This window comes from Buttiauxella cochleicola (assembly GCF_021283185.1).
GTDB classification, from domain to species: domain Bacteria; phylum Pseudomonadota; class Gammaproteobacteria; order Enterobacterales; family Enterobacteriaceae; genus Buttiauxella; species Buttiauxella massiliensis.
The window spans coordinates 57,672-115,342 of sequence record NZ_JAJSOS010000013.1 but is presented as its reverse complement, the minus strand read 5'-3'; the positions used below and the strand labels follow the sequence as shown (position 1 = coordinate 115,342).

The 57,671-nt window shown below is 50.5% G+C and carries 51 protein-coding genes (2 of these 51 cut by a window edge); 29 read left to right on the top strand and 22 right to left on the bottom strand.

The genetic code is table 11. The features are described from left to right. The 3 genes from malG to malE all read right to left on the bottom strand — a co-directional run. Window positions 1-816 carry the 5' portion of a maltose ABC transporter permease MalG gene (gene malG, locus LVQ76_RS18900; RefSeq protein ID WP_232922259.1) on the bottom strand. It extends 75 nt beyond the left edge of the window, so the window shows 816 of its 891 coding nt (coding positions 1-816); the start codon lies at window positions 814-816; its stop codon lies beyond the left edge, outside the window. 12 nt (window positions 817-828) lie between these two features. Continuing rightward, complete coding sequence (malF, locus tag LVQ76_RS18895) at window positions 829-2,373, bottom strand: maltose ABC transporter permease MalF (protein WP_232865343.1); 1,545 nt, start codon at window positions 2,371-2,373, stop codon at window positions 829-831. A gap of 191 nt (window positions 2,374-2,564) precedes the next feature. Then, window positions 2,565-3,755: a maltose/maltodextrin ABC transporter substrate-binding protein MalE gene (gene malE, locus LVQ76_RS18890; RefSeq protein WP_232865344.1), complete on the bottom strand. Its 1,191-nt coding sequence runs from the start codon at window positions 3,753-3,755 to the stop codon at window positions 2,565-2,567. Window positions 3,756-4,148: 393 nt separating this feature from the next. On the opposite strand from malE, the gene malK reads away from it, so the two are divergent. The 5 genes from malK to ubiA all read left to right on the top strand — a co-directional run bounded on the left by malK (window position 4,149) and on the right by ubiA (window position 9,386). Next, window positions 4,149-5,258 (top strand): maltose/maltodextrin ABC transporter ATP-binding protein MalK, encoded by a 1,110-nt coding sequence (gene malK / locus LVQ76_RS18885; protein ID WP_064515357.1) that lies wholly within the window; start codon window positions 4,149-4,151, stop codon window positions 5,256-5,258. Between the two features lie 45 nt (window positions 5,259-5,303). Further along, complete coding sequence (locus LVQ76_RS18880) at window positions 5,304-6,617, top strand: maltoporin (protein WP_232922258.1); 1,314 nt, start codon at window positions 5,304-5,306, stop codon at window positions 6,615-6,617. A gap of 147 nt (window positions 6,618-6,764) precedes the next feature. Beyond that, window positions 6,765-7,718: a maltose operon protein MalM gene (gene malM, locus LVQ76_RS18875; RefSeq protein WP_232865346.1), complete on the top strand. Its 954-nt coding sequence runs from the start codon at window positions 6,765-6,767 to the stop codon at window positions 7,716-7,718. A 286-nt stretch (window positions 7,719-8,004) separates the two neighbouring features. Further along, complete coding sequence (gene ubiC, locus LVQ76_RS18870; RefSeq protein WP_232865347.1) at window positions 8,005-8,514, top strand: chorismate lyase; 510 nt, start codon at window positions 8,005-8,007, stop codon at window positions 8,512-8,514. Further along, a complete protein-coding gene (ubiA, locus tag LVQ76_RS18865) occupies window positions 8,514-9,386 on the top strand; it encodes a 4-hydroxybenzoate octaprenyltransferase (protein WP_232922257.1) in 873 nt (290 codons plus the stop codon). Before ubiC ends, ubiA begins: the two co-directional genes overlap by 1 nt. 172 nt (window positions 9,387-9,558) lie before the next feature. Here ubiA and plsB read toward each other — a convergent pair whose 3' ends face one another. Further along, window positions 9,559-11,988, bottom strand: a complete 2,430-nt coding sequence (gene plsB, locus LVQ76_RS18860) for a glycerol-3-phosphate 1-O-acyltransferase PlsB (RefSeq protein WP_232865348.1) — start codon at window positions 11,986-11,988, stop codon at window positions 9,559-9,561. Between the two features lie 126 nt (window positions 11,989-12,114). Between plsB and LVQ76_RS18855 the strand changes: the two genes are divergently transcribed. The 4 genes from LVQ76_RS18855 to LVQ76_RS18840 all read left to right on the top strand — a co-directional run bounded on the left by LVQ76_RS18855 (window position 12,115) and on the right by LVQ76_RS18840 (window position 14,973). Next, complete coding sequence (locus LVQ76_RS18855) at window positions 12,115-12,483, top strand: diacylglycerol kinase (protein WP_064515369.1); 369 nt, start codon at window positions 12,115-12,117, stop codon at window positions 12,481-12,483. Between the two features lie 108 nt (window positions 12,484-12,591). Further along, a complete protein-coding gene (lexA, locus tag LVQ76_RS18850) occupies window positions 12,592-13,200 on the top strand; it encodes a transcriptional repressor LexA (RefSeq protein ID WP_064515371.1) in 609 nt (202 codons plus the stop codon). A gap of 74 nt (window positions 13,201-13,274) precedes the next feature. Continuing rightward, window positions 13,275-14,606, top strand: coding sequence for an MATE family efflux transporter DinF (dinF, locus tag LVQ76_RS18845; protein WP_232865349.1), 1,332 nt, complete (start codon window positions 13,275-13,277; stop codon window positions 14,604-14,606). 157 nt (window positions 14,607-14,763) lie between these two features. Further along, window positions 14,764-14,973 (top strand): CsbD family protein, encoded by a 210-nt coding sequence (locus LVQ76_RS18840; protein ID WP_034492637.1) that lies wholly within the window; start codon window positions 14,764-14,766, stop codon window positions 14,971-14,973. 87 nt (window positions 14,974-15,060) lie between these two features. On the opposite strand, the gene zur is transcribed toward LVQ76_RS18840, so the two are convergent. Then, window positions 15,061-15,576: a zinc uptake transcriptional repressor Zur gene (gene zur / locus LVQ76_RS18835; RefSeq protein WP_151994223.1), complete on the bottom strand. Its 516-nt coding sequence runs from the start codon at window positions 15,574-15,576 to the stop codon at window positions 15,061-15,063. 105 nt (window positions 15,577-15,681) lie between these two features. Here zur and LVQ76_RS18830 point away from each other — a divergent pair, with 105 nt between their 5' ends. The 3 genes from LVQ76_RS18830 to dusA all read left to right on the top strand — a co-directional run bounded on the left by LVQ76_RS18830 (window position 15,682) and on the right by dusA (window position 18,757). Then, a complete protein-coding gene (locus tag LVQ76_RS18830) occupies window positions 15,682-16,185 on the top strand; it encodes a cupin domain-containing protein (protein WP_232865350.1) in 504 nt (167 codons plus the stop codon). Window positions 16,186-16,356: 171 nt separating this feature from the next. Next, the gene (locus LVQ76_RS18825; RefSeq protein ID WP_232922256.1) at window positions 16,357-17,664 is read left to right on the top strand and encodes a conjugal transfer protein TraF; all 1,308 of its coding nucleotides are present in this window, start codon (window positions 16,357-16,359) and stop codon (window positions 17,662-17,664) included. A gap of 94 nt (window positions 17,665-17,758) precedes the next feature. After that, window positions 17,759-18,757: a tRNA dihydrouridine(20/20a) synthase DusA gene (gene dusA, locus LVQ76_RS18820; protein WP_232865352.1), complete on the top strand. Its 999-nt coding sequence runs from the start codon at window positions 17,759-17,761 to the stop codon at window positions 18,755-18,757. Between the two features lie 214 nt (window positions 18,758-18,971). On the opposite strand, the gene LVQ76_RS18815 is transcribed toward dusA, so the two are convergent. Then, complete coding sequence (locus tag LVQ76_RS18815) at window positions 18,972-19,955, bottom strand: quinone oxidoreductase (RefSeq protein ID WP_232922255.1); 984 nt, start codon at window positions 19,953-19,955, stop codon at window positions 18,972-18,974. A gap of 78 nt (window positions 19,956-20,033) precedes the next feature. Here LVQ76_RS18815 and dnaB point away from each other — a divergent pair, with 78 nt between their 5' ends. The 5 genes from dnaB (at window position 20,034) to LVQ76_RS18790 (ending at window position 26,047) form a co-directional block, all read left to right on the top strand. Further along, window positions 20,034-21,440: a replicative DNA helicase gene (gene dnaB, locus LVQ76_RS18810; RefSeq protein ID WP_034492420.1), complete on the top strand. Its 1,407-nt coding sequence runs from the start codon at window positions 20,034-20,036 to the stop codon at window positions 21,438-21,440. A gap of 163 nt (window positions 21,441-21,603) precedes the next feature. Next, a complete protein-coding gene (gene alr / locus LVQ76_RS18805) occupies window positions 21,604-22,683 on the top strand; it encodes an alanine racemase (RefSeq protein WP_232922254.1) in 1,080 nt (359 codons plus the stop codon). Window positions 22,684-23,263: 580 nt separating this feature from the next. Further along, window positions 23,264-24,457 carry an aromatic amino acid transaminase gene (gene tyrB / locus LVQ76_RS18800; RefSeq protein WP_232922253.1) on the top strand — a complete coding sequence of 398 codons (1,194 nt, stop codon included), beginning with the start codon at window positions 23,264-23,266 and terminating at the stop codon, window positions 24,455-24,457. Window positions 24,458-24,627: 170 nt separating this feature from the next. Then, entirely contained in the window at window positions 24,628-25,341 is a 714-nt protein-coding gene (gene aphA, locus LVQ76_RS18795) for an acid phosphatase AphA (protein WP_232865356.1), read from the top strand. 352 nt (window positions 25,342-25,693) lie between these two features. Continuing rightward, entirely contained in the window at window positions 25,694-26,047 is a 354-nt protein-coding gene (locus LVQ76_RS18790) for an MmcQ/YjbR family DNA-binding protein (protein ID WP_064515391.1), read from the top strand. Between the two features lie 5 nt (window positions 26,048-26,052). Here LVQ76_RS18790 and uvrA read toward each other — a convergent pair whose 3' ends face one another. Next, window positions 26,053-28,878 (bottom strand): excinuclease ABC subunit UvrA, encoded by a 2,826-nt coding sequence (gene uvrA / locus LVQ76_RS18785; RefSeq protein ID WP_232922252.1) that lies wholly within the window; start codon window positions 28,876-28,878, stop codon window positions 26,053-26,055. 228 nt (window positions 28,879-29,106) lie between these two features. On the opposite strand from uvrA, the gene ssb1 reads away from it, so the two are divergent. The 3 genes from ssb1 (at window position 29,107) to LVQ76_RS18770 (ending at window position 31,809) form a co-directional block, all read left to right on the top strand. Then, on the top strand, window positions 29,107-29,646 hold the full coding sequence (gene ssb1 / locus LVQ76_RS18780) for a single-stranded DNA-binding protein SSB1 (RefSeq protein WP_232865359.1): 540 nt from the start codon (window positions 29,107-29,109) through the stop codon (window positions 29,644-29,646). A 193-nt stretch (window positions 29,647-29,839) separates the two neighbouring features. Then, complete coding sequence (locus LVQ76_RS18775) at window positions 29,840-31,018, top strand: M20 aminoacylase family protein (protein WP_232865360.1); 1,179 nt, start codon at window positions 29,840-29,842, stop codon at window positions 31,016-31,018. A 14-nt stretch (window positions 31,019-31,032) separates the two neighbouring features. Beyond that, complete coding sequence (locus LVQ76_RS18770) at window positions 31,033-31,809, top strand: ABC transporter substrate-binding protein (protein WP_232865361.1); 777 nt, start codon at window positions 31,033-31,035, stop codon at window positions 31,807-31,809. Between the two features lie 70 nt (window positions 31,810-31,879). Here LVQ76_RS18770 and LVQ76_RS18765 read toward each other — a convergent pair whose 3' ends face one another. Both LVQ76_RS18765 and soxS read right to left on the bottom strand, forming a co-directional pair. Continuing rightward, window positions 31,880-32,161, bottom strand: a complete 282-nt coding sequence (locus LVQ76_RS18765; RefSeq protein WP_232865370.1) for a YjcB family protein — start codon at window positions 32,159-32,161, stop codon at window positions 31,880-31,882. Window positions 32,162-32,397: 236 nt separating this feature from the next. Further along, window positions 32,398-32,721 carry a superoxide response transcriptional regulator SoxS gene (soxS, locus tag LVQ76_RS18760; RefSeq protein ID WP_232865371.1) on the bottom strand — a complete coding sequence of 108 codons (324 nt, stop codon included), beginning with the start codon at window positions 32,719-32,721 and terminating at the stop codon, window positions 32,398-32,400. A gap of 86 nt (window positions 32,722-32,807) precedes the next feature. Here soxS and soxR point away from each other — a divergent pair, with 86 nt between their 5' ends. The 5 genes from soxR (at window position 32,808) to LVQ76_RS18735 (ending at window position 38,460) form a co-directional block, all read left to right on the top strand. After that, the gene (gene soxR, locus LVQ76_RS18755; RefSeq protein WP_120066667.1) at window positions 32,808-33,266 is read left to right on the top strand and encodes a redox-sensitive transcriptional activator SoxR; all 459 of its coding nucleotides are present in this window, start codon (window positions 32,808-32,810) and stop codon (window positions 33,264-33,266) included. A 284-nt stretch (window positions 33,267-33,550) separates the two neighbouring features. Next, entirely contained in the window at window positions 33,551-34,213 is a 663-nt protein-coding gene (locus LVQ76_RS18750; RefSeq protein ID WP_232865372.1) for a glutathione S-transferase family protein, read from the top strand. Between the two features lie 367 nt (window positions 34,214-34,580). Beyond that, window positions 34,581-35,930, top strand: coding sequence for an NCS2 family permease (locus tag LVQ76_RS18745; protein WP_232865373.1), 1,350 nt, complete (start codon window positions 34,581-34,583; stop codon window positions 35,928-35,930). Window positions 35,931-36,190: 260 nt separating this feature from the next. Further along, complete coding sequence (locus LVQ76_RS18740) at window positions 36,191-37,837, top strand: Na+/H+ antiporter (RefSeq protein WP_232865374.1); 1,647 nt, start codon at window positions 36,191-36,193, stop codon at window positions 37,835-37,837. 464 nt (window positions 37,838-38,301) lie between these two features. Further along, a complete protein-coding gene (locus tag LVQ76_RS18735) occupies window positions 38,302-38,460 on the top strand; it encodes a hypothetical protein (RefSeq protein WP_232922251.1) in 159 nt (52 codons plus the stop codon). 36 nt (window positions 38,461-38,496) lie between these two features. Here LVQ76_RS18735 and LVQ76_RS18730 read toward each other — a convergent pair whose 3' ends face one another. Beyond that, window positions 38,497-39,387 (bottom strand): LysR family transcriptional regulator, encoded by an 891-nt coding sequence (locus LVQ76_RS18730; RefSeq protein WP_232865375.1) that lies wholly within the window; start codon window positions 39,385-39,387, stop codon window positions 38,497-38,499. 103 nt (window positions 39,388-39,490) lie between these two features. Here LVQ76_RS18730 and LVQ76_RS18725 point away from each other — a divergent pair, with 103 nt between their 5' ends. Next, window positions 39,491-39,916 carry a CidA/LrgA family protein gene (locus tag LVQ76_RS18725; RefSeq protein WP_232922250.1) on the top strand — a complete coding sequence of 142 codons (426 nt, stop codon included), beginning with the start codon at window positions 39,491-39,493 and terminating at the stop codon, window positions 39,914-39,916. Next, entirely contained in the window at window positions 39,909-40,598 is a 690-nt protein-coding gene (locus LVQ76_RS18720; RefSeq protein ID WP_232922249.1) for an LrgB family protein, read from the top strand. Before LVQ76_RS18725 ends, LVQ76_RS18720 begins: the two co-directional genes overlap by 8 nt. Before the next feature lie 30 nt (window positions 40,599-40,628). Here the strand turns inward: LVQ76_RS18720 and LVQ76_RS18715 are convergent, their stop codons facing one another. Continuing rightward, window positions 40,629-41,924 (bottom strand): Gfo/Idh/MocA family protein, encoded by a 1,296-nt coding sequence (locus tag LVQ76_RS18715; RefSeq protein WP_232922248.1) that lies wholly within the window; start codon window positions 41,922-41,924, stop codon window positions 40,629-40,631. A gap of 60 nt (window positions 41,925-41,984) precedes the next feature. Here LVQ76_RS18715 and LVQ76_RS18710 point away from each other — a divergent pair, with 60 nt between their 5' ends. Continuing rightward, entirely contained in the window at window positions 41,985-43,541 is a 1,557-nt protein-coding gene (locus tag LVQ76_RS18710) for a hypothetical protein (protein WP_232922247.1), read from the top strand. A gap of 233 nt (window positions 43,542-43,774) precedes the next feature. Here the strand turns inward: LVQ76_RS18710 and actP are convergent, their stop codons facing one another. From actP to fdhF, 4 genes are all read right to left on the bottom strand, one after another. Further along, window positions 43,775-45,433, bottom strand: a complete 1,659-nt coding sequence (actP, locus tag LVQ76_RS18705) for a cation/acetate symporter ActP (protein WP_232922246.1) — start codon at window positions 45,431-45,433, stop codon at window positions 43,775-43,777. Next, a complete protein-coding gene (locus tag LVQ76_RS18700) occupies window positions 45,430-45,744 on the bottom strand; it encodes a DUF485 domain-containing protein (RefSeq protein WP_232865381.1) in 315 nt (104 codons plus the stop codon). The genes actP and LVQ76_RS18700 overlap by 4 nt, the downstream gene beginning before the upstream one ends. A 165-nt stretch (window positions 45,745-45,909) precedes the next feature. Then, a complete protein-coding gene (gene acs, locus LVQ76_RS18695; RefSeq protein WP_232922245.1) occupies window positions 45,910-47,868 on the bottom strand; it encodes an acetate--CoA ligase in 1,959 nt (652 codons plus the stop codon). A 208-nt stretch (window positions 47,869-48,076) separates the two neighbouring features. After that, entirely contained in the window at window positions 48,077-50,224 is a 2,148-nt protein-coding gene (gene fdhF / locus LVQ76_RS18690) for a formate dehydrogenase subunit alpha (RefSeq protein WP_232865383.1), read from the bottom strand. A 270-nt stretch (window positions 50,225-50,494) separates the two neighbouring features. Between fdhF and LVQ76_RS18685 the strand changes: the two genes are divergently transcribed. After that, complete coding sequence (locus LVQ76_RS18685; RefSeq protein ID WP_232922244.1) at window positions 50,495-51,229, top strand: response regulator transcription factor; 735 nt, start codon at window positions 50,495-50,497, stop codon at window positions 51,227-51,229. 934 nt (window positions 51,230-52,163) lie between these two features. Here the strand turns inward: LVQ76_RS18685 and LVQ76_RS18680 are convergent. The 7 genes from LVQ76_RS18680 to LVQ76_RS18650 all read right to left on the bottom strand — a co-directional run. Next, the gene (locus LVQ76_RS18680) at window positions 52,164-52,982 is read right to left on the bottom strand and encodes a fimbrial protein (RefSeq protein WP_232904734.1); all 819 of its coding nucleotides are present in this window, start codon (window positions 52,980-52,982) and stop codon (window positions 52,164-52,166) included. A gap of 290 nt (window positions 52,983-53,272) precedes the next feature. Then, complete coding sequence (locus tag LVQ76_RS18675; RefSeq protein ID WP_232865386.1) at window positions 53,273-53,434, bottom strand: fimbrial biogenesis chaperone; 162 nt, start codon at window positions 53,432-53,434, stop codon at window positions 53,273-53,275. Beyond that, entirely contained in the window at window positions 53,427-54,428 is a 1,002-nt protein-coding gene (locus LVQ76_RS18670) for a fimbrial protein (protein ID WP_232865387.1), read from the bottom strand. Before LVQ76_RS18670 ends, LVQ76_RS18675 begins: the two co-directional genes overlap by 8 nt. A gap of 38 nt (window positions 54,429-54,466) precedes the next feature. After that, window positions 54,467-55,195 carry a fimbrial biogenesis chaperone gene (locus LVQ76_RS18665; RefSeq protein WP_232922243.1) on the bottom strand — a complete coding sequence of 243 codons (729 nt, stop codon included), beginning with the start codon at window positions 55,193-55,195 and terminating at the stop codon, window positions 54,467-54,469. A gap of 150 nt (window positions 55,196-55,345) precedes the next feature. Beyond that, window positions 55,346-56,356: a carbohydrate kinase family protein gene (locus tag LVQ76_RS18660; protein WP_232922242.1), complete on the bottom strand. Its 1,011-nt coding sequence runs from the start codon at window positions 56,354-56,356 to the stop codon at window positions 55,346-55,348. A gap of 155 nt (window positions 56,357-56,511) precedes the next feature. Next, complete coding sequence (locus LVQ76_RS18655; protein ID WP_232904732.1) at window positions 56,512-57,372, bottom strand: ketose 1,6-bisphosphate aldolase; 861 nt, start codon at window positions 57,370-57,372, stop codon at window positions 56,512-56,514. Between the two features lie 37 nt (window positions 57,373-57,409). After that, window positions 57,410-57,671, bottom strand: partial view of a D-lyxose/D-mannose isomerase gene (locus LVQ76_RS18650; protein WP_232922241.1) — the 3' end only. The gene runs 422 nt beyond the window's last position; the window shows 262 of its 684 coding nt (coding positions 423-684); its start codon lies off the right edge, out of view — the gene reads right to left on this strand; it ends in the stop codon at window positions 57,410-57,412.

Below are 57,671 nucleotides of genomic sequence, written 5' to 3'. Positions count from 1 at the left end.
GATTGCAGAGAGCACGGCTGCTGCGGCAAAGTCGCCCCACAGGTAGTTTTGTGGGTTGAGATATTGCTGCATACCTACTGCGAGGGTGTAGCTGTTAACATCGCGCAACAGCAACGACGCCACTGGCACTTCGGTAATTGCGGCGATAAACGACAGAATAAACACCACCGCCAGAATCGGTACGGAAAGTGGCAGTAACACCAGGCGGAAGGCTTGCCATGGGGTTGCGCCGTCCAGTGCTGCCGCTTCTTCCAGCGAATTATCAATCGTTTCGAAATAGCCCTTAATCGTCCACACATGCAGTGCGATACCGCCAAGATAGGCGAAGATCACCCCACCATGCGTATTCAAACCAATAAACGGAATGTACTGGCCGAGGCGGTCAAACAAGGCGTACAACGCCACCAGTGACAGCACCGCCGGGAACATCTGGAAAATCAGCATCCCTTTCAGCAGCGTGGCTTTGCCCGGGAAGCGCATACGGGCAAACGCATAGGCACAAGTGGTGGAAAGCGTCACGATACCCAGTGCGGTAATGGCCGCGATTTTGATCGAGTTCCACAACCATAACAGCACCGGGAACGGCGGTGGCGTTACGCTGCCATCGGCATGCTGCACGCTGAATCCAAGTGCTAATTTCCAGTGCTCCCAAGAGATTTGGTCTGGGATCAGGCTGCCTGTTGCGAAGTTACCCGGACGTAGTGAAATCGCAATAACCATCAGCAGTGGGAACATAATCGCCGCGATAAAAATGAGTAGTAACAGGTGCGTTGAGAGTAAACGCAGTTTCTGAGATTTCGGTTGAACCATAGCCATGTTTGTTGCTCCTTAATCAAACTTCATGCGGGTGGCTTTCAGGTTAACAATCGCGAGTGCGCCAACCAGAATGAAGATAAGCGTGGCGATAGCCGCAGCTAAACCAAAGTCCTGACCGCCGCCGCCTTCAAAGGCGATGCGGTAGGTGTAGCTCACCAGCAAGTCCGTGTAGCCCGCAGGCGTGGTGGTTCCAAGGCGATCCGGACCACCGTTGGTTAACAGTTGAATCAGCACGAAGTTGTTAAAGTTAAAGGCAAAGCTTGCGATCATCAGCGGTGTCAGCGGCTTAATCAGCAGCGGCAGCGTAATCTTAAAGAAGTTCTGGAACGGGCCAGCACCATCCATTGCAGAGGCTTCGTACAGGTCGTCCGGAATCGCTTTCAGCAAACCCATGCACAGAATCATCATGTACGGATAACCGAGCCAGGTATTCACGATAATTATCATTGAACGCGCAGTGGTCGGGTCGCTAAACCAGGCCGGTTTGATACCAAACAGCGAGCTCAACATCATGTTGATTTCACCGAAACTTTGGTTGAACAAGCCTTTGAAAATCAGGATAGAAATAAACGATGGCACTGCGTAGGGCAGTATCAGCATCACGCGGTAAATTGCTTTGCCTTTCAGCGATTCCCACTGCACGACACACGCCAGAATCATGCCTACTGCAACGGTCAGAATTACGGTAAGGATTGAGAAAATAACCGTCCAGACGAAGATTGCCATGAAAGGCTTTTGAATCCCTTCATCGTGGAATACACGCAGGAAGTTCTTCCAGCCGATAGTCACGGTGTAGCCTGGGCTTAACTGCTCGTTGCCCCAGTTACCGTCGGCATTTACAGACTGGTAGAAGCCAATGCTGTTATTCGGGCGGTACTTCACGCCGCTTTGGTTATTGGTCAGTTCACCCTTTTCACCTTCAGTGTAAAGTGGGCGTGTGCCGGAGAACTGGCGCAGGGAGCTCATGGTCAGCGTGCTTTCATCAGGCATTTCAGCCGTGATTTGCGTCAGCGCCGCACGGTTTTGCGTAATCACGCGCAGATTGGCTTTCTCACCTGCCGGAAGAGCATCGGCGTCTTTCAGTTTCAGGTGTTGAACACCACCAAACTTAAAGGTATCAGAGATAAAATTCTTGCCTGACTCGCCGTCAGTCAGCGCGAGTTGCCATTCATCGCCCGCCGGGTAAAGGCCAAAGTTAAAGGTTTTTCCCGCCTGATATTGGCGGTCCATCAGCACCTGCTGTGCGCGTTCTTGAGTCAGTTGGTTGGTGCTGCTGTAGTTGGTGAAAGCAATGGCGATGGTACAAACCAGTGGGAACAGAACAAACAGCCCCATGCCAGCAAGGCCCGGGTAAACATAGCGCCAGGCATAAGCCTTACGATTTGCATAAATGTATAAGCCAAGTGAGCTTAAAATCAGCGTCATAATGGCGAACAGGTACTCCCCCTGGGCGTACATTAATACGACAAGATAACCAACCAGCAGTCCCATCAGGCCGATGACTGACCATTTCAGTGCATCGCTTTGCCACCAGTGGTTCTTTTTAACTACATCCATGGGGTCTTCCTCTATACCCTTCATACTTCCAGTTGCCTCTTTGTTGGCTGTGAGAACTCGCCCAAATCACTTAGTTTACTAAGCTCATTAGGACTCATTCTCTTGCCGCCTCGGTGCAACTCGAATTATTTTGGGTATCTAATCATATTATTATTTTCCCTCTCTTTTCAGAGAGGGAATTGACCAGATACTTACTTAGTAATACGTCCCTGAGCATCTTTCAACGCTTCATCAACAGTCTGACGACCGCTAACTGCGTTGATGACGGCGGTGCGAACGGCATACCAGAACGCAGACATCTGCGGCACGTTCGGCATGATTTCGCCTTTCTGGGCGTTATCCATGGTGGCGGCGATACGTGGGTCTTTCGCCAGTTGATCCTGGTAGGATTTCAGTGCAACGGCACCCAATGGCTTGTCTTTGTTAACGTCAGCCAGGCCCTGATCGGTCAGCAGGTAGTTTTCCAGGAACTCTTTCGCCAGTTCTTTGTTAGGGCTGGCGGCGTTGATACCGGCACTGAGCACACCAACGAACGGTTTAGATGCTTTGCCTTTGAAGGTTGGCAACAGCGTTACGCCGTAATTGATTTTGCTCTTATCAATGTTGGACCATGCCCACGGGCCGTTGATAGTCATCGCGGTTTCGCCTTTGTTAAAGGCAGCTTCTGCGATGGAGTAATCGGTATCCGCGTTCATCTCTTTATTTTTAATCATGTTGACCAGGAAGCTCAGGCCAGCTTTCGCACCTGCACTATCCACGCCCACATCTTTCACGTCGTATTTGCCGTTTTCGAGTTTGAACGCATAACCACCGTCAGCAGCGATAAGCGGCCAGGTGAAGTACGGTTCTTGCAGGTTGAACATCAACGCACTCTTACCTTTCGCTTTCAGCTGCTTATCGAGTGCTGGGATCTCTTCCCAGGTTTTCGGCGGATTAGGTACGAGGTCTTTGTTGTAAATCAGAGAGAGTGCTTCAACCGCAACTGGGTAAGCGATGATTTTGCCGTTGTAACGAACCGCGTCCCAGGTAAACGGATAGAGTTTGTCCTGGAAAGCTTTATCTGGAGTGATTTCGGCCAGCAGGCCAGATTGCGCATAACCACCGAAACGGTCGTGTGCCCAGAAGATGATGTCCGGGCCATCGCCAGTTGCCGCAACTTGTGGGAATTTTTCTTCCAGTTTGTCCGGGTGTTCGATGGTGACTTTAATACCGGTGTCTTTCTCAAACTTCTTACCCACTTCGGCAAGGCCGTTATAGCCTTTGTCACCATTAATCCAGATGACCAGTTTGCCTTCTTCTATTTTTGCCAGTGCAGAGGCGGAAAACATCATCGTTGTCAGGGCAGACAGAGCGAGGATGCGGGCGCCAGTTTTAATTTTCATATTTATTCCCATCCTTTGAATGGTGGTTTGCTATGCGCGTGGATACATCAAGGTCAAGGTAGTGGCGTTACGGATGCCAGTTTGCGCAGATGGCAAGTGCTTCTCATCCTCCTTAGCCCTACGCCCCCACCCTGGTATCTGTGATCTGCATTCCATAACTGACAGTTATGTGTACCAGAGCACACAAAACCACCCAGAAATTTGAAACCACGATCACGAAAAACTGTCGCGCCTGCTGTAACCGGTTGCAGAAACTCGCTTCTCATCCTCCCGCCTCCTCCCCCATTAAAAACAGCAGGGTGGAGGATTCACGAAATGTATAGATCATTCATAGTCCGACACATCTTGAATCACCTGCCATTTAGCAGAGTGACGGAATGAAGGGAGAAGTACATGGCAAGCGTACAGCTACGGAACGTAACGAAAGCCTGGGGTGATGTGGTGGTGTCGAAAGATATCAACCTCGACATTCAAGAAGGTGAGTTCGTGGTTTTTGTTGGACCGTCAGGCTGCGGTAAATCCACACTGTTACGCATGATTGCGGGTCTGGAAACGATCACCAGCGGTGATTTATTCATTGGTGATACTCGCATGAACGACATCCCTCCCGCTGAGCGTGGCGTCGGCATGGTATTCCAGTCTTATGCTCTTTATCCCCATCTCTCCGTTGCTGAAAACATGTCCTTCGGCCTGAAGCTTGCTGGTGCCAAGAAAAGCGATATCAATCAGCGTGTCACCCAGGTTTCAGAAACTTTGCAACTGGGACATTTATTAGAACGTCGCCCGAAAGCACTTTCTGGTGGACAGCGTCAGCGCGTTGCTATTGGCCGTACGCTGGTGGCTGAACCGCGTGTATTCCTGCTTGATGAACCTCTTTCAAACCTTGATGCGGCACTGCGTGTGCAGATGCGTATTGAGATTTCCCGACTGCATAAGCGCCTTGGTCGCACCATGATTTACGTCACCCACGACCAGGTTGAAGCGATGACGCTTGCCGACAAAATTGTGGTGCTGGACGCAGGCCGCGTCGCGCAGGTGGGTAAACCACTCGAGCTATATCACTACCCGGCGGATCGTTTTGTTGCGGGTTTTATTGGCTCGCCAAAAATGAACTTCCTGCCAGTAAAAGTCACCGCTACTGCCATTGATCAGGTGCAGGTTGAATTACCGAACCGCCAGCAAGTCTGGCTGCCGGTGGAAAGCAAAGAAGTTCAGGTCGGTGCCAACATGTCCCTTGGTATTCGCCCGGAACACCTACTGCCAAGCGATATCGCTGACGTCACTCTCGAAGGCGAAGTACAGGTTGTTGAACAGCTTGGTCATGAAACTCAGATTCATATCCAAATCCCCGCCATCCGTCAGAACCTGGTGTACCGCCAGAATGACGTGGTGTTGGTAAAAGAGGGTGCCACATTCGCTATTGGCTTGCCGCCAGAGCGTTGCCATCTGTTCCGAGAAGATGGCACCGCATGTCGTCGGCTGCATCAAGAGCCAGGTGTTTAAGCATTCCCATAAAAAAGAAAAGCAATGATCTCAGGAGATAGAACGATGATTACTCTGCGCAAACTCCCACTGGCAGTCGCCGTAGCAGCAGGCGTTATGTCTGTTCAGGCTCTGGCTGTGGATTTCCACGGTTATGCCCGTTCTGGTATCGGCTGGACCGGTAGCGGCGGCCCGCAAGAATGTTTCCAGGCAACTGGTGCTCAGTCTAAATATCGTCTGGGTAACGAGTGCGAAACGTACGCGGAAATTAAATTAGGTCAGGAAGTCTGGAAAGAAGGCGATAAGAGCTTCTATTTCGACTCCAACATTGCCTATAACTCTCCGCAGTTGAATGACTGGGAAGACACCAACACCCCGGCGATTCGCGAATTCAACGTGCAGGGTAAAAACCTGATCGACTCGTTGCCTGGCGCAAACATGTGGGCTGGTAAGCGTTTCTACCAACGTCATGACGTTCACATGATCGACTTCTACTACTGGGATATTTCTGGTCCTGGTGCAGGTCTGGAAAACATTGACGTAGGTGCAGGTAAACTTTCCTTCGCAGCAACTCGTTCTTCTGAATCAGGCGGTTCTTCAGCGTTCGGCGATCGCGACCCGGTAACTGGCGAACGTACCTACAACAACAAAGTTCCAAACGACGTATTTGACGTGCGTTGGGCTGGTATTGAAACTAACCCTGGCGGCACACTGGAACTGGGTGTTGACTACGGTCACACCAACATTCCTGACGACTACTACCTGCAACCAGGTGCGTCGAAAGATGGTTGGATGGGGACCCTTGAACATACGCAAAGTATGATGAAAGGCTTCAACAAATTCGTTGTGCAGTATGCAACTGACTCTATGACTTCGCAGGGCAAAGGCCAGGCGCAGGGCGGTAGCGTAAACAACGACGGCAGCATGATTCGTGTTCTCGACCACGGCGCGATCACTCTGGCTGACCAATGGGACCTGATGTACGTTGCGATGTACCAGAACCTGGATATGGATGATAACCAGGGTACTGAATGGTACACCGTAGGTGTGCGCCCAATGTACAAATGGACGCCAATCATGAGTACCTTGCTGGAAGTTGGCTACGACAACGTGAAATCCCAGGAAACTGGCGATCGTAACGGTCAGTACAAAATCACCCTGGCACAACAATGGCAGGCAGGCGACAGCATTTGGTCACGTCCGGCACTGCGTCTGTTCGCAACTTACGCCAAATGGGATGAGAAATGGGGTTATGTTAAAGATGGTGACTCTATAACTCGCGTCGCAGCCACTGATTCTACCGGTAATGGTACTTTCACCAATAGCCGCGGTAATGACGACGAATTCACCTTCGGTGCCCAGATGGAAATCTGGTGGTAATACAGCATTAACCTGAAGTGAAGAAATGATGGGGAGCTCGCCACTGAACTCCCCATCATGATTACCCTCTATGCCAATGCTTGTTTCGATGGAAAGCGCTATTGCCTGGCCAACTTTCCACCGATTTCCCATTCGAGGTCTATAAAAATGAAAATGAAAAAAAGTCTCCTCGCACTCTGCCTTTCCGCAGGGTTGCTCGCCAGCGTTCCCGGAATCAGTCTGGCAGATATCAATATCGTTCCGCAGGATGTTTCTGCCGCGCCGTCAATTCCTGAATCTGCATTACAAAATCTTGTCTGGACGCCGGTTACTCAAAACAAACTGCATACCACAAACCTTGCGACTGGCGGACAGTCTCTGGGTGTCGCTGACATTATTGGCCCGGTAGCGGCTTACAGCGTTCCGGCGGGTATTGGTGAACTGACTATTACCCTTACCAGCGTCGTTGAAAAAGATACGGTCTTCGCGCCAAACGTACTGGTTTTGGATCAAAACCTGCGCCCGGCTGCATACTTCCCAAGCAGTTTCTTTGCCTACCAGGAACCAGGCGTGATGTCTGATAACCGCCTGGAAGGGACGTTTAAATTGACGCCAGCATTGGGGCAGCAAAAACTCTATTTATTGGTCTTCACCACCAGTAAAGATGCACAACAAACCACTAAGATGATTGATCCGGCCAAAGCCTATGCCAAAGGCAATGGCAACGCGATCCCAGATATTCCAGACCCAATTGCGAGCCATGGCACGACGGGCACGCTGAAATTGCGGGTAAAAACCTCTTCTGGTTCAAGCATTTTAGTGGGGCCACTCTTTGGTTCATCTGGTCCAGACCCTGTGACTGTGGGTAACACCGCAGCGCCTGCTACCGCTTATGCCGCACCTGTTGCAGCAACAGCTACTGCGCCTGTAGCCGCTCCGGCTCCTGCCGCGAAAAAAGAACCCGTGCTTAGCGATACAGAGAGCTACTTCAACCAGGCTATCAAAGATGCAGTAGCGAAAGGCGATGTTGATAAAGCCTTGAAACTGCTGGATGAAGCTGAACGTCTGGGATCAACGAGCGCCCGTAAAACCTTTATCAGCAGTGTAAAAGGCAAGGGGTGATGGTTTCCCCGCAGTGCTGATGTTTGAAGTTTGGTGCGCCTCCGGGCGCACCTTTTTTCCTTCGTCATCCTTCAAGCTGACTCTGCGTTGGCTGCGCTCAAAAACCCTCATCACTTACTTTAGTAAGCTCAGAGGGATTTTCTCGTTTGCCGCCTTGATTCAACTCGAATGATTTAGAAGGGTTAGCATTGTTCCCGGCATTGTTAAACGCTTGTGAGCTTTTCCCTGCCCCGCTATACCTATTCTGCGTTACAATGATTTTCGGTTTTGTTTCGGAGAAATTCCCATGTCTGACGCGCTTTCGCCATTGCGCGCCTTACGTTTTGAAGCTGCGATTCCAGAAGGGTTGAGTGCATCACTCCTTGACTGGCTGTTGCTTGAAGACTCAATGACCAAACGCTTTGAGCAGTATTGTTCCAGGGTTACTGCCCGCATTGTGCGTGAAGGTTTTTTCGAATCGCATGTCGTTCTTCCTGAAGCTAATATGTTGCCTGAGTCCAGCCGTTATTGGTTGCGCGAAGTTGTGCTTTGCGGTGACGATGTGCCCTGGCTTTTGGGGCGTACAGTGGTCCCTGAATCAACCCTTGAAGGACCAGAGCTTGCTTTACAAAGGCTCGGAACCACGCCGCTTGGACGCTACCTGTTTAGTTCATCTTCCCTGACAAGGGATTTTATTGAGATTGGCCGCAGTTCGGAGCAGTGGGGGCGTCGTTCCCGCCTGAGATTAGCTGGAAAGCCGCTGGTGCTTACCGAGTTATTCCTTCCTGCTTCTCCGTTGTATCGGGAGGAAAAATAATGGAGTGGAGTCTGAAACAGGGTAAATGGCAGGCGTATCAACGTCTGATGCGACTTGATAAGCCAATTGGCTCGCTTTTGTTGTTATGGCCCACCCTATGGGCGCTGTGGCTTGCGACACCGGGAGTGCCTCCGCTAACCATTTTATGCGTGTTTATAGCCGGAGTGTGGATGATGCGCGCTGCGGGTTGCGTGGTAAATGACTACGCTGACCGCAAATTTGATGGTCACGTGAAACGCACGGCGCACAGGCCATTGCCGAGCGGGGCTGTAAGCGAGAAAGAAGCGCGTATCTTATTTGCGGTACTGGTAGTGCTTTCGTTTTTACTGGTACTGACGCTTAATACCATGACGATTTTATTATCGGTGGCGGGGTTAGCGCTGGCCTGGGTTTATCCGTTTATGAAGCGCTACACTCATTTGCCGCAAGTGGTGCTAGGGGCCGCATTTGGCTGGTCAATCCCGATGGCATTTGCCGCAGTGAGCGAGTCTGTTCCACTTAGCTGTTGGCTGATGTTTTTAACCAATATTTGCTGGGCTGTGGCTTATGACACGCAGTACGCAATGGTTGACCGCGATGACGATCTGAAAATTGGCATTAAATCCACAGCCATCTTATTTGGCCGCTATGACAATCTGATTATCGGTATTTTGCAGTTTACGGTGATGGTGTTGTTGGCGGTGATTGGCTGGTTAAACGGATTAGGTGGGGCGTTCTACTGGTCTATTGCGCTGGCGGGGATGCTCTTTTTCCATCAGCAACGGCTGACGGCGAATCGTGACCGTGATGCTTGTTTTAAAGCTTTCCTGAACAATAACTATGTTGGCCTGGTACTGTTTATCGGGTTGGTGTTGAGTTACCTGCACTTCTAATTATACCCATCGCCCTTCAAGTTGCAGGGTTGTTGGCTGCTCTCATTCACCCGAATCACTTACTTGAGTAAGCTCATCGGGATTCGTTCGATTGCCGCCTACCTGCATCTCGAAGTAGCTCGGGTATAAGAAACTAAATGGCGGATGACACTTCGTTTATCCGCCAGATTTTTTACTCGGTCGCTGCCTGCGACGTCGCACTTTCAATCGTCAAACGCACATCCGGCATGATCAGCTCTGCCAGCATCTGGTAGACCTTCATCGTTTCGGCGGGTTCTGCATCTCCGGTGTCGCTGATATAGCCTTCATCACGCAAGGTTAATACCAGCGAGGTGAATACAGCTTTATCGAAGAACTCCGGTGCATTAATGCCATGCAACACCGACAAACGTTGGGCAACGGTGCGGCTTTCGCGCTCCAGCGTCCCACGGTTAATCGATGGATTTGCACTCAGCAGCCAGAAAGTAATCGCGTAACGTTGCAGCGTTTCACGAACACCTGCAGCCAGAAGCTGCATAGTGCGTGAGCGTGCCGGGTTAATCACCACTTCTTCACCCGTAAGGGTAATCAGATCCTGACGAACCAGTTCATTAAGCAGCGCATCCATTTCACTGGCAAGTTCAGCTTTTTCCCAACGCAGGAACAACTCAGACTTCAGCATCGGGTAGAGCAGCTCAACCTGACGCAGAAGCTCGCTGCGGGAAATGTGGCGATGCTGCGTGATAATTGCAGCCAGCAGAGAAGGTAACACCAGCATATGCAGGATGTTGTTACGGTAGTAAGTCATCAGCACTGCCTGCTCACGCGGCAGAATGATGATGTCACCAATCGTATCTTTCTCTACTTCAAACTTGTTCATCTGCAACGCGTGTTCGATAAGCGCTTCTGCTGGCTGGTCTGGTGCGGTCGCATCCGGTGAATACGGCACATTACGCAACAGGCTCAGGTAACAGTTGAGCTGTTCGGTCAGTTGTTCGCGCGTCAGTGAACGCTGGCGCGATGCCAGGAGCGCGGTACAACACAGGTTCATGGCGTTTGCCGCGCCTGCATTGTTAATACGCACCATCAGTTCGGCAGCAATTTCATTAACCGTTGGCGTTAACCATGCCGGACGGATGGCCTCAATCGGGTCGATTGAATCACGCCACTCAGGCACTCGCTGGTTGAGGAATGTCATCAACGGCATTGGTTCGCCGAAGTTAACATAGCCCTGGCCGAGGTTACGCAGCTTGCTCAGCCCACGTACCATCTGCATGAAGCTCTCTTTTTCTTTAGTCGCACCGCGCAGTTCTTTTGCGTAAGTCCCCACTTCCATTACATGCTCGTAGCCAATGTAAATCGGCACCAATGTAATTGGACGTGTACCGCCGCGCAGCATGGCCTGAATGGTCATCGACAGCGTGCCGGTTTTCGGGTCTAGCAAACGGCCGGTACGAGAACGGCCACCTTCCACAAAGTATTCAACGGAATAGCCACGGCTGAACAGCTCGCCAAGATATTCACGGAACACGGTGGAGTAGAGTTTGCTGCCCTTAAAGGTACGGCGAATAAAGAACGCGCCCAGGCGACGGAAAATCGGGCCTGCTGGCCAGAAGTTCAGGTTGATACCAGCTGCAATGTGCGGAGGAACCAGCCCCTGGTGATAGAGCACGTAAGACAGAAGCATGTAGTCCATGTGGCTGCGGTGGCAGGGCACATAGACAATCTCATGGCCGTCATGAGCCAGTTGGCGAACGCGTTCAGCATTGTGAACGTTAATGCCCTGGTACAAACGGTTCCACGTCAGACCTAATACGCGGTCGGTCAAACGAACGGCTTCATAAGAGAAGTTCGCCGCAATCTCTTCCATCAAGGCAACAGCATTTTGCTGCGCTTTTTCATGGGAGATTTTCTTGCTGCGCGCTTCATCTTCTACTGCACGGGCAATAGCTTTTGAAGCCAAAAGCTTATTGAACAGATCCTGACGTACCGGCAGACGCGGGCCAACAGTCGCTAAGCGCTGGCGAGCAAAGTGCATACGCGCCACGCGTGCCAGTTTTTGGGCGATTTTTTTGTCTGTACCGTGATCGGTTGCCATCTGGCGCAGCGAAACAGGTGCAGAGAACCGCACAAAGCTGTCGCGCCCAAGCCAGGAGACTGCGAAGAATTTCTGAATGCCGTTAAGCATCTTCAGTGGCGGGTTAACTTCGCCTTTTTCGCGACCCGGAGAGCGGCCAAACATCACCGATACCGGCACCATCTGCACATCCAGATTTGGATTGCTGCGGTGCAAGTCGAGATAATCATGGAACAGCTTGATCGACTCTTCTTTTGGCGTGTAATAAGTGAACACACGCGGGCCGCCATGGATAAAGACATAGCGCGGCAATACCGCACCGTCGATCTCTAACGGCTCGAGAGGGTCGGGCAAGTTGTGCGCGAGGCATTGCGCGCGCAGGGTTAATAAGTCCGCCTTTGAGTTATAAGGCAGAACATACATTATTGGGCGTGTGGGATCTAAGCCCAGTTCGGCCTGTGGATCTGCCGGAATGGACTTGCTCTTTACCAGAACGCCTAATGGTAAATTAAGTAATTTGTAGTAGATTCTTGGCCAGCCTGACATAAACGATGTAAAGCCTCAGGTTAATGATGCAAATTCGCCGCAAGAATATCAGAATCTCACCCAGATTTCTGTGGCGTTATAATTTTGACAAGCATTGATGCAAATAATTTGAAAAGGTTTCCTAAAATGGCGAGTAGTACCACTGGACTTACCCGTATCATCAAAGCCGCAGGCTACTCATGGAAAGGGCTCAAAGCAGCCTGGATCAATGAAGCAGCTTTCCGCCAGGAAGGCGTTTCTGCTGTTATCGCCATTGCCATCGCATGTTGGTTAGATGTCGATCCCATTACCCGCATTCTACTTATCGGCTCAGTCGTGCTGGTCATGATTGTCGAGATCCTCAATAGCGCTATTGAGGCACTTGTCGACCGTGTTGGCACTGATTATCACGAGCTTTCAGGACGCGCCAAAGATATGGGCTCGGCCGCTGTATTAATTTCAATTATCCTCGCAGTAATTACCTGGGTCACGTTGCTTTGGTCGCATTTGCGGTGATCTTTCCAGAATAGTTAAGTGCCTGGTTTTTTGCTTAATTTGTGGTTCCAAATTGACCTTTGACTGTATATACTCACAGCATAACTGTATAAACACCCAGGGGGCGGAATGAAAGCGTTAACTACCAGGCAGCAAGAGGTGTTTGATCTTATTCGGGATCATATCAGCCAGACCGGCATGCCACCGACTCGTGCCGAGATTGCTCAACGTCTGGGGTTCCGTTCTCCGAACGCCGCTGAAGAGCATTTAAAAGCACTTGCCCGTAAAGGTGTGCTTGAAATTGTTTCAGGCGCATCCCGTGGTATCCGCCTGTTGGTGGAAGAAGTCACTGGTATTCCACTGGTTGGGCGTGTTGCTGCAGGTGAGCCACTGCTTGCGCAGCAACATATCGAAGGCCATTACCAGGTCGACCCATCACTGTTTAAACCAAATGCCGACTTCTTGCTGCGCGTCAGCGGTATGTCAATGAAAGACATCGGCATTATGGATGGCGACCTGCTTGCGGTTCATAAAACTCAGGATGTGCGTAATGGCCAGGTTGTTGTCGCGCGTATCGATGATGAAGTTACCGTTAAGCGCTTAAAACAACAGGGCAATACAGTTCATCTGCTGCCAGAAAACAGTGAGTTTGAACCGATCGTGGTTGACCTGCGCGAGCATAACTTCTCAATTGAAGGGCTGGCTGTTGGGGTTATTCGCAACGGCGACTGGCTGTAAAATCTCTTTAGGTGATGCGCATTTAGAATGCGCATCACTGTCTTAATTCTCTTTGATCTCCTTTAGGAGAGGTCATGCAATTATTCTCCACAGCGGATCGTGCGCTCTGGCGCCTCGCTTTACCCATGATTTTCTCCAACATTACTGTTCCGCTGCTTGGCCTTGTCGATACGGCTGTGATTGGTCATCTGGATAGTCCTGTTTACTTGGGCGGTGTTGCCATTGGTGCGACAGCAACCAGCTTCCTGTTTATGTTGCTGCTGTTTTTACGAATGAGTACCACAGGCTTAACTGCTCAGGCTTTTGGCGCCAATAATCCCTCAGCGTTAGCTCGTGCACTGGTGCAACCACTATTGCTGGCACTTGGGGCAGGGGTGGCAATTGTCTTACTGCGCGATCCCCTCATTTCACTCGCTTTACAAATTGTTGGTGGCAATCAGGATGTGCTCGTACAAGCACAACGCTTTCTTGAAATCCGCTGGCTAAGTGCGCCAGCCTCGCTTGCCAACCTGGTTCTACTAGGATGGTTGTTAGGGGTTCAATACGCACGAGCTCCGGTTATCTTGCTGGTAGTCGGCAATGTTCTGAATATCGTACTGGATGTGTGGCTGGTGATGGGGTTGCACCTTGATGTTCAAGGGGCGGCACTTGCGACTGTCACTGCTGAATACGCGACATTTTTCATCGGATTGCTGATGGTGAAGAAGGTTATGGGCATGCGTGGTATCAGCTTTGAGATGATTAAGCAGTCCTGGCGTGGCAATGTTCGGCGCTTACTGGCGCTCAATCGGGACATCATGTTGCGCTCGTTATTACTGCAAGTGTGCTTTGCATCAGTGACCATCTTTGGTGCGCGCTTAGGTAGCGAAATTGTCGCCGTCAATGCGGTATTAATGACGCTTCTGACGTTTACCGCTTATGCGCTTGATGGTTTTGCCTATGCCGTTGAAGCCCATTCCGGGCAAGCTTATGGCGCAAAGAATCGCGGCCAACTACTCGAGGTTTGGGGTGCTGCCTGTCGCCAGGCGGGTTTAGTCGCGCTCATGTTTGCCGTGGTGTATGCCCTATTTGGCGAGCAAATTGTTTCTCTTCTGACGTCCATTCCCCAATTACAGCTACAGGCCGATCGCTATCTCCACTGGCAGATTGTATTACCCGTAGTCGGTGTCTGGTGCTACTTGCTGGATGGGATGTTTATTGGCGCGACAAGGGGAGCTGAGATGCGTAATAGCATGGCGGTTGCCGCTGTTGGTTTCGGGCTAACGCTCTTCACGGTTCCGTATTTAGGCAACCACGGGTTATGGCTTTCTGTGGCGGTATTCCTTGCTCTGCGGGGGCTGGCGTTAGGTTGGATTTGGCGTCGTCACTGGCAGCAAAATAGCTGGTTTAACAACGTACAAAGTTAAGCCGTATGGTTAAAGATTCTTAGTTTTCTCCGTACCACCATATCCTTGACTACAATTATTATCACGTCCAGCAGATAGAGTGGTGTTGGCCAAATGGCAGCACATTGGACGTTGGTAATTTTTTAGCAGTTCTTCCCCGAACGATGAGGATATTATTATGAATAAAGACGAAATCGGCGGTAACTGGAAACAGTTTAAAGGCACAGTAAAAGAGAAATGGGGCAAACTGACTGACGATGATATGACTGTCATCGAAGGCAAACGCGATCAGCTTGTCGGTAAAATTCAAGAGCGTTATGGGTACGAAAAGGATAAGGCAGAGGAAGAAGTCGTTGATTGGGAAACTCGCAACAAATACCGTTGGTAATTAGTTTCCCTTAGATGTGTTAGTTCTCAAGGCTACCCTGCCCAGGTACATGGATGTACCGTTCCATTCAACTCAAATCCAACCAATCTAACGTGACTTCTTTTTACTCTGAATGGAGTGGTCATGCCCGCAAGCATCCGGGTGGCTACAAGCTTCAACTTCTGCACACGCGCTGCATAAACCATGCGCCTCAATAACGTTATGATGCAGAGCAAACCCTAACTGGGCCGCCAGTTGGTGCATGATATCTTCCACACCTTCCGCACTACGCTCCTTCACCGCACCACATCGATCACAAATAAACATCGCAGATGAGTGAGTTGGCTGATCGATAAGATTGCACAACACATAGCTGTTGGTGGACTCTACACGGTGTACAAAACCTTGTTCGAGCAGAAAATCGAGCGCACGATACACTGTCGGGGGTTTAGCTTGCGGTTCGCTGGCACGCAATAAATCCAGCAAATCATAAGCACTGATAGCGCCTGCTTGCTGAGTCAGCAAACGCAATACTTCAAGACGTTGTGGTGTCAGGCGCACATTACGCTGCTCGCATAGTTTTTCAGCCTGCGCTAACACGTTTTGTGAAGTCGTGATGTCCATCAGTATTCCCCTGTAGATTAGCCCTACACTTTATCACAACGCGCAAAAAACGCCGAGTGGTGCGCTTAGCCACAACCTTTTGAGATGACTATCCCGGAGTTTGTTATGAATAAACCTGATTGCATTCGCCACTGGAAGGAAATAGAAGGTGACGATGATTCGACTTATCCAGACAGCGCAGAGCGGTTTTCTATTGGCGCGCCACTGGCCCGCAAGCTGGGTCTTAATCGCCTGGGAATTCATCATGAGCGCCTGCTACCAGGTCGCCGCACATCTTATCCTCATGCTGAAAGCAGCGAAGAAGAGTTTGCTTATGTGCTCGAAGGGCATCCACAAGTGTGGATTAATGGGCACCTTTACCCACTTGAACCTGGCGATAGCGTTGGTTTCCCCGCTGGAACAGGTACCTGCCATACCTTTATCAACAACACAGAGCATGAAGTCCGACTGCTAATTGTGGGGGAGGCAAATAAAGCTGAGAATCGAATTTATTACCCGCTAAACCCAGGCTATGCCGCACAGCGACAGGATCGATGGATTGATCATCCCCCCCAATTTTTCGGCCCACATGACGGTCAGCCTTCACGAAAACCGAACGGTAAACTATAAATAAGTTTGCATGGAAATTTTGAACTCATAATCCTGAAGGATAGAAACGGGATTCCGATGGGCGAAACAGCCCACTTTTCAGCCTTTTATTCACAGCAATAGTCCGCCTCTGTTCAGTCATAACTGGCAGGGGCAGTTATTACATCTGATCAACAGACGGACGTGTGGTGAATGAAAAAAATGAAAACTTTGGCGGCGTTTAGCGCCGCATCTTTATTTATGGCAAATCACGCTTATGCGGCGGGCACATGGTCTGAAGCACGAAGTGATGCAATGGGTGGTACTGGTGTCGCTTCCGCGAGCTACGGAAGTGGGGTGCTTACGAACCCCGCGTTGCTGGCTAAGGCTAAGCAGGACGACACAGTGACGGTTATTCTACCGTCTGTGAGTGCGCAAATTACGGATAAAGATAATCTGCAGGATCAGATTGATGACATTAGCGATAAGGTTGATCAATACAAAAACGTTATCGACGATCTCACCCTGCAGGATATCATTTTAAATCCAAATGGTTCGCTCAGCCAGTTTCAGAGTGCTGCGGGCGATCTGGCTGGTGAGCTGAATGATCTGAAAGGAAAAACGGCAAACGCGAAGGCGGGTGCCAGTATCGCAGTCAGTATTCCAAACGACGTGCTTTCAGTGGCTTTTGTCGCAAAAGCCTATGCGCGTGCGCATGTTAGTTCTTCCATCGATCAGCAAGATATCGATTATCTCAATAGCATCGCCGGTTCTCGGGCAGTGGCCGGGGGCGTTGCGTTTGATGCCGCTATTAATGGCTCCGATGTTATCACCAGCAATCTGAATTCTACTGCTTCTGGCCGTGCGGCTATTGTCTCTGACTATGGCGTGGCGCTTGCGAAGGAGTTTGATCTCGGTGGAGTGCCGGTTTCTTTTGGCGTCACACCGAAGTTGCAAAAAACCTGGCTCTATAACTACACCACCTCGATTTATAACTACGATAGCAGTGACTGGAATAGCAGCCGCTATCGCAATGATGATACCGGTTTCAATGTGGATGCGGGCCTGGCGGCCGATTTCGGCGAAAACTGGACGGTTGGTCTGAGCGGTCAGAACCTGATTTCGCGTGACATTGATACCAAAGATATTCTGATCACCAATGGCAGAACCGGTGAGACAACTAACTACAAAGACACGTACCAGATTCGTCCATTGGTGACGGCTGGTGTAGCCTGGCATAACGATCTCATCACCCTTAGCGCCGATGGTGATCTCACCGAAACCAAAGGCTTCAAAAGCGAAGAAGACTCGCAGTACGTTGGCGTCGGTGCAGAAATTACGCCGCTGCCATGGCTTGCCGTGCGTGCGGGTTATCGTGCCGACGTCAAATCAAACGACAGCAACGTCTTTACCGGCGGTGTTGGTTTTGCGCCATTTAATCGTGTTCATGTTGATTTAATGGGGCTATACGGCGAAGACCAGACATGGGGGGCCGGAGCGCAGCTTAGCGTTACCTTCTGATAAAAATAGCAGTCGGGACGAGCGGGTGTCCCGACGCTGCTTTATGCTATAGTAGCGACCCTTTTTTAACCGTAGCCCGTAAACGCCAGTGCCTATGTCCTCACAAATCAGCCAGACTCCTTTCCAGCCACATCGTTTCTCTATTGCGCCGATGCTTGACTGGACCGATCGCCACTGCCGTTATTTTTTGCGTCAGTTATCTAGCCAGACACTGCTGTACACCGAAATGGTGACAACCGGTGCAATTATTCATGGCAAAGGGGACTATCTGGCGTACAGCGAAGACGAGCATCCTATCGCGCTGCAATTAGGCGGTAGCGATCCGGCTGCATTGGCTATTTGCGCGAAACTGGCGCAAGAGCGCGGCTACGATGAAATTAACCTGAACGTGGGTTGCCCGTCAGATCGTGTGCAAAATGGCATGTTTGGCGCGTGTTTAATGGCGGACGCGCAGCGCGTTGCCGATTGTATTAAAGCGATGCGTGATGTGGTTTCTATTCCGGTTACTGTCAAAACGCGTATCGGCATTGACGACCAGGATAGCTACGAATTTCTCTGCGATTTTATTGGCACGGTAGCCGGGAAGGGTGAATGCGAGATGTTTATCATCCACGCCCGTAAAGCCTGGCTTTCTGGTTTAAGCCCGAAAGAAAACCGTGAAATTCCACCGCTGGATTACCCGCGTGTTTATCAGTTAAAGCGTGATTTCCCGCATCTGACGATGGCGATTAACGGTGGAATTAAAACGCTGGAAGAAGCTAAAACGCATCTGGAACATATGGACGGCGTAATGGTGGGGCGCGAAGCCTATCAAAACCCTGGCCTGCTGACGGCGGTTGACCGGGAGATTTTTGGTATTGATTCGCCGGAAATCGACACCGTTGCAGCGGTTCGTGCCATGTATCCGTACATTGAGCGTGAACTGGCAAACGGCACTTATTTAGGCCATGTCACTCGCCATATGTTGGGACTTTTCCAGGGTATTCCGGGTGCGCGCCAATGGCGTCGTTATCTGAGTGAAAATGCCCATAAAGCCGGTGCAGGAATCGACGTTGTGGAACATGCTTTGTCGTTGGTTGCGGATAAGCGCTAAATTTTAGCAGCAATAACCGTGTGAATTGCTCAGGTATTGCGGAGTTGATCACAACCTCGCATCTTTCTGGCTAAGTTCGCGGGCTGTGGGATATCAATTATTTACCAAACCTGACATTATTACCGGGTTGCAAAAAAACGAATTCATCGCGCTGTACCCTACATACAGAGCGAACAAAAAAAGAATGGGCTTCCCTCGGGAGGCCCAAATTCTTTTATGGAATCAGCAAACTAGAACCTTGCGTGCTGCGGCTCTCAAGTGTTGCATGAGCCAGTGCAGCATCGCTCAGGGCAAACTTCTGGCTATCCGCCACATCCACTTTTATCACGCCGCTGGCAATCAACGAGAACAGCTCGTTGCACGCTTCTTCCAGCTCTTCACGCGTGGTGACGTAACCATTTAGTGACGGACGCGTAACATACAGCGAGCCTTTCTGGTTCAGGATCCCCAGATTCACGCCCGTCACCGGGCCGGAAGAGTTCCCAAAACTCACCATCAAACCTTGCCGTTGCAGGCAATCGAGCGACGATTCCCAAGTATCTTTCCCGACCGAGTCATAAACCACCGCCACTTTCTTGCCGCCGGTTATCTCTTTCACCCGTTCGACAAGATTCTCTTCGCGATAGTTAATGGTTTGCCAGGCTCCGGCTTTTTTGGCGCTTTCTGCTTTTTGCGCAGAACCGACAGTGCCAATTAATTTGGCACCCAGCGCTTTTGCCCACTGGCAGGCAATCAGCCCCACGCCGCCGGCTGCAGCATGGAACAAGAAAACTTCGTTGGCTTTAATATCGTAGGTTTTACGCAGCAAATAATAGACCGTCAGCCCTTTAAGGAAGGAAGCAGCAGCTTGTTCGAAAGAGATAGCGTCCGGGAGTTTTGCTACTTTATCTGCCGGTACGTTATGAACACTGCTGTAAGCGCCAAGTCCTGACTGTGCATAGACCACACGATCGCCAACTTTAATATGTGTTACCGCGCTGCCAATTTTACTGACTACGCCCGCAGCTTCAGTGCCGAGGCCGCTTGGTAGCATCGGAGGTGGGTATAAACCGCTGCGAATATAGGTGTCGATGTAGTTGATACCAATCGCTTTGTTCTCAACCTGGACTTCGTTTTCTGCGGGTGCGGTTGGGGTGAATTCAACAACTTTTAAGACTTCTGGTCCGCCGTGCTGACTAAATTCAATGCGTGTTGCCATGAGAACTCCTTCTGTTTCCTCGGAGGGAGATAGAGTAAACTCTCGTCTCTCTTATCTGATTTTGGTAACTCCCTCACTATGGCAGGAAATAAACCCTTCAACAAACCGAAAGAACCCCGCGATCGTCAGATGGAAGGGCTGAAAATGCCGCCACATTCTCTGGAAGCGGAGCAGTCGGTGTTGGGCGGTTTAATGCTGGACAACGAACGCTGGGATAACGTTTCCGAGCGCGTCGTGGCTAACGATTTTTTCAGCCGTCCACACCGCATGATCTTCACCGAAATGCAGCGTTTGCTCGAAATGAGCAAGCCAATCGACCTGATCACGCTTTCTGAATCTCTGGAACTTCAGGGCAACCTGGAAAGTGTCGGTGGTTTCGCCTATCTGGCCGAATTATCAAAAAATACGCCAAGTGCTGCGAACATCAGTGCTTATGCTGATATCGTGCGCGAACGTGCCGTAGTGCGTGAAATGATTTCTGTGGCGAATGAAATCGCCGATGCCGGTTACGACCCTCAAGGGCGAACCAGTGAAGATTTGCTCGACCTCGCCGAATCCCGTGTGTTCCAGATTGCTGAGAGCCGTGCGAATAAAGACGAAGGTCCGAAAAGTATCGACCAAATCCTCGAAGCGACAGTCTCGCGTATCGAAACGCTGTACCAGACGCCACATGATGGCGTAACGGGTGTGGATACGGGCTACCAGGATTTGAACAAGAAAACAGCGGGTCTGCAAAAATCGGATCTGATCATTGTGGCGGCGCGTCCGTCGATGGGTAAAACCACCTTTGCGATGAACTTGTGCGAAAACGCCGCGATGTTGCAGGAAAAACCGGTGCTGATTTTCAGCCTCGAGATGCCCGGCGAACAAATCATGATGCGTATGCTTGCGTCATTGTCGCGTGTTGACCAAACCAAAATCCGTACCGGCCAGCTTGATGATGAAGACTGGGCGCGAATTTCCAGCACCATGGGCATCCTGCTTGAAAAACGCAACATGTACATTGATGACTCCTCAGGCCTGACGCCAACGGAAGTGCGCTCCCGCGCGCGCCGTATCTACCGCGAACATGGTGGCCTGAGCCTGATCATGATCGACTACCTGCAATTAATGCGTGTGCCGTCGCTTTCCGACAACCGTACGCTGGAAATCGCCGAGATTTCGCGCTCGCTAAAAGCGCTGGCAAAAGAGCTACAGGTGCCAGTCGTTGCGCTCTCGCAGCTTAACCGTTCCCTGGAACAACGTGCAGATAAACGCCCGGTTAACTCCGACTTGCGTGAATCAGGCTCCATCGAGCAGGATGCCGACTTGATTATGTTTATCTATCGTGACGAAGTTTATAACGACAACAGTGACGAGAAAGGCATCGCGCAAATCATCCTCGGTAAGCAGCGTAACGGCCCAATCGGCACCGTGCGCCTGACGTTTAACGGGCAGTTCTCGCGTTTCGATAACTATGCAGGCCCTCAGTACGACGAAGACTAAATCCTCGTCATCCTTCGTGCCACAACTGTGTTGGCTGCGTTCACTCGCCCGAATCACTTACTTTAGTAAGCTCATCGGGACGAGTTCTCTTGCCGCCTTGTTGTGAAACGAATGATTTTGAGGATTTGCGTGATCAAATATTAATTTTTAGCAAGGAACGAACATGCAAGCGGCAACCGTAAAAATTAACCGCCGCGCTCTGCGACACAACCTGCAACGCCTGCGCGAACTGGCTCCAGCCAGCCGTATGGTGGCGGTTGTGAAAGCAAACGCATATGGGCATGGTCTGCTGGAGACAGCCCAAACACTGACCGATGCTGATGCCTTCGGCGTGGCCCGTCTTGAGGAAGGTGTTCGCTTACGTGCCGGGGGCATCACTCAGCCCATTCTGCTGCTGGAAGGCTTCTTTAATGCAAGCGACCTTGCGACCATTGCCGAGCAAAATTTCCAGACTGCCATCCACTGCATCGAACAGCTTGAAGCACTGGAACAGGCTGAGTTAAGCCATCCGATTACCGTGTGGATGAAACTGGATACCGGCATGCATCGGTTGGGCATCTTGCCTGAAGAAGCTGAGGCGTTTTATCAGCGCCTTTCGCGCTGTAAAAACGTCAGCCAGCCGGTGAATATCGTCAGCCATTTTGCCCGTGCAGATGAACCAGAATCTGACGCCACACTGCGTCAGCTCGATATTTTCAATTCGTTTACCGCGGGCAAGCCTGGAGAGCGTTCTATTGGCGCATCCGGTGGCATCCTGTTGTGGCCAGACTCGCATATGGATTGGGTTCGTCCAGGCATTATCTTGTACGGCGTTTCTCCGTTGGAGCAACAATCGTGCGGCACAGATTTTGGTTGTCAGCCAGTGATGTCTCTGACTTCCAGTCTGATTGCGGTGCGTGCGCACAAAGCCGGTGAAGCGGTCGGTTACGGCGGTACATGGATTGCCGAGCGCGATACTCGTCTGGGTGTGGTTGCTATTGGTTATGGAGATGGCTACCCGCGCGCAGCGCCTTCTGGCACCCCTGTGCTGGTGAATGGTCGTGAAGTGCCAATTGTCGGGCGTGTGGCGATGGACATGATTTGTGTCGATCTTGGCCCACAGTCAGCAGACAAAGTGGGTGATAGCGTGGTGATGTGGGGTGATAGCCTGCCGGTTGAACGTATTGCTGAAATCACAAAAGTGAGTGCTTACGAACTTATTACGCGCCTGACCTCAAGGGTTGCGATGGAATACCTGGACTAGTTTTCTTGTCTTCCCCCCTCTCCCTCGGGGCTGTCTCTTAGTCTCATCTTTTTAAGTTGGGAGACAGTTCCGTTCACCCGGTGTTCCGTGTTTCATATAGCGATTGAAGCCGGAACCAAAGGTCAACGTCAAAACCCAAAGACAGCACCGAGCAGGTTTTGACCTTGTACCCGGTATAAATTGCCTCAGTGTTCCCCATAAGTCAGGGTTGAGCTGCCGGGAGCAGCGAAAGAGAGCGATCCGCCGGGAGCGAGTCGCGAACGACCCTGATGTTGGGGATAAGCTGGGGTTTACCGCGCAGCGGCAATTTAATGACCGGGCGCAAGGATTATCAAGGAGAGGGCGTTCTCTCCTTGATACGTTCACCGTTTTCGGGAATGAAAGAGATAACTGAACGCACGGGTGAACGGAAAATCAACGAGGCTTAAAGATCTCACCCTGACAAGATTGCCTGAGTGAGTTGTGTATAAGAGACCGCCCTCAGGGAGAGGGGTGTTTCTAAGCATAAACCCCTCGATCTCGCCCCAACTTCCGGTTTACATTGGTTGTCCGCGACACTGTAAACCAGGAGAACCTCACCGTGTTTCAAAAAGTTGACGCCTATGCTGGCGACCCAATCCTTTCCCTTATGGAACGTTTCAAAGTTGATCCGCGTAGCGACAAGGTCAACCTCAGCATTGGCCTCTATTACAACGAAGATGGGATCATCCCGCAGTTGCAGGCCGTGGCTCAAGCTGAAGAACGCCTGAATTCTCAACCGCATGGCGCGTCGATTTACCTGCCGATGGAAGGGCTGAACAGCTATCGCAGCGCGATTGCTCCGCTGCTGTTTGGTGCAAACCACCCGGCACTCATTGAAGGTCGTATTGCGACGATTCAGACACTTGGCGGCTCCGGTGCGTTGAAAGTGGGTGCGGATTTCCTGAAAACTTATTTCCCAAATTCCCAGGTGTGGGTCAGCGATCCGACCTGGGAAAATCATGTCGCTATCTTTGGCGGTGCCGGTTTTGAAGTGAATACCTACCCGTGGTTCGATACCGAGACCAACGGCGTGCGCTTCGAAGCATTGCTGGAAACCCTGAATACCCTACCTGCACAAAGTATCGTACTGCTGCATCCGTGCTGTCATAACCCGACAGGTTCTGACCTGACGGATCCACAGTGGGACGCAGTGGTTGAAATTCTCAAAGCTCGCGAACTGATTCCATTCCTGGATATTGCCTATCAGGGCTTTGGCGCTGGTATGGAAGCTGATGCCTATGCGATTCGCGCAATAGCTAGTGCCGGGCTTCCTGCGTTGGTCAGCAACTCGTTCTCGAAGATTTTCTCGCTGTATGGCGAGCGTGTCGGCGGCCTTTCTGTTGTCTGCGAAAACGCAGAAACCGCAAGCCGTGTACTGGGTCAGTTGAAAGCAACTGTGCGCCGCAACTACTCCAGCCCGCCAAACTTTGGTGCGCAGGTGGTGGCGTTGGTGTTGAACGACGAACAACTGAAAGCCAACTGGCTGGCTGAAGTAGAAACCATGCGTCGCCGTATTCTTGATATGCGCCAGGCTTTGGTTTCCGTGCTGAAAGCGGAAATGCCAGATCGCAACTTCGACTATCTGCTGCAACAACGTGGCATGTTCAGCTATACCGGCCTGAGCTCGGAACAGGTTGACCGCCTGCGTGATGAGTTTGGCGTGTATCTGATCGCCAGCGGGCGGATGTGTGTCGCAGGACTTAACAGCAATAACGTACAGCGTGTGGCACAGGCGTTTTCAGCTGTAATGTAAGTACTCACTTACTTTTAATCTTAAAAAGGCGATGTGTGATCATCGCCTTTTTCTATGATAAATCTTGAAAAATTCCTTCCTCTGGCGCTTTCGCATCGGTATGGTCGAATTGATTTTTGACCATCTGTTCTGCTTTATCACCCTCACTAATCATAATTAAAGGGAAAATGATGCGTAAGCTAACTATGGCATTAAGTGCCGTTTGTTTGTTATTGGGATTGAATCAGTCTGTTGTTGCTAAGGAATCTGTACCTGCTCAGCTCAACCCTGGTGTGACTGTTGCACAACTGGCTCAGCAAGTTCCTGTTCACTGGGTTTCCGTTGCTCAAATTGAAAATAGCCTGTTGGGGCGTGCCCCGATAGCGGTTGGTTTCGATATTGACGACACGGTGCTTTTCTCAAGCCCTGGCTTCTATCGCGGGCAAAAAGAGTTTTCTCCAGGGAAACAGGATTACCTGAAAAACCCTGCTTTCTGGGAAAAAATGAACAACGGCTGGGATGAGTTCAGTATGCCAAAAGAAGTGGCGAAAAATCTTATCGCCATGCACCTCAAACGCGGCGACAGCATCTACTTTGTGACAGGCCGCAGCCAGACCAAAACAGAAACCGTGACCCAAACGCTACAAAATGATTTCCTGATCCCGCAAGCCAGCGTTAACCCGGTTATTTTTGCTGGTGATAAACCTGGGCAAAATACGAAGACGCAGTGGCTGAAAGATAAGAAAATCAAAGTGTTCTACGGTGACTCAGACGGCGATATTACTGCCGCTCAGGACGTAGGTGCGAGAGGTATTCGCCTGCTACGCGCTTCAAACTCCAGCTATCAGCCATTGCCAAAAGCAGGGGCATTTGGCGAAGAAGTGATTGTTAACTCTGAATATTAATTTACCCGTCATACTTCAAGCCGCAGGTGTGTTGGCTGCGCTCACTCACCCCAGTCACTTACTTTAGTAAGCTCCAGGGGTGAGTTCACTTGCCGCGTTACTCGGCAAAGCCTCGCCTCTGTCGAGGTCAGCGCAAGCGCTGCTCAAAAGGCTAAAGCCTTTTGTCATGCAACTCGAATTATTTAGGGTAAAATCGGTTTTAATGACGCAATACCAATCCCGTCGCCGTTTTTTTCATCAAAATTTCCCCGTTGAGTTTTACCTTTTGGCTAGTTGCTCGCACACTTAGAGGTGCCAGCGACTTAAACTGGCCAGCACATCGTTTTCACGGGAGTCTCTCAAGGGGAATAAAATGACCAATTCGGAGCTATTGCAGTACTGCATGAACAAACCCGGAGCGGAACAAACGGTTCATAGCGACTGGAAGGCCACACAAATAAAGGTGGCGGATGTGATGTATGCGATGGTGCATGACGTGGAAGCACGCCCGGCGGTGTCGTTAAAAGCCAGCCCGGCACTTGCCGACTTATTACGTGAACAACATAGTGATGTGCATCCTAGCGCGCATTTGAATAAAGCGCACTGGAGCACGCTTTACCTGGATGGCACACTTCCGGACTCGCAGATTTACTACCTGGTGGATGCTTCGTATCAGCAGGCATTATCGCTGCTGCCTCAGCAAACCAGGCAGCAGCTTTCTGACTGATTCGACTATTTCAGCAAAGGCTTAAGGAAACGAGCGGTATGTGATGCCTCGCATTCCGCCACGGTTTCAGGCGTACCGGAAACGAGAATTTCGCCCCCGCCGCTACCGCCTTCTGGGCCAAGGTCAACAATCCAGTCTGCGGTTTTAATCACGTCCAGATTATGCTCGATAACCACAATGGTGTTGCCCTGGTCGCGCAACTGATGCAGAACTTCCAACAATTGCTGAATATCTGCAAAGTGCAGGCCAGTCGTCGGTTCATCGAGGATATACAGCGTTTGCCCGGTGCCGCGCTTAGAAAGCTCACGCGCCAGTTTCACACGTTGTGCCTCACCGCCTGACAACGTCGTTGCTGACTGCCCAAGACGAATGTAAGACAGACCCACGTCGATTAACGTTTGCAGCTTACGCGCCAGCGCAGGTACGGCATCAAAGAACTCACGAGCATCTTCAATGGTCATATCCAGCACTTCGTGGATGCTCTTGCCTTTGTACTTAACTTCCAGCGTTTCGCGGTTGTAGCGTTTGCCTTTGCACTGGTCGCACGGCACGTAAATGTCCGGCAAGAAGTGCATTTCGACTTTGATCACGCCGTCGCCCTGGCAGGCTTCGCAACGCCCACCACGCACGTTAAAGCTGAAACGACCCGGCGTATAACCTCGTGCACGGGATTCCGGCACGCCTGCAAACAGCTCACGCACAGGCGTAAACACGCCGGTGTAAGTCGCAGGGTTTGAACGAGGCGTACGGCCAATTGGGCTTTGGTCGATATCAATAACTTTGTCGAAATGCTCCAGACCGTGAACTTCGCGGTATGGCGAAGGTTCTGCAAGCGTTGCACCATTCAATTGAGTTTGAGCAATCGGGAACAAGGTGTCGTTAATCAGCGTTGATTTCCCGGAACCGGAAACCCCGGTCACACAGGTAAACAAACCTACCGGTAGCGTCAGTGTCACATCTTTCAGGTTGTTGCCTTTCGCACCAACCAATTTAAGTACTTTCTCCGGATCGGCAGGCACGCGGTTTTTCGGCACCACAATTCCACGTTTCCCGCTAAGGAACTGTCCGGTCAGGGATTCAGGCACATCCATGATGTCCTGCATGGTGCCTTCAGCAACCACCTGGCCACCGTGAACACCGGCACCAGGGCCGATATCGATAATATGGTCTGCGGCGCGGATAGCATCTTCATCGTGCTCAACCACAATCACGGTGTTACCGAGATCGCGCAGGTGAATCAAAGTTTCCAGTAGGCGTTCGTTATCACGCTGGTGCAGGCCGATAGAGGGTTCATCGAGCACATACATCACGCCGACAAGACCCGCACCAATCTGGCTTGCCAGACGAATACGTTGCGCTTCACCACCGGACAGCGTTTCAGCTGAACGTGATAGCGACAGATAGTTCAGACCGACGTTCACCAGGAATTTCAGGCGGTCACCAATCTCTTTCAGCACTTTCTCAGCAATTTGCGCCCGCTGGCCGCTGAGTTTCATGTTCTGGAAGAATTCCATCGCATGGCCGATGCTCATATCAGAGATAGTAGGCAACGGCGTGTTTTCGACAAACACATGGCGTGCTTCACGACGCAGGCGTGTACCTTCACAGCTTGCGCATGAACGGTTGCTGATAAATTTCGCCAGTTCTTCACGCACTGCAGAAGATTCAGTCTCTTTGTAGCGACGCTCCATATTATGCAGAACGCCTTCGAACGGATGGCGGCGCACCGAGGTGTCGCCACGGTCGTTTATATATTTGAACTCAATGCTTTCTTTACCGGAGCCGTTAAGCACCACGCTTTTCACGCTGGCTGTTAGTTCGTTCCACGGCGTTTCGATATCGAATTTGAAATGCTCCGCAAGCGAACGCATCATCGTGAAGTAATAGAAGTTACGGCGATCCCAGCCACGAATTGCGCCGCCAGCAAGGGAAAGCTCACCGTTTTGCACAACACGATCCGGGTCGAAATATTGCTGCACGCCAAGCCCGTCACAGGTTGGGCAGGCACCGGCCGGGTTGTTGAACGAGAACAGACGAGGTTCCAGCTCACGCATGCTATAGCCGCAAATTGGGCAGGCAAAGTTTGCCGAGAACAGCAATTCTTCAGCTTTTTCGTCATCCATATCGGCGACAACAGCAGAACCGCCAGATAAATCCAACGCTGTCTCAAATGATTCGGCCAGACGTTGCGCTAAATCCTCACGAACTTTAAAACGGTCAACCACCACTTCGATGGTGTGTTTCTTTTGCAGCTCAAGTTTTGGTGGATCGGATAGATCGCACACTTCGCCGTCGATCCTTGCGCGGATATAACCCTGGCTTGCCAGGTTTTCCAGCGTTTTGCTGTGCTCGCCTTTTCTATCTTTAATGATTGGCGCAAGCAGCATCAGGCGCCTGCCTTCCGGCTGAGCTAAAACGTTATCGACCATCTGACTCACGGTTTGCGCCGCAAGAGTAACATTGTGATCCGGGCAACGCGGCTCACCTACGCGGGCATAAAGCAGGCGCAGGTAGTCATGAATTTCAGTGATAGTGCCGACGGTGGAACGTGGGTTGTGCGAGGTAGATTTCTGCTCGATAGAAATCGCAGGCGACAAGCCTTCAATGTGGTCGACATCAGGCTTTTCCATCAATGACAGGAACTGACGCGCATAGGCGGAGAGAGACTCAACGTAACGACGTTGCCCCTCGGCGTATAAGGTGTCGAAAGCCAGTGAGGATTTGCCAGAACCCGAAAGCCCAGTCACGACAATCAACTTGTCGCGTGGAATGTCGAGGTTAATATTTTTGAGATTGTGGGTGCGGGCGCCCCGAACTTCGATCTTATCCATTCACCTTTCCCGGTTTAAACGCTCTTTGCCAGGCCGCACTGGAGGCCGCCGACGATCACAAACGGCTAATTATGACACAATAAAACCTGAATGGATATCCAGTGCTTTAATGCAATAATGTATATCCTACCGAGATTCTGGAATGCATCCCGCAGCTATAAAGATTAGGGGTGGCGTGGTAGAATCGAGGGTTTACACTACTTATTAAACGTTTCAGGAGACACGATCATGGCCAGCAGAGGCGTAAACAAGGTGATTCTCGTCGGGAATCTGGGTCAAGACCCGGAAGTACGCTACATGCCAAATGGTGGCGCAGTTGCCAACATTACTCTGGCCACGTCAGAGTCCTGGCGCGATAAGCAAACCGGCGAAACCAAAGAAAAAACTGAATGGCACCGTGTAGTGCTGTTTGGCAAACTGGCAGAAGTAGCAGGCGAATACCTGCGTAAAGGCTCCCAGGTTTATATCGAAGGTGCATTGCAAACTCGTAAATGGACTGACCAGGCTGGTGTTGAAAAGTACACTACCGAAGTCGTGGTTAACGTTGGCGGCACCATGCAAATGTTGGGTGGACGTGCAGCGGGTGGTGCTCCTGCCGGCGGCGGTGCTCCAGGCCAACAACAAGGTGGTTGGGGTCAGCCTCAGCAACCGCAGCAAGGTGGTAACCAGTTCAGCGGCGGCGCGCAACAATCTCGCCCGCAGCAGAGCGCTCCAGCACCATCTAACAATGAACCACCAATGGATTTCGATGACGATATTCCATTCTAATATTGGTTCTGGCATTTAGAATTATTAAAAACCCCGTTCGCGGGGTTTTTCTTTTTAACACTTACATCAAAATTATCTATTAATATTTTGAATGTTTCACTCCGCGTCATAAGTATTCCTGCTTGCATTAAAACGTTATCCAGCTAAGTTGTTTATGCAAACACAAACACTTATAACTCCACCGGAGCGCAGCATGACGGATTTCGTTATTCCAGAAATAAAAGCATCAGAAGATGAGATGATTGCAATACGTCATTATCTGCATGCAAACCCAGAATTAAGTCTGGAAGAGTTTAAAACCAGTGATTTAGTAGCAAAGCAACTTGAATCCTGGGGATATAAAGTCACTCGAGGAATTGGCACTACTGGTGTTGTGGGTTCTTTGAAAAAAGGGGATTCGAATAAATCTATTGGCCTGCGTGCTGATATGGATGCATTACCTATTTTTGAAGAAACCAATTTACCCTGGGCCAGTACAGTGCCTGGCAAAATGCATGCCTGCGGGCATGATGGCCACACCACCATCTTATTAGCTGCAGCGAAATATATTGCCTCAAATGCCTGTGAGTTTAATGGCACTGTGCATCTTATTTTCCAGCCAGCCGAAGAAGCGATTGGCGGTGCAGATTTAATGATTAAAGACGGGTTATTCGACCGCTTCCCTTGTGACCGAGTTTTTGCCCTCCACAATATGCCTGGCTTGCCAACAGGGAAGCTCGGGTTCTATTCCGGCAATTTCATGGCCTCGGCGGATACGGTAAAAATTACCATCAAAGGTTATGGCGGCCACGGTGCTTATCCACATCGTACTGTCGACCCAATCGTCACTGGGGCTGCGTTAATTACCGCGTTGCAAACCATTGTTTCTCGTAATGTCACTCCGGGTGAAACCGCGATTGTTACCGTGGGAACATTCCAGTCGGGCATTGCTTCCAACGTTATTCCAGATACTGCGGTGATGGAATTAACCGTGCGCGCGATGAAGCCGGAGATCCGCGATCTGCTGATTAAACGGATTGAAGAGTTAGCAGATTTTACTGCTCAAAGTTTTGGTGCAAGTTGTGAAGTGGAAGTTTACGACTCCTATCCAGTGCTGATTAATGATGATGAGCAAACGGCGTTTGCCCGAGAGCTGGCCGTTGAGTTCTTTGGTAAAGATGCGGTGCTCGATAAAGTTCTCCCTTCGACCGGCAGCGAAGATTTTGCTTTTATGCTGCAAGAGCGTCCGGGTAGTTATTTCCTGTTAGGGAATGGAGAGAAGGGCGATAAGGGTGGCTGTATGGTGCATAACCCAGGGTATGACTTTAATGATGACATTATTTCTACCGGCGCCTCGTTCTTTTCCCGCTTAGTCCAAACTTATTGTCGTTAACTGCTGGAGCTAATATGAAAAAATACATTCTGCCATTAATTGCTCTGCTGGCGACAACTTCGGCATTGGCAAATAATATTAAAGAAATTCGTTTTGGTGTGGACCCGACATTTGCCCCTTTTGAATCAAAAGACGCTAATGGCAAGGTGGTCGGCTTTGATATTGATTTAGGAAATGCTATTTGCGAGAAACTTCAGGCGAAATGCGTGTGGGTAGAGAATAATTTCGATGCGATTATTCCTGCGCTGCAAGCCAGAAAGTTTGATGCCATTCTTTCCGGGATGTATATGACGGAAAAACGAAAAGAGCAGGTCGCCTTTACCGATAAAATTTATAACGGCCCAGTATTTCTGGTCGCACATAAAAATACCAACATCAAACCTGAACTTGAACAGTTAAAAGGTAAAACGATTGGTGTTGAGCAAGGATCTGCTCAAGAAGCTTATGCCAATAAAAACTGGCGTAATTCTGGCGTAAATGTCGTTGCTTATCAGGGGGCTGATTTGGTGGTGCAGGATTTAGAATCCGGGCGTATTGATGGTGCTGTGCTTTCCGGTGTAATGGCGGAATACAGTTTCCTGAATAAACCGCAGGGTAAAGATTTTGCCATGATAGGCGGAGCGTTGCAGGACCCTGAACTATTCGGTGCCGGTGCTGCAATTGGTTTGCGAAAGGATGATACCGAATTACGTGAAGCGCTCAATGGAGCGATAAGCCAGATTATTGCGGATGGCACTTATAAAAAGCTCGCCTCGAAATACTTTAGCTTCGACATCTATTCCGGGACGTAATGTGTAGCAGCTTGCCAGTAAAACAAAAACGGCCTCGCAATGAGGCCGTTATCAATTCTAATCCTGGCAATCAGGTCATTACCATTGGCCACTCAGGCGGCGCATGGCTTGAGATCTCAATCATGATGTCTTTAAACGATGCCCAGATAACCGGGAAATCAGCCAGTTCTAACCCTAATAAACCGGTCGCAAACCACAAAGCAGATGCAATCCCCAGCATGCTGCTGACGATGGCAAAAAACGTGTAATCGGATTTGCGAAACTGGATATTCAACGTGCTGGCTAAAAACATCAGCACTGCACTGACTAAAGGCCAGCGCATCAATAAAACGCTGGTAGTAATTGCCGCCATGAAAATTGTTCCTTAATCACATAACTCATTACGCTCAACGGTTATGCGCGACATAAAGCGCAACAATTACAGCTCGGGACCGTCAGGGGAATGAATAGGGTGCAGAAAATGTAATAAAAATCCTGTCTCACAGGATTTGTGAACTATATCACATTTGTTCTTTTAATCGCCAGTTGTATGGCGCATTTTCTGACCCATCTTTGCGTGTTCAGGTAACAATATTGCGGCACGTCCCGTCAGGCGTGGTGACGATAATCAGTGGGTGTACGGTCAAACTCACGGCGGAAAACACGCGAAAATGTCTGCTGGGAAACGTAACCGTAGTCCATCGCGATATCAAAAATTGGTCGCTGGGTGCTACGCAACTCTTTGGCCGCCATCAACAAACGGCGCTGGCGAATGTATTCACCTAACGTCTGGCGCTTCACGGTGCGGAACATCCGCTGAAGATACCATTTTGAATAGCCTGATTTTTTTGCCACAACATCAATGTTCAGCGGTTGATCAATGTGATCGTCAATCCATTCAGTCAAAGTTTGAATAATGTCCTGGTGTGCCATAAGCCATCCTCAAGCCTGTTTGTTCGTTAGCAGGTTTTGTTGGCAGCGAGTATAATTCCTCAAGTTAACTTTAGGTAAAGAGCATTATGGAAAAGAAATTACCGCGCTTTAAACCCTTACTCAGTCCTGGCGAAGTGGCGAAGCGTAGCGGCGTGGCCGTTTCGGCTTTGCATTTCTATGAGAGCAAGGGGCTTATTAAAAGCAGAAGAAACAGCGGAAACCAGCGTCGTTACACGCGTGATGTGCTGCGAAACGTCGCCATTATTAAAATCGCACAGCGAATCGGCATTCCGCTTTCGACCATTGGCGAAGAGTTTGGCGTGCTCCCCGACGGCCACAAAATCAATAAAAACGACTGGAAAAAGATGTCGTCGCAATGGCGCGAAGAACTGGATCGGCGCATCAATATGCTGACCGCGCTGCGTGATGAACTAGATGGCTGCATTGGTTGCGGTTGTTTATCGGGTGCTGACTGCCCGCTGCGAAACCCAGGCGATAAACTCGGTGAAGAGGGTACGGGCGCTCGTTTACTGGAAGATGATTAACCTCAATAGCAGGCAAAACTAAAGCGCCCAACTTCGGCGCTTTAGTTTATTACCCGGTCTTTGTCTTTCGATCTATCCCGCTTTTCGCAAGGAGGGTTTCCCCCGACATCAGCGTCCCTCAATCACACATTCTCAGGAGGTTCCGGATTGCGCTGACAACTTAAGTGTAGCCAGGCTCAGTCAGGTTTCAAGGCAAAACAGCATGTTTTTTGAACAATTCTAATACTGCAGACTTCTCAACGTTTCCTATAGTTAACGCATCTTGCTAAACAGAAGGTTACCTCATGCTTATCGTTCATCACCTTAATAACTCCCGCTCGCAGCGTATTTTATGGATGCTTGAAGAGCTTCAGGTGCCGTACCAAATTGTGCGCTACCAACGCGAACCGACCATGCTTGCGCCCGACTCGTTAAAAGCCGTGCACCCGCTGGGGAAATCGCCGGTGGTGGAAGATAACGGCAACATCATCGCGGAATCTGGGGCCATCATCGAATATTTGCAAGAAACCTACGATCCCGAAAGTCGCCTCAAACCGATTTCCTGCGAGGACAAACTGCGTTATCGCTTCTGGCTGCATTACGCCGAAGGATCGTTGATGCCGTTATTAATGATGAAACTGGTATTTGGCAGCCTGGGCAAAGCGCCGGTGCCGTGGTTACTGCGTCCGGTGGGAAATTTATTAGGGCAGGGTGTGCAAAAAGCGTATCTCAATAAACAGATTTTGACGCATGCGCGTTACCTCGAAGATTGCCTGCAACAAACGCCGTGGTTTGCCGGGCAAGCGCTAAGTGCTGCAGATATTCAGATGAGTTTCCCTGTTATCGCTTTACTATCTCGCGGCGGTATAAACGATCTGCCGAATTTACAAAACTGGTATAACCAAATCCAAATCCGTCCGGCCTGGCAGAGAGCCATTCAGCAGGGCGGCCCGTTCGAAATACCTTAAGTGCAGGTATCGAAAAATCCTATGAGCCAGGAAAATGCATTCCCCGTATCTTGCATCATTGTTGCTAAATTGCGCATCGACGATAACGTTTGCGCACGAGGTGGCGATATTTTAACCTGCTAACGCATTTTTCGGCAAAAAGCGACAAAGTTCGGTTGAAAATCCATGTAAGAAGGCCGGATAATCGTTTGCCTTAATTTTGACACCCAGTTTGTATGCGTGGAGTTAAACGTTTGCTTTTTTTGTGACGCCCTTTTTTGTCATAAACGCAGCACAGGGATAAATTCGATTTAAAACGTTTAACTGGCAGTGGATTGTCCACCACGCACACCAACGTAATCATAAAAATCTCAGGGGATTTTTCACTATGTCTAATCATTCTCCGCGTGCAACCGGCGGCATTGACGCCTGGTTCAAAATATCTGCGCGTGGTAGCACCGTTCGTCAGGAAGTTGTAGCGGGTTTAACCACCTTCCTTGCGATGGTGTACTCCGTAATCGTCGTACCGGGCATGCTCGGTAAAGCAGGTTTCCCGCCTGCGGCGGTCTTTGTGGCGACTTGTCTGGTAGCCGGTGTTGGCTCACTTGTCATGGGCCTTTGGGCAAACCTGCCGCTGGCAATCGGTTGTGCCATTTCACTGACTGCGTTTACCGCTTTCAGCCTGGTGCTCGGCCAACACATCAGCGTTCCGGTTGCTTTAGGCGCCGTGTTCCTGATGGGTGTGTTGTTCACCATCATCTCTGCAACCGGTATTCGTAGCTGGATTTTGCGTAACTTACCGATGGGTGTTGCGCATGGTACTGGTATCGGTATCGGCCTGTTCCTGCTGCTGATTGCCGCAAACGGTGTCGGCCTGGTCATTAAAAACCCGCTGGATGGCTTGCCAGTTGCGCTCGGCCATTTCGATAGCTTCCCGGTTATTATGTCGCTGATTGGCCTTGCGGTGATCATCGGTCTGGAAAAACTGAAAGTCCCTGGCGGCATTCTGCTGACCATCATCGGTATTTCTGTTTTCGGCCTGATTTTTGACCCAAGCGTTCATTTCTCTGGCATCTTCGCTATGCCTTCGCTGAAAGATGAAGCGGGCAACTCGCTGATCGGTAGCCTGGATATCATGGGTGCGTTGAACCCAGTGGTGTTGCCAAGCGTTCTGGCGTTGGTAATGACTGCGGTATTTGATGCAACAGGCACTATCCGCGCCGTTGCGGGCCAGGCAAATCTGCTGGATAAAGACGGTCAAATCATCGATGGCGGCAAAGCGCTAACTACCGACTCCCTGAGCTCCGTGTTCTCAGGCCTGGTGGGTGCGGCTCCTGCTGCGGTTTACATCGAATCTGCGGCAGGTACTGCTGCAGGCGGTAAAACCGGCCTGACAGCAATCACCGTTGGTGTGCTGTTCCTGCTGATTCTGTTCCTCTCTCCGCTCTCTTATCTGGTTCCAGCATACGCAACCGCTCCGGCGCTGATGTATGTTGGTTTGCTGATGCTGAGCAACGTGGGCAAAATCGATTTTGAAGATTTTGTTGATGCCATGGCGGGCCTGATTACTGCGGTATTTATCGTGCTGACCTGTAACATCGTTACCGGCATCATGATTGGTTTCGCAACTCTGGTGATTGGCCGTATCGTCTCTGGTGAGTGGCGCAAGCTGAACATCGGAACCGTGGTTATCGCAATAGCTTTAGTCGCGTTCTATGCAGGCGGCTGGGCAATTTAATTTTACTCGTCATACTTCGAGCTGCAGGGTTGTTGGCTGCACTCGCGAACCCCAGTCACTTACTTTAGTAAGCTCCTGGGGATTCGCTCCTTTGCCGCCTACCTGCAACTCGAATTATTTAGAGTAAAAACTCTGAGTAATCCTCCCAAAACCACTTCAAGTTATTTCCTGTTTCCTTCGGGTATAAAAAGTTGTTTTACTATTGGGTAACACAACATCCTGCAAAAAGGGTTTCACAAAACACCTCGACTAAGGACAGTATGGAAATCTTCTTTACCATTCTCATCATGACCCTTGTGGTTTCTCTTTCTGGGGTAGCTACACGCATGCTGCCATTCCAGATCCCGCTTCCGTTAATGCAAATTGCAATCGGTGCCGTACTCGCCTGGCCGCACTTTGGTTTGCATGTCGACTTCAACCCGGAACTGTTCCTGGTGCTGTTTATTCCGCCGCTGCTATTTGCGGATGGTTGGAAAACGCCGACTCACGAATTCCTCAACCACGGGCGAGAAATCATCGGACTTGCGTTGGTTCTGGTGCTGGTCACCGTTGTCGGCATTGGTTTCCTGATTTACTTCCTGGTGCCAGGAATCCCGTTGATTCCGGCTTTTGCACTGGCAGCTGTACTCTCGCCGACCGACGCCGTGGCGCTTTCCGGTATTGTCGGAGAAGGGCGAATTCCAAAGAAAATCATGGGGATTTTGCAGGGTGAAGCGTTGATGAACGACGCCTCTGGCCTGGTATCGCTGAAAATGGCAGTCGCAGTGGCGGTGGGCACCATGGTGTTTACTGTCGGCGGTGCCACGCTCGAGTTCTTCAAAGTGGCGATAGGCGGGCTGTTGGCGGGAATTGCAGTCAGCTGGTTGTACGGCAAATCGCTGCGTCTGATGAGCCGCTGGAGCGGTGACGAACCCGCCACGCAAATCCTGCTGCTTCTGCTGTTGCCATTTGCTTCTTACCTGATTGCCGAACACATCGGCGTGTCCGGCATCCTTGCAGCCGTTGCTGCGGGTATGACGATCACCCGTTCTGGCGTATTACGCAGCGCGCCACTGGCAATGCGCCTGCGTGCAAACAGCGTGTGGGCGATGCTCGAATTTGTGTTTAACGGCATGGTGTTCTTGCTGTTAGGCCTGCAATTACCCAGCATCATGAAAACGTCGATTGCGGCGGCAAACGCCGATCCGAACGTCGAATTATGGATGCTGTTTGTCGACGTCGGGCTTATCTATTTCGCCCTGATTGGCGTGCGTTTCTTGTGGCTGTGGGCGATGAAACGCATCAGTTTACGCTTTATGAAAAAGCGCCCGCTGGAGTTCGGCTCTTACACCATGCGCGAGCTGTGTATTGCATCGTTTGCTGGCGTGCGCGGGGCGATTACCCTTGCCGGTGTGTTGTCCATTCCGTTGCTGTTAGGTGATGGAACGCCTTTCCCGGCGCGTTATGAGCTTATCTTCCTTGCCACCGGCGTGATTCTGTTCTCGCTCTTTACCGGGGTCATTATGCTGCCGATTTTATTGCGTAACGTGGAAGTTCCCGACAAATCCATGGCGCGCCAGGAAGAACGTATCGCCCGCGCTGCGACGGCAGAAGTGGCGATTGTCGCCATCGAGAAAATGGAAGAGCGCCTGCACGCCGACGTGAACGAAAACATCGACGATCAGCTGTTAAAAGAGGTCAGTTCGCGGGTTATCGGGAACCTACGCCGCCGGGCTGACGGGCGTAACGATGTAGAAAGTAGTGAGCTTGAAGAGAACCTTGAGCGCCGGTTCCGCCTGGCTGCACTTCGCTCCGAGCGTGCCGAGCTTTACCATTTACGCGCCACGCAGAAAATCAGCAACGAGACGTTGATGAAGCTGCTGCACGATTTGGATTTGCTGGAAGCGTTGCTGGTGGAGCAGCAGTAATCGTCGATTCCTCGTCCTCTCCTGGGGGCGCTGTCTCTTAGTCACATTTCTGTGAGTCGCGAGACAGTTCCGTTCACCCGGAGTTCAGTGTTTTATATAGCCACTGAACCGGTGAACGACTTAGGGTGGCCACCGTCGCCACCCTAAGAACCCGGACTCCCGGCAAATCAATCGCCGCAAGCGGTAAACCTCCATTTTGCCTCCGTGTCCGGGTCGGTTGCGATTCGTTCCAGACGATCGCGCCCTCCAGCCGTTCCCGACGGCTGGACCCGGCCACCTGGAGTCAAAATGGAGGCGATTGAAGCCGGAACCAGAGGTCAACGTCAAAAGCTAAGGTCAAAAGCCAAACCGGTTTTGACCTTGTTCCCGGTATAAATTGCCCCAGTGTTCCCCATAAGTCAGGGTTGAGCTGCCGGGAGCAGCGAAAGAGAGCGATCGTCTGGAACGAGTCGCGAACGACCCTGATGTTGGGGATAAGCTGGGGTTTACCGCGCAGCGGCAATTTAATCACCGGGCGACGGGGTCGCCAGGGGGATGTCGTTATCCCCATGGCACGTTCACCGTTTGCGGGCATTAAAGAGATAACTGAACGCACGGGTGAACGGAAAATCAGCGAAGCTTAAAGATCTCAACCTGACAAATTTTCCGGGGAGAGGACGCTATGAACTGACCGGCCAAAACTCCTTACAGCAGGCAATCCATGCCTGCGCACTTTGCGAAATATAAACCCCATCGCGCCAAATCATTGCCAGTTGCCACGTTAAATCGCTGTTTAATGGCAGCCACATCAGCGTATTTTTATCCAGTTTTTGGCAAATAATCTCCGGTAGAATCGCAATCCCTACACCGGCCTGCACCATCGCGGCCAGAAAATCCCACTGACCGCTACGTACCGCAATCCGCGGAGTAAACCCATGCTCCTGGAAGAGCTGAATTAACTGGCGGCTTAACGCGAAATCCTCGTTGTAGATAAGCAGAGGATGTCCGGCAAGCTCTATGGGGTCGATACTTTCTCGTGTGGTCCATGGGCCGGAGCGCGGAACCAGCACACACAGCGGATTATGCAGCAAAGGTAACGAGCAGAAAGTGTGGTGCTCATCTTCAAAAGGCAACGCGGTCATGGCTAAATCCAGCTCGCCATTAAGAACAGCCTGCTGCACCGTTAAACCGCCAAACTCTGAAATCTTTAATTCAACACCTGGATAGCGCTGGCGATATAGGCTAATTGGCCCTGCCATCATGGTGCCGACCATCGGTGGAATACCAAGGCGCAACACGCCTTTGTTGAGATGGTTGATATCACCAAGTTCGGCTTCCAACTGGCGAAATTCCGCCAAAATGGTTAATCCTCGTTGATAAACCACCTCCCCGGTATCAGTCAGTAATAGTTTGCGGCCATCACGAATAAGCAGAGTACAACCCAGCTCATCTTCGAGGTTACGCAGCATCTTGCTTATGGTCGGCTGGGTGACGAACATCTTTTGGGCCGCACGGGTAAAACTTTGCTGGCGAACCACTTCAACAAAATAACGTAGCGTCCTGATGTCCATAATTATTCCTGTTGACTATACCTGTGATGATTTTAATTCATTTCTATCGTTGAAGTGAGCTAACTATAATTACAAGCTCACATTTCTTTGGAGTGCCAATCTCATGGCCCTGGCGTTACGTGGTTTTACGCCTGTTCTTTTCCGCCGTATTCAGGTGCCGGTGCAAGTTGCGCTTTACGCAGGATTGTTCATTCTCGCCCAACAGTTGGTTGACTGGTGGAATTTACCGCTTCCTGCAAACCTTGTGGGAATGGTGCTGTTACTGGTGTTGATTGTCTGCCGGGTGGTACCGCTGAAGTGGGTTCGTGCGGGTTCCCGCTGGTTATTAGCTGAAATGCTGCTGTTCTTTGTGCCCGCCGTGGTCGCGGTGGTGAACTATGCCGAATTACTGATGGTAGATGGTTGGCGTATCTTCATCGTGATTGCCATCAGCACTTCACTGGTACTGGGTGCTACTGCGCTGGTGGTGGATAAAGTTTATCGTTATGAGCTGGCGCGAAATGCTCGCAGGCAGGCTCGTGGTGAGTAACTTTCAGCTGAGTCTGTTGTGCCTGGTTATTACCCTTGGGCTCTATTTTGCCAATAAAAAACTCTATCGCCGCTTTCGAAAATTGCCTCTGATGCCGTTGATTTTAACGCCGGTATTGCTGGTGGTGATGTTAGTTTTTGGTCATATCTCCTATCAAAATTATATGGGTGAAGCGCACTGGTTATTGTGGCTGCTTGGCCCGGCGACTATCGCCTTTGCAGTGCCGGTTTATGACAATCTAAATGTGATTAAACGCCACTGGATGTCGCTTTCGTCGGGGGTTATCACCGCCACTGTTGTTGCGGTAACCAGTTCGGTTTGGCTGGCGCGTTTATTTACTTTGCCCGATGAAATTCAACGTAGCCTGGCGGTACGTTCGATTACCACACCCTTTGCATTAGCCGCAGCCAAACCACTCGGCGGGCAGCCGGAGTTGGTGGCGTTATTTGTGGTAGTGACGGGCGTGTTTGGTATGGCGGTGGGCGACGTGCTGTTTTTGCGCCTCGCCATTCGTGAAGGAATGGCAAAAGGCGCGGGTTTTGGTGCCGCTTCTCACGGCGCTGGCACCGCACGTTCCTACGAACTTGGCCCGCAGGAAGGTGTGGTCGCCAGTTTAGTGATGATGTTTTCCGGTGTGGTGATGGTGCTGATCGCGCCGTTGCTAAGCTGGTTGATGTTTTAATACTGGGTGGCTAATCCACCCAGTAAGCGCTTACTTACTTTTCAGTCGTGAAACCAACTCAAACTCTTTAAACCAAACCGGGCGCTGTTGCTGCATTGAAATATTCCCGGCGATACCGGTCAAAATCGACATTGCCCCATCGCGGTGATCGGCGGCGCGTTTTAATGGGTCGTTACTCAGCTCGCCAAATAAATCGGCCAACATCGCGTTGTCGCCACCGCCGTGGCCGCCCGCGCCAATACTGAAGTCGGCTTTGTAAGGTGCGGCGAACATCGGGAACACGGTGATATCGCAGCTTTCCAGGCTACCTTCGTTTTCACGGTCGCCACCGGCATTCACATAAGACATTTCCACCAGTTTCATCTCAAGCCGCCCGCGGCTGCCGTTGAACACCACATTCAGCCCTTCCCACGGCAAAAACGCATTAAGCGAATAGGTCATCTGTACCTGGTTTTGGTACTTCACCAGCACGGATAACGTGTCTTCGATGTTGATTCCATCGCTGAAAACACTCTGGTCGCGGTAGTAGTTATCTTCATGCTCCGCATCCAGATACAGCGCTTTAAGCTGCGCATTTTCTTCCATATGCAGCGCAAACGGATCATCTTTCGCCGCAGCAAAGCCATGAGCTCGAGGATAAAACTGTGCCACTCCGCGTTTTTCCGCATTCTCTTTGCCATAAAAACGCAAACCGCCTTCGGCATAAACACGTTCCGGATAACTGCCCAGCCAGAAGTTCATCAGGTCAAAATGGTGGGTCGATTTGTGCACCAGCAGGCCGCCGCTGTTGCGTTTTTCGCGGTGCCAGCGGCGGAAATAATCTGCGCCATGCTCGGTGTTCAGCAGCCATTCGAAATGCACTGAAAACACCTCGCCAATGGTTTCTTCCATCAGCAACTCGCGGATTTTGCTGTGATGCGGTGCGTAACGATAGTTAAATGCCACGCGCACCTGGCGGCCCGTTTCTTCGATGGCGTCGAGAATGCGCAAAGCGCGTTGCTCATCAATCGTCATCGGTTTTTCGGTAATCACATCACAACCGGCATGCAGTGCACGCACGATGTAATCGTCATGGGTGCGGTCCATAGTGGTGACGATGATAATATCCGGGCGCGTCTCGCGGATCATGGTTTCAAAATCCGCCGCTTTCCAGGTTGATACCTGCGCTGCACCTGCATTGCTCAACAGTTTATTGGCGTAATTCATGCGCGTCTGGTTGGTGTCGCAAAATGCCACCAGTTGCGAATTCTCTTTCCATTTACCGCTGATGGCTTCGATATATAAACCAGCGCGTCCGCCAGTGCCCACTAATGCATATTTTTTCATAATGTCCTCATTCATGAAGTCATGGTATTTTTGATAAATTCGTTATTTCCGGTAATTCAGATGAAATTGGTTCCGCATCAATTAATGGAGTTAAACAGCCCGTTTATTTGGCACTGGCCGTGGTTTATTTCCTGTGTTAATGCTGCCAAAGAGCATGGTTTTACGGGCATTATTCTTCATCAGCAGGAATTACTTTCGTTACTTGCCATTCCGTCACCACTTAGTTACCGGCATGATGTTGAAAACCTTATTCACCAACAAAAAAATGCCCTGCAATATTTAAAAAAAGTCAGTGTTTATTTGCAGGAAAATAACCTCAGCTTCTGGCTGCAAGGCGAAGCCGCTCCCACCGATGACATCGTCAGGCGTAAATTTCCGGAGTTTTCTTTTGATGAGCGCAGCACGCCCGATTTCTGGCAGCAGTTTTATTCGTCGATTTTGTCCCAATTACTACCGTTATTACCGCACCTCGGCGGCCTGATATTAAGCCTGACCACGCCGCAGTTTCAGACTGAGGGCTGGCAGCAAAGTCTGCATCAAGTCTGGAGCTTGTTACGTGCCCAGGGTAAAAAACTCATCCTGCGTGATTTCATTGATACCAGTTGGCCTCGCCAGCAGCTTTCCCGCGTACTCTCGGGCCTGCCGGATGATGTTCGCGCGTCCATTAAAGCCACCGAACTGGATTACCATCCCGGCTTTGCCAACCATCCACATATTGTCTCGCTCACCGGCCATAAAAAGTGGATCGAATACGATCTTTGGGGCACCGGTTACGGCTGGACGATCCTGCCGTGTTTCCTGGCTGATGAGATCCAGGGGCGTCTGAGTTGGGCAACCAGCCTCGTTGACCACAATATTGAAACCATCACCTCGCGCGTTTCGTGGCAGTGGCTGCCAGATGGCCTGACGATGGATTCTGCCAACGCCATAAATCTTATTGGTTTGAACCATGCTAACCAGGCTCAACCGGCAAACACCATCGACACCTGGATTGAGCAGCAAAAACTCGGCTTTCGCAGCAAGTCCGACCGCCAGCGATTTAGTGCGCTGTACGCATCGAGCTACGACTGGCTTTGCAAAACGCCGAATCTTCTGGGCCGTCGGATGCACTACCAAAGCCAGATCCCGGAAAGCTACGCTCAGGCCCAGCAACTCCTGCACACGGATATTCGCAGCGCTAACTGGGCTCAGGCTTTTCAACCGTTATTCCCGACTGACGATCCTCTACTTGGTGCTGAACAACGCCAGCTGATCGGGCTTGAAAAAGAGAGTGCCCATTTCCTTGCAACCTCGGCCTTGCATCAACTGCGCGAGCTGCGCATCACTTGCCACAACGACACACTGGAGTGCCTCGAAGCGGCCTGGCGCAATGCTGAAATGTACGGCCAGTTGTTCTCGCAGGTGGCATTTGCCGTCAGCGACCTGCAAATCAGTGAACACTATGGCGATACAGTTCAGGTGGTAAAAACTGCGGTTTCGCACCGGGAAACATTACTGCGTTTTGCCGATACGCTTGAGCGCTGGGCTGATTCGCCACCGCCTGGGAGTCCGCACTACGTCTCGTTGTTGTTGAATGCTGAACGGCTACGCGGATTTGCAGGTAGCTTGTTGGGATAATCATAAGAAGGTGGGTGAGGGTTGTCGTGCAAGAAGATGTGAGTGCGACGTGGCTGAAGCAAACAATGGCTGAATTCGCGAGAAGCCTCCCAAAATGGAGAAGTTCTCTGTGATGCTTATCACGTGTTGCGAGCAATAAACTGTGAGTAGCGGCACGTAGCGCGGGGGAAAGTGTGAGATGAAACGGAGAAGAAATTTCCCGGCTCAAATGAACCGGGAAGAGATAACGCTAATTAGTGTGCACGGCCTTGTTCAATACCAATCCCGGTCTGGGAACGGATGAACTGAGCACGGAATTTCTCACGTTCGAGATTGCCTTCCGGGCTGTTATCGGTTGCTGAGAACACCCAAATCCCCATGAACGCCACCAGAATCGAGAACAGCGCTGGGTATTCATACGGGAAGATTGCCGTTGCGTGTCCAAGAACCTGAACCCAAACGGTTGGGCCGAGGATCATCAAGATAACCGCTGTCAGCAAGCCGAGCCAGCCGCCAATCATCGCGCCGCGTGTGGTCAGTTTTGACCAGTACATGGAGAGCAGAATAATTGGGAAGTTACAGCTCGCCGCAATGGAGAACGCAAGGCCAACCATGAAGGCGATGTTTTGGTTCTCGAACAAAATCCCAAGCCCGATTGCCACCACGCCCAGTATCACAACGGTGATTTTCGACACTCTCAGCTCATCACGCTCAGATGCCCCTTTACGGAACACGTTAGCGTAGAGGTCATGGGAAACTGCAGATGCACCCGCAAGCGTTAAACCGGCAACCACCGCAAGAATGGTGGCGAAGGCAACTGCCGATATAAAGCCTAAGAACAAGCTACCACCCACAGCATCCGCGAGGTGAACCGCTGCCATGTTGTTACCGCCAATCAGTGCGCCAGCAGCATCTTTAAAGGCTGGGTTTGCACCCACCAACATGATTGCGCCAAAGCCGATGATAAAGGTCAGGATGTAGAAATATCCCATGAAACCGGTGGCATACAGCACGCTTTTACGCGCTTCGCGGGCATCGCTCACAGTGAAGAAGCGCATCAAAATATGTGGCAAACCGGCGGTACCAAACATCAAACCTAACCCCAGCGAAAGCGCCGATATCGGGTCTTTCACCAGCCCGCCAGGGCTCATAATCGCCACACCTTTCGGATGCACCGCAATCGCTTCAGCAAACAGGTTGTTGAAGCTAAAGCCGACGTGTTTCATCACCATAAAGGCCATGAAACTTGCGCCGAACAGCAGCAACACGGCTTTGATGATTTGCACCCACGTCGTCGCCAGCATGCCGCCGAACAATACGTACATCACCATCAACACGCCAACCAGCACCACCGCAACGTGGTAGTTCAGGCCAAATAGCAGCTGGATAAGTTTGCCCGCGCCCACCATCTGGGCAATCAGGTAAAGCGCCACAACCACCAGAGAGCCGCAGGCCGACAGAATACGGATTGGCCCTTGTTTCAGACGATACGAAGCCACGTCAGCAAAGGTATATTTGCCGAGGTTTCTCAGGCGTTCGGCAATCAGGAACAGGATAATTGGCCAGCCGACCAAAAAGCCCAGCGAGTAAATCAGGCCGTCGTAACCCGAGGTGAATACCAGCGCCGAAATACCGAGGAACGACGCGGCGGACATATAGTCGCCCGCAATCGCCAGGCCATTCTGGAAGCCAGTGATATTGCCGCCCGCGGTGTAGTAATCGCTACGCGTGCGGGTTCGTTTTGACGCCCAATAGGTAATACCCAACGTAAAGGCGACAAAAATCACGAACATGATAATTGCCTGCCAGTTCGTGGGCTGGCGTTGTACCGCCCCCGTAATCGCATCCGCAGCAAACGCGGAGGCTGGCAGGCTTAGCAGCGGTGCGGCAGCAAGGCCGAGAAGACGTTTCATGATACCTTCACCTCGCGCAGCACAGCGTTATTCAGGCGGTCAAATTCGCCGTTCGCCCGCCAGACATAAATGCCTGTCAGGAAGAAGGAAATCAGTATCACGCCAACACCAATAGGAATGCCGCGCGTCACGGTTGTGCCTGCGTGTAAAGGCGTACCCAGCCAGCCTGGGGCGAAGGCAATTAGCAGGATAAAGCTGATATAAATCACCAGCATGATGATGGACAAAATGGTGGCAAACCGTTGCCGTTTAGCGACTAACTCCCTGAAATGCGCACTGTCTTCTATCCGTTGATAAATGGATTCATTCATCACACAGTCTCCACAGGTATGGTTGGTTTTTTTATAATTCCCTCATACCGGCTGAAACGGCGTAGGGGATAAGCGAAGCGTCATCCACCTTAAAAACGGTGGCGGATGACGTTGCACTTATCCGCCCTACAACAGAAAGTGAGAGGGCAGAGCACATCAAGAATGTTACGAAGGCATGGTAATTGATTGTTTTTCTTCCAGTAACTTCTCAACAACGCCCGGATCGGCAAGCGTTGAAGTATCACCAAAGTTACTGGTATCGCCGGCGGCAATTTTGCGCAAAATGCGGCGCATAATTTTGCCGGAACGGGTTTTCGGTAGTGAATCTGTCCAGTGCAAAATATCCGGGGTAGCAAGCGGGCCAATCTCTTTACGCACCCAGTTGCGCACTTCGGTATACAGCTCCGGCGTCGGCTCTTCACCGTGATTTAGCGTCACATACGCATAAATCGCCTGGCCTTTAATATTGTGCGGAATGCCGACAACTGCTGCTTCGGCGACTTTTGGATGTGACACCAGTGCGGACTCGATTTCTGCGGTGCCCAGGCGGTGACCGGAAACGTTCAACACGTCATCGACACGCCCGGTGATCCAGTAATAACCGTCTTCGTCGCGACGCGCGCCGTCACCACTGAAGTACATATTTTTGAAGGTCGAGAAATAGGTCTGCTCGAAGCGCTCATGGTCGCCAAACAGCGTACGCGCCTGGCCTGGCCATGAATCGGTGATCACCAGGTTGCCTTCTGTTTCGCCTTGTTGCGGATTACCTTCGTTATCTACCAGGGCTGGCTGCACGCCGAAGAATGGGCGCGTGGCAGAACCGGCTTTCAGCTCGGTCGCACCAGGGATTGGGGTAATCATGAAGCCGCCGGTTTCGGTCTGCCACCAGGTATCTACCACCGGGCATTTCTCGTTACCGATTTTCTTCCAGTACCATTCCCACGCTTCCGGATTAATCGGCTCGCCGACAGAGCCCAGAATACGCAGCGACGAACGGTCAGTGTTTTCGACAGCTTTATCGCCTTCCGCCATCAAAGCGCGAATGGCAGTTGGTGCGGTATAGAGAATATTCACTTTATGCTTATCAACGACTTGCGCCATGCGGTTTGGCGCTGGCCAGTTTGGCACGCCTTCAAACATCAGCGTGATTGCACCACACGCCAGCGGGCCATAAAGCAAATAGCTGTGGCCGGTGACCCAGCCCACATCGGCGGTGCACCAGTACACGTCGCCCGGATGGTAATCAAACACGTATTTAAAGGTGGTTGCGGCGTAAACCAGGTAACCGCCGGTGGTGTGCAGTACACCTTTTGGCTTGCCGGTTGAACCGGAGGTGTAAAGGATAAACAGCGGATCTTCGGCATTCACTTCCACTGGCTGGTGGTGCGCGCTGGCTTTCTCAACCAGCTCGTTCCACCACAGGTCGCGACCTTCATGCCATTCGATATTGCCGCCGGTACGTTTCAGAACCACAACGTGTTCGACAGTTTTGACGCCTGGGTTTTTCAGCGCGTCATCGACGTTTTTCTTCAGCGGAATCGAGCGCCCGGCACGAACGCCTTCATCGGCGGTGATCACCAGTTTGGAGCTGGAATCGATAATGCGCCCGGCCACGGCTTCCGGTGAGAAACCACCGAAAATCACTGAATGCACTGCACCAATGCGTGCGCAGGCCAGCATCGCCACAGCGGCTTCCGGCACCATCGGCATATAAATCGCCACCACATCGCCTTTCTTGATACCTAGTTCCACCAGGGTATTGGCGAAACGGCACACTTCACGATGCAGTTCACGGTAAGTAATGGTTTTACTCTGGGTGGCGTCGTCGCCTTCCCAGATGATCGCTGTCTGATCGCCATGATCTTTCAGGTGTCGGTCCAGGCAGTTAGCGGCCAGGTTTAGCGTGCCGTCTTCATACCATTTGATTGAGACGTTTCCGGGTGCGAAAGAGGTGTTTTTCACCTTTTGGTAAGGCTTGATCCAATCAAGGATCTTGCCTTGTTCACCCCAAAATGCGTCGGGGTCATGTACCGAGTGTTGGTACATGGATTGGTATTGCTCCGGGTTTATCAGGCAGTTGTCCGCAATATTTGCGGGAATGGCGTGTTTATGTATTTGGCTCATGCTTTTTTTCTCCTTTTAGGATGTTAATAATATGTCACATAAACGTTAATCGTAGGGGCCATTGGAAGCTTTGTTTACTTTTTGGGCGACAGATCACGCATTAATTAAATTGTTGAAAATCTAATCAATAAATCCTGTGAGGAGAGGGGCAAAAGGCAAAAAAAAGAGCTGCCAATTGGCAGCTCTTAGGCTTATTTCTTTGGGAAGATTAACCCGCCGCGCTTTCGCGCAAGCTGGCTTTTAGCTTGTTGTACTCGTCAATCACATACTGCTCGGCAGCTTTCTGATCGGCGATCGGCTCGACACGTACGGCGCAGTATTTATACTCCGGCGTTTTAGTAATCGGGCTGAGGTTTTCAGTCACCAACTCGTTACAGGCACCAATCCACCACTGGTAAGTCATATAAACGGCACCTTTATTAGGACGCTCGCTTACATTCGCACGTGTGATGACTCGACCTTTACGTGAATTCACCCAGATTAGCGCTTCATCTTCGATACCCAAACGAGCGGCATCATCGATATGGATTTGCGCATAACCAGGTTCATCCGCAAGGGCTGCCAGTGCCGCACAGTTGCCGGTCATCGAACGGCAAGAGTAGTGGCCGACTTCGCGCACCGTTGAAAGCACCATCGGGTACTCTTCGGTGATTTTGTCGATTGGCGGTGCCCAGTCACAGGTAAAGAACTCACCCAGGCCATTTTCGCGGTCGAACTTGCCGTCATACAGGAACGAGGTTCCCTGATCGCTTTCAGCAACATCGCGGCAAGGCCACTGGATATAACCCAGCTCGCCCATTTTCTCGTACGTTGCCCCGTAGAAATCAGGGCACAGGCCGCGCAACTCATCCCAGATTTCCTGGGTGTTGTTGTAGCTCATTGGGTAACCCATACGGGTGGCGATTTCACTGATAATCTGCCAGTCCGTTTTCAGGTCCCACTTCGGCTCAACTGCTTTAAAGAAACGCTGGAAGCCACGGTCAGCGGCGGTATAAACGCCTTCATGTTCACCCCAGGAGGTGGATGGCAAAATCACATCGGCCGCAGCCGCGGTTTTGGTCATGAAGATGTCTTGTACAATCACCAGTTCCATATCGGCAAACGCCTGACGAACAGCCGAAAGCTCGGCATCCGTTTGCAGCGGATCTTCACCCATAATGTAAGCGGCACGAACTTCGCCATGTGCGACACGGTGAGGGATCTCACTGATGCGATAGCCCGTATGAGCTGGCAGTGAAGGCACGCCCCATGCTTTGGCGAACTTCTCGCGACTCGCTTCATCTTTAACGTACTGGTAGCCAGGATAGGTATCCGGCAATGCGCCCATATCGCAGGCACCCTGAACGTTGTTCTGACCACGAACCGGGTTAACACCAACGTTCGGTTTACCCAGGTTGCCGGTCATCAGCGCAAGGCTTGTCAGCGAGCGAACAGTTTCCACGCCCTGATAGAACTGGGTTACACCCATGCCCCACAGAATCGTGGCAGTTTTCGCATTCGCGTACATGCGTGCTGCACTGCGAATTTCTGCCGCAGTAACGCCAGTAATTTCTTCAACAGATTCAGGCGTGTAGCCAGCAACAATTTTGCGATACTCGTCGAAACCTTCAGTACGAGAAGCCACGAATGACTGGTCATACAGGTTTTCTTCGATAATCACATGCCCGATTGCGTTAAGCAGGGCGATGTTAGAACCATTTTTTAACTGCAAATGCATATCGGCGATGCGCGCGGTTTCAATTTTACGCGGATCGACAACAATGATTTGTGCCCCTTTTTGCTTGGCGCGAATTACGCGGTTAGCAACGATAGGGTGTGAATCTGCCGGGTTATACCCGAACACAAACACTAAATCGGTATCCTCAATCTCGACGATTGAGTTGCTCATAGCGCCGTTACCGACCGATTGGTGCAGACCTGCAACCGAAGGGCCGTGTCAAACGCGTGCGCAGCAATCGACGTTATTGGTACCAATAACGGCGCGCGCAAATTTCTGCATTACATAGTTAGTTTCGTTGCCTGTACCGCGGGAAGAACCCGTAGTCATGATGGCATCAGAGCCGTGCTTCGCTTTGATTTCGCTCAGGCGAGTACTGACGTAGTTCAGTGCTTCATCCCAGGAAACGTTTTCGAGTTTGCCGCCTTTCTGGCGACGAATCATCGGTGATTTGAGGCGCGGAGTGAGGATTTTAGTATCGTTAATAAAATCCCAGCCGTAGTAACCCTTCAGGCAAAGATCGCCCTGGTTGGTTTTACCTTGAGCCGCTTCCGCCTTGACGACTTTGCCGTTATCGACCACGAGGTTGATTTTGCAACCCGAGGCACAATAGGGGCAAACCGTGACGACTTTTTTCATCAGTGTTGCTCCAGTCATTATTACTTACTTGGAGGTCTATATGCATTATCTATGCCATATAGAAACAGGGGGTATTACGGGTATCTTACGGTGATAAAAGCAACAAAACGCTGACGAAAAACAGGTCATCGTCAAAAGTGACGTGTCGAGCAGGGGAGGGATTGTGACACTGGTTGAATTTTCAGCATGGGCATTTGTGTTTTTCGCGCCACTCCTTCAACAATCACCCACACTTATAATTTCCCAATGCATCCATCGCGGAGTACAACCATGAAACCTGCAATTTTGCTGGTGGATGATGACCAGGCAATCTGTGACGTGCTGCGAGAGGTACTTAATGAGCACGTTTTTGACGTGAGGGTTTGCCACACAGGGAATGAAGCGCTGAAAGTTGTTGCCCAGTTTCCAGAAATTGCGCTGGTATTGCTGGATATGATTTTGCCTGACATTAATGGGCTGCTGGTGTTGCAACAAATTCAGCGCCAACGTCCGGACTTGCCAGTGGTGATGCTGACGGGCCTGGGGAGTGAGTCTGATGTGGTCGTCGGGCTGGAAATGGGGGCCGATGATTACATCGCCAAGCCGTTTAATTCACGTGTTGTTGTGGCGCGAGTCAAAGCGGTGCTGCGCCGCTCTGGCGCGCTGGCGTTAGAAACGACAACCACCAAAACCTGCGGTCTGCATTTCAACGGCTGGCGACTGGATACCGAGAGCTGCCAGCTCTTTAACGCACAATCGGAGCAGGTTGATCTGACACAAGGGGAATACGGCTTACTGCTGGCGTTGATGCAGAATTCACGCAAAGTATTGTCGCGTGAAAGGTTGTTAGAACTGACCCACAGCGAAAGCCTCGAAGTCTTCGACAGAACGATTGATGTGCTGATTATGCGGCTCCGTAAAAAAATAGAGCCGAACCCGCATCAACCGGCATTAATCCGGACTATACGCGGTGTGGGATATGTATTTTCGGCCGATGTTATTCAGGCGGAGCATAATGCGGCTTAATACCCTCCATAGTTCAAGCCGCCTCTTTCTGGCTACGCTCCCTCACGCTCGGCACCATTCAGCCCATTCAGGGGCTTTTTTTGTCACTGCTGCCCGGCAATACCCTCATTCTCAAAGTCCGCTTTCAGAAATACTGACTACATAAACATGTAATAAAAAACAGTGTTGACATAGCAGGAAAAAAACGTAGATTAGAGTTTAACGGCGGTGTGATAGATATATTGCCGTTAGGTTTAAAAGTATTAAATACGTCAATGAAACATGAAGTGTAAGTAAAAATCGCGATGATGTAAGGCTTTGTTTTTCATGTGTTATGGGTTCGCGAAAGCATTGAACTGCAATGGTTTAAATATCGCGAAAGACGTAAAGCCACGCATCAAAAGTATATATCGCGAAATGGGGAATGTACGAGGTCAAATAAATTTTCCTTGATCTTGTTTTAAACCGATAACGTAGGGGGGAATGATCGAAACCCGATATTATCTGTAAGAACTTGTGCATTTAAAGTAGTACCAAATAGCAGTAAAAATCCACTAAGCATCTTAATGTTAAATCCTAAGTTAGCAGTACCTTAAAAGCCCTGACTACTACAGTCAGGGCTTTTATCGTTTACGGCTCCTGAACGCCTGACATTGACCATAACGTCTTATTACATGCTCCAATGAAAAGCCCGCGATAGCAGGCTATTTGTCTGTGGTGAACATTCGTTCACGGGCGGTGCGACCTGCACCGGTAAGCGGTGCACCAGAACGCGCTTTTAAATCGTCATCGATGCGGATGTTCAGAGTTGCCATATATGCGGCCCTCGTTGTGATTACATTTGTATACACATGGTGTAAGCAACAACGGAGTAAGAGGCAAATCCCCCCCCACGCAAAGACCGCTTATTCGTTACTGTTACTGCAACATAATAGGGAAAAATGCCGCTATAAGGCTATTCGTACCACATCTCAAACTCCACGGTGGTGCTCGCTGTACCTACTTCGACATCTCCAACGTTTCGTGTGCGGATATAGCACGCTTTCATCGGAATTGTGTAGTTGCCACCGCTAGTGCTATAGCCTGTGAGAGCAGTTTTCGTGTTAAAGGTTACATTGTTGCCATTGTCGTACATTACCTGAATACCTAGACCTTTAGCTGTGGAACTGCTGTCCAGAGTAAGGTATTGGTTATTCCCGGTACCGACGAGGCTCACACCGGGTGCAGGCTTAAACAAGTAACTCACTTTGGTAATGCCGCTAGGGCAGTTATTAATCTTGAAATCAAAAGACTTGGTTGGACTGGTAGCATTCTTTATAAATATACCTCTATCGTGAGTGCCAAGATTGACCGGGAAATTCGGCGTTTCACAGGCATATGCTGTAATGTCGGCAGATCCATTCCAGTTCAATACATTATATCTGGCGCCACCAGCGGTGCTTGCTGTTGTATTCATCCAGGCTTCAACGGTAACAGGTATTGTATACGTGCCTGTTTGAATGGGACCAATGATATAGTACTGCATTTTTATATTAGTAATAAATGCATTCCCATTATAATTATCAGACCCAGGGTAATACCATTTCGTAAGGTCATTACCTACTACGACGGTCCCCTTAAAATCATCCCATACTTTGATACCAATTCCGGGCACATTCGTTTTGTAAACGTCAGGAATATCTGAAGGCTCTAGTGGCGCGCCAAATTTCAGATAGGTGTTTGCTGCTCCTCCTGTGCAGATCACGTGCACTGAGGATCCTGCAGAAATAGACATCACGGAACCTATTGGGCCTCGTGTTGTTATATCTCGCGGCATCTTGAAGGTTTGTTTTGGGCTTGTCACCGTGTAGCTAGAAGTTGAACTACTACAACCCGCCCAACTTATTGAGCTTAATGAAGACAGTCCCCAAAACATTATTAGTGTGGCTAACTGCTTTTTATTCATTTTTATCATCTCAATAAAAAATAGGGATATTAAATATCAACGGCGGTAATCAGCTTCATTTGTTTTAAAACCACCCAAATCGTCAATTGTGATAAATTCTATTTTTGATGCTGTGGATGCTACTGCGGTGTGGTGGCATTATTTGTCACACCGAGCGAGGTCTCAGAGTTCTCAACCGGGTAGAACAGCCGAGTACTGTGGATAAAAACACCCACCTGCGCTGAACTGAGAACCAGTAATTCAAGCATAATAGGGAAAGATGCCGCCATAAAGCTATTCATACCACATCTCAAACTCTGCCGTAGAGCTCGCAGTACCGACTTCTACATCTCCAACGTCGCGTGTGCGGATATAGCGCGCTTTCATAGGAATTGTGTAGCTACCACCGCTAGTGCTATAGCCTGTGAGAGCAGTTTTAGTGTTAAAGGGCACGTTGTTGCCATTTTCGTACAATACTTGAATGCCAAGCCCTTTGGCTGTGGAACTGCTATCCAGAGTAAGGTATTGGTTATTCCCGGTACCGACTATATTCACCCCTGGTGCAGGCTTAAATAAGTAACTCACTGTAGCAATGCCGGTCCCACAGTTATTAATTTTAAAATCAAAAGACTTGGTTGGACTGGTAGCGCTGCGTATAAATATACCTCTATCGATAGTGCCAAGATTGACATCGATATTCGGGGTTTCACAGGCGGCTGCTGTAACATCGGCAGTTCCACTCCAGTTCAATATGTTATATCGGGCCGCGCCGACAGTACTAGCACTCGCTGTCGTATTTGCCCAGGCTTCAACGATAATATTACTCGGAAATGAAACCGTACCCGTTTCAACAGGGCCAATGATGTAGTACTGCATTTTTATGCCAGTAAGCCAGGCTGTCCCACCATAACCGCTGCCAGTAGAGACGTTGTACCATTTTTGAAGATCATTGCTTACTACGAGAGTCCCTTGAAAATCATCCCATACTTTGATGCCGATTCCGGGCACATTCGTTTTGTAAACCCCGGGAGTATTTGAAGGCTCTAATAACGTACCAAATTTCAGATAGGTGTTTGTTGCTCCTCCTGTACATGTTATGACCACGCCAGGCCCATTACTGATAGACATTACGGTACCTATCGGGCCGAGCGCTTTATTGCGTGCAACGGTGATGGTTTGTTTCGGGCTCGTTATCGTGTAGTTAGAAGTTGAACTACTACAACCCGCCCAGCTCAATGAACTTAATGAAAACATCACAAAAAAAATCATAAGTGTGGCTAACTGCTTTTTATTCATTTTTATTATCTCAATAAAAACCGCAGGCATAGGAAATATCAACGCCGGTAATCAGCTTCATTTGTTTTAAAACCACCTAAATCGTCAATTGTGATAAACACTATTTTTGATGCCGCAGACGCTACAGGTTTATTAACAGGAAAAAGCTTTTTCCCTTTAGCCGGGCACATACCGTTATTGTTAACCTCAGCATTTTCAGCTTCATTTTTGAACCTGACATTGCTGATGGAGACGTTATATGCAGAGGGGTTTATACATTCGAGGTTAAAGCCGCTTCCATTCTGGATTAAACGCCAGGTCAGGGTGGCGGGCGCTCCGTCCGGTGAGCCAGTTAACCCCTTCGGGCGGAAAAAAATCTTTAAGCGGGAGCGCACGGAAAATTTCAAATAACTGTCTATCGTGTCTTTATTTACATTTGGTTTTGGCTGTATTTCTAATATGTTAAGCCAGAATACCGATTCGCGATCTTTTGGGACGTTACCGCCGGTGAAGACAATTCGCAGCGACTGCCCCTGGCCGGGATTTATGCGAAAAATGGGGGGGGTGACCACAAAAGGGACTGACACCGTTTCTGGGGAGGCATTGGAATCGCCGTCATCAATCCAGGACTGGATTAAACGGGGTGTGGTGGCATTATTTGTCATGCCGAGTGTGACTTCAGGAGAGTCTGCCGGGTAGATAACCCGCGTACTGTTGATCAGAATGCCAGCATGAGCAGAACTGATAAACAGTAATAAAAAAAACGAGCCAATAGAATAAATATTCATAACTTTCTTCCCGGAAATTCATCCATAGCCAACCATCCTATGAAGGATAATTTAAGCGGTCAACAATTCAACCCGTGATAGAGAGTGTTTGACTGTATTTGAGGTATAATCTTAATTATTAGTTGGTTGAATGTATTTTATTTATTTGATTTATATTTTGTATTCACTAATAAAACTCTGTAATTCCACCAAGGGCTTAGCGCCATCAATTGCATTTGCACATAATAAATTTGCACGCGCGCAGGCGTGAGCTAATTTCAGGCTATCGACCAACGACCATTTTTCATGGCAGCCATATAATATTCCTGCACAGAAAGCATCACCCGCACCGACGCTGCCGATAATTTCCGTTTGAGTTAATCTGAATGACGGCACCCACACGCCTTCCATGCCTGGTTCAACACCCCAGGCACCTTCCGGACAGTGGATTACCACTCGTTGCCGAACGCCCGAATCCAGCAGCAAAGCCGCTGCCTGGGCGATATTTTCGATATGCGGATCGCCATTCGTACGGCGGATTTCCAACCCGCTAAATTCACCGGCTTCGAGTTCATTGATCACCAGGTAATCCAGCCAACGCAGGGCAGGGAGCACCATAGGGCGATAGCGAGGGTCGCCCTGGCGGGAGACTAAATCAAGTGAGGTTTCATATCCCTGTTGCGCCATCTGCGCCAGCAAACGTGCGCTGCGCGTGCCGTATTCTGCATCCTCCATATCAAGGCTATCGAGCAGCAATAAATAACCGAGATGGAAGATTTTGAATGACGACTCAAGGCGGTCAAAGGCGGGTAAGTCGAGCAGGCGATTAGCACCTGGCGAGTGGAAAAACGTGCGCTGCCCGCTCGGGTCGGTCATCACCTGAGACATTGATGTAGGCGCAAAAGTGGTGCGGTGCACGTGCTGGCGATTGACATGATACTGATCGAGCATCGCCATAATGTAATCGCCGTCGTGGTCGTCACCCACCAGGCCTACTGCCTGAAGCGGTAGTCCGACATGCATTTTGGCTAAAGTCAGCAATACGTTTAACGGCGCACCGCCGGTCGATCGTTCACTGTGAACGATTTCGGCAAGCCAACCACGCTGTGGCCACTGCACAATTTGATGCACATGGTCGACCAACATATTTCCGGCGGCAATAATCCCGCTGCGCTCTGTCATAACCTTTCCTTAAGAGCCTAACCCATTAGGCTATCTTATTTGTTCGTTTGGTCCTGGGCTGTGCTCAAAATCCTCACGTACTACGTGTACGCTGCGGTTTTTCCGCGCAGTCCGAGCCCAAACGATCTGCAACAATTACGCCTACTGGGATAGGCTCACGCCTTGTCCGAACTGCCAAAAATCCGCATCTGTTGTGCGACGACATCCGTAATCGCCTCTTCAATGCCCAGCAATAACTCGGCGAATTCGTCATAAATGGCGTGGCGTTGATTCATGCGCTGCTCAATGGCACCCAACGCGGCCTGTGACATGCCGGTGTAGAAATTGATTTTGTGAATGCCAAGCGTGATCGCTTTTCTGAAATCTTCGTCACTAATGCCGGAACCGCCATGTAGCACCAGTGGTATGCCCGTTTGGCTACGAATCGCGGCCAGGCGGTCGAAATCGAGTTTCGGTTCGCCTTTATATTTCCCGTGCGCGTTACCGATGGCGACGGCCAGCGTGTCGATACCGGTTCTGTCGACAAAATCGCGTGCCACTGCCGGGTCGGTAAACTTGTTGCTATCGGCTTCGCCATACAATGCACCGCCTTCATCACCGCCCACGGCCCCCAATTCAGCTTCAACCGAGACACCTACAGCGTGGCACATCTTCACCACTTCGCGGGTCTGGCGAATGTTCTCTTCATATTCAAGTGTAGAACCATCGAACATGACTGAGCTAAAACCGAGGCGTAAAGCGCGAACTACCGCTTCAAAGTGCAGGCCGTGATCGAGATTGAGCACCACCGGAATATCGTGGCGAGCCGCTTCGAATTTGACGGCTTCGACCAGAGAATCCAGCGAGACATACTTAAAATGGACTTCGGCAATATTGATGATAAACGGTGAGTTTTCCTGCCTTGCCGCGGCAAAAAGGGCGCGCAGGAAGTGGCTGTCGAGAACGTTAAAAGCGCCGAGGGCATAGCCGTTTTTACGAGCGTGAGCCAGCCCATCCTTAAGTGATATCAAAGCCATAATAGTTTCCCCTGGTGTTGGAAAATAGGGTTGGAAATTAAAAGTGCTGGCGATATTCGTTGCACAGCAACTGCCGCGCAGGTGCGTCTTCAACGATGGAATTAAAGCGTTCCAGCGGTTTGAGAAAACGATTGTCACGGTCATCGTCATTGACCATCGACACTTCCCCAACCAGCACGTCGCCATACCCTGGCTCACCCCAAAAACTGTGGTAAATACCGGGCAGCAGACAAATGCTCTCGCCGGGTGAGAGACGCAGTTGGCTGCCCGCCGCGTGTGTCTGACAGCAACCATCAATG

What these genes read in the sequence shown, in the direction of transcription:
- LVQ76_RS18790 (WP_064515391.1), top strand. Translation starts at nt 25,694, where the DNA reads ATGACCAATTCGGAGCTATTGCAGTACTGCATGAACAAACCCGGAGCG.
- malM (WP_232865346.1), top strand. Translation starts at nt 6,765, where the DNA reads ATGAAAATGAAAAAAAGTCTCCTCGCACTCTGCCTTTCCGCAGGGTTG.
- LVQ76_RS18740 (WP_232865374.1), top strand. Translation starts at nt 36,191, where the DNA reads ATGGAAATCTTCTTTACCATTCTCATCATGACCCTTGTGGTTTCTCTT.
- LVQ76_RS18700 (WP_232865381.1), bottom strand. Translation starts at nt 45,744, where the DNA reads ATGAATGAATCCATTTATCAACGGATAGAAGACAGTGCGCATTTCAGG.
- LVQ76_RS18735 (WP_232922251.1), top strand. Translation starts at nt 38,302, where the DNA reads ATGTTGGGGATAAGCTGGGGTTTACCGCGCAGCGGCAATTTAATCACC.
- dnaB (WP_034492420.1), top strand. Translation starts at nt 20,034, where the DNA reads ATGGCAGGAAATAAACCCTTCAACAAACCGAAAGAACCCCGCGATCGT.
- plsB (WP_232865348.1), bottom strand. Translation starts at nt 11,988, where the DNA reads ATGTCAGGCTGGCCAAGAATCTACTACAAATTACTTAATTTACCATTA.
- lexA (WP_064515371.1), top strand. Translation starts at nt 12,592, where the DNA reads ATGAAAGCGTTAACTACCAGGCAGCAAGAGGTGTTTGATCTTATTCGG.
- LVQ76_RS18675 (WP_232865386.1), bottom strand. Translation starts at nt 53,434, where the DNA reads ATGAATAGCTTTATGGCGGCATCTTTCCCTATTATGCTTGAATTACTG.
- soxR (WP_120066667.1), top strand. Translation starts at nt 32,808, where the DNA reads ATGGAAAAGAAATTACCGCGCTTTAAACCCTTACTCAGTCCTGGCGAA.
- actP (WP_232922246.1), bottom strand. Translation starts at nt 45,433, where the DNA reads ATGAAACGTCTTCTCGGCCTTGCTGCCGCACCGCTGCTAAGCCTGCCA.
- ubiC (WP_232865347.1), top strand. Translation starts at nt 8,005, where the DNA reads ATGTCTGACGCGCTTTCGCCATTGCGCGCCTTACGTTTTGAAGCTGCG.
- LVQ76_RS18710 (WP_232922247.1), top strand. Translation starts at nt 41,985, where the DNA reads ATGAAATTGGTTCCGCATCAATTAATGGAGTTAAACAGCCCGTTTATT.
- dinF (WP_232865349.1), top strand. Translation starts at nt 13,275, where the DNA reads ATGCAATTATTCTCCACAGCGGATCGTGCGCTCTGGCGCCTCGCTTTA.
- LVQ76_RS18730 (WP_232865375.1), bottom strand. Translation starts at nt 39,387, where the DNA reads ATGGACATCAGGACGCTACGTTATTTTGTTGAAGTGGTTCGCCAGCAA.
- acs (WP_232922245.1), bottom strand. Translation starts at nt 47,868, where the DNA reads ATGAGCCAAATACATAAACACGCCATTCCCGCAAATATTGCGGACAAC.
- LVQ76_RS18775 (WP_232865360.1), top strand. Translation starts at nt 29,840, where the DNA reads ATGACGGATTTCGTTATTCCAGAAATAAAAGCATCAGAAGATGAGATG.
- zur (WP_151994223.1), bottom strand. Translation starts at nt 15,576, where the DNA reads ATGGACATCACGACTTCACAAAACGTGTTAGCGCAGGCTGAAAAACTA.
- LVQ76_RS18665 (WP_232922243.1), bottom strand. Translation starts at nt 55,195, where the DNA reads ATGAATATTTATTCTATTGGCTCGTTTTTTTTATTACTGTTTATCAGT.
- LVQ76_RS18670 (WP_232865387.1), bottom strand. Translation starts at nt 54,428, where the DNA reads ATGAATAAAAAGCAGTTAGCCACACTTATGATTTTTTTTGTGATGTTT.
- ssb1 (WP_232865359.1), top strand. Translation starts at nt 29,107, where the DNA reads ATGGCCAGCAGAGGCGTAAACAAGGTGATTCTCGTCGGGAATCTGGGT.
- LVQ76_RS18745 (WP_232865373.1), top strand. Translation starts at nt 34,581, where the DNA reads ATGTCTAATCATTCTCCGCGTGCAACCGGCGGCATTGACGCCTGGTTC.
- LVQ76_RS18725 (WP_232922250.1), top strand. Translation starts at nt 39,491, where the DNA reads ATGGCCCTGGCGTTACGTGGTTTTACGCCTGTTCTTTTCCGCCGTATT.
- LVQ76_RS18685 (WP_232922244.1), top strand. Translation starts at nt 50,495, where the DNA reads ATGAAACCTGCAATTTTGCTGGTGGATGATGACCAGGCAATCTGTGAC.
- alr (WP_232922254.1), top strand. Translation starts at nt 21,604, where the DNA reads ATGCAAGCGGCAACCGTAAAAATTAACCGCCGCGCTCTGCGACACAAC.
- malE (WP_232865344.1), bottom strand. Translation starts at nt 3,755, where the DNA reads ATGAAAATTAAAACTGGCGCCCGCATCCTCGCTCTGTCTGCCCTGACA.
- uvrA (WP_232922252.1), bottom strand. Translation starts at nt 28,878, where the DNA reads ATGGATAAGATCGAAGTTCGGGGCGCCCGCACCCACAATCTCAAAAAT.
- malF (WP_232865343.1), bottom strand. Translation starts at nt 2,373, where the DNA reads ATGGATGTAGTTAAAAAGAACCACTGGTGGCAAAGCGATGCACTGAAA.
- aphA (WP_232865356.1), top strand. Translation starts at nt 24,628, where the DNA reads ATGCGTAAGCTAACTATGGCATTAAGTGCCGTTTGTTTGTTATTGGGA.
- malK (WP_064515357.1), top strand. Translation starts at nt 4,149, where the DNA reads ATGGCAAGCGTACAGCTACGGAACGTAACGAAAGCCTGGGGTGATGTG.
- LVQ76_RS18815 (WP_232922255.1), bottom strand. Translation starts at nt 19,955, where the DNA reads ATGGCAACACGCATTGAATTTAGTCAGCACGGCGGACCAGAAGTCTTA.
- LVQ76_RS18770 (WP_232865361.1), top strand. Translation starts at nt 31,033, where the DNA reads ATGAAAAAATACATTCTGCCATTAATTGCTCTGCTGGCGACAACTTCG.
- LVQ76_RS18655 (WP_232904732.1), bottom strand. Translation starts at nt 57,372, where the DNA reads ATGGCTTTGATATCACTTAAGGATGGGCTGGCTCACGCTCGTAAAAAC.
- LVQ76_RS18765 (WP_232865370.1), bottom strand. Translation starts at nt 32,161, where the DNA reads ATGGCGGCAATTACTACCAGCGTTTTATTGATGCGCTGGCCTTTAGTC.
- soxS (WP_232865371.1), bottom strand. Translation starts at nt 32,721, where the DNA reads ATGGCACACCAGGACATTATTCAAACTTTGACTGAATGGATTGACGAT.
- LVQ76_RS18880 (WP_232922258.1), top strand. Translation starts at nt 5,304, where the DNA reads ATGATTACTCTGCGCAAACTCCCACTGGCAGTCGCCGTAGCAGCAGGC.
- LVQ76_RS18660 (WP_232922242.1), bottom strand. Translation starts at nt 56,356, where the DNA reads ATGACAGAGCGCAGCGGGATTATTGCCGCCGGAAATATGTTGGTCGAC.
- dusA (WP_232865352.1), top strand. Translation starts at nt 17,759, where the DNA reads ATGTCCTCACAAATCAGCCAGACTCCTTTCCAGCCACATCGTTTCTCT.
- LVQ76_RS18825 (WP_232922256.1), top strand. Translation starts at nt 16,357, where the DNA reads ATGAAAAAAATGAAAACTTTGGCGGCGTTTAGCGCCGCATCTTTATTT.
- LVQ76_RS18715 (WP_232922248.1), bottom strand. Translation starts at nt 41,924, where the DNA reads ATGAAAAAATATGCATTAGTGGGCACTGGCGGACGCGCTGGTTTATAT.
- LVQ76_RS18830 (WP_232865350.1), top strand. Translation starts at nt 15,682, where the DNA reads ATGAATAAACCTGATTGCATTCGCCACTGGAAGGAAATAGAAGGTGAC.
- LVQ76_RS18840 (WP_034492637.1), top strand. Translation starts at nt 14,764, where the DNA reads ATGAATAAAGACGAAATCGGCGGTAACTGGAAACAGTTTAAAGGCACA.
- LVQ76_RS18855 (WP_064515369.1), top strand. Translation starts at nt 12,115, where the DNA reads ATGGCGAGTAGTACCACTGGACTTACCCGTATCATCAAAGCCGCAGGC.
- ubiA (WP_232922257.1), top strand. Translation starts at nt 8,514, where the DNA reads ATGGAGTGGAGTCTGAAACAGGGTAAATGGCAGGCGTATCAACGTCTG.
- LVQ76_RS18750 (WP_232865372.1), top strand. Translation starts at nt 33,551, where the DNA reads ATGCTTATCGTTCATCACCTTAATAACTCCCGCTCGCAGCGTATTTTA.
- LVQ76_RS18680 (WP_232904734.1), bottom strand. Translation starts at nt 52,982, where the DNA reads ATGTCTATTTCTGCAGGATCCTCAGTGCACGTGATCTGCACAGGAGGA.